At 70.1% G+C, this 57,671-nt stretch carries 44 protein-coding genes, 1 tRNA gene, 1 other RNA gene and 1 pseudogene (2 of these 47 cut by a window edge); 15 read left to right on the top strand and 32 right to left on the bottom strand.

The features are described 5' to 3' along the window. Both ssrA and DX914_RS05985 read right to left on the bottom strand, forming a co-directional pair. Window positions 1-271, bottom strand: a transfer-messenger RNA (tmRNA) gene (gene ssrA / locus DX914_RS05980) (it extends 83 nt beyond the left edge of the window). Window positions 272-354: 83 nt separating this feature from the next. Next, window positions 355-894, bottom strand: a complete 540-nt coding sequence (locus DX914_RS05985; protein ID WP_115858113.1) for a hypothetical protein — start codon at window positions 892-894, stop codon at window positions 355-357. Window positions 895-962: 68 nt separating this feature from the next. Here DX914_RS05985 and DX914_RS05990 point away from each other — a divergent pair, with 68 nt between their 5' ends. Continuing rightward, the gene (locus DX914_RS05990) at window positions 963-2,009 is read left to right on the top strand and encodes an NAD(P)H-dependent flavin oxidoreductase (RefSeq protein WP_196778833.1); all 1,047 of its coding nucleotides are present in this window, start codon (window positions 963-965) and stop codon (window positions 2,007-2,009) included. Window positions 2,010-2,219: 210 nt separating this feature from the next. On the opposite strand, the gene DX914_RS05995 is transcribed toward DX914_RS05990, so the two are convergent. Then, window positions 2,220-6,677: a DEAD/DEAH box helicase gene (locus tag DX914_RS05995; protein ID WP_115858115.1), complete on the bottom strand. Its 4,458-nt coding sequence runs from the start codon at window positions 6,675-6,677 to the stop codon at window positions 2,220-2,222. A 180-nt stretch (window positions 6,678-6,857) separates the two neighbouring features. Then, window positions 6,858-7,286, bottom strand: a complete 429-nt coding sequence (locus tag DX914_RS06000; RefSeq protein ID WP_115858116.1) for a CBS domain-containing protein — start codon at window positions 7,284-7,286, stop codon at window positions 6,858-6,860. A gap of 190 nt (window positions 7,287-7,476) precedes the next feature. Between DX914_RS06000 and DX914_RS06005 the strand changes: the two genes are divergently transcribed. Then, window positions 7,477-7,656, top strand: a complete 180-nt coding sequence (locus DX914_RS06005; RefSeq protein ID WP_115858117.1) for a hypothetical protein — start codon at window positions 7,477-7,479, stop codon at window positions 7,654-7,656. A gap of 122 nt (window positions 7,657-7,778) precedes the next feature. Here DX914_RS06005 and DX914_RS06010 read toward each other — a convergent pair whose 3' ends face one another. Then, window positions 7,779-8,126 (bottom strand): BON domain-containing protein, encoded by a 348-nt coding sequence (locus tag DX914_RS06010; protein ID WP_231118158.1) that lies wholly within the window; start codon window positions 8,124-8,126, stop codon window positions 7,779-7,781. Window positions 8,127-8,174: 48 nt separating this feature from the next. After that, a pseudogene (locus DX914_RS06015) lies at window positions 8,175-8,345 on the bottom strand (HupB); the annotation flags it as partial. Window positions 8,346-8,592: 247 nt separating this feature from the next. Here DX914_RS06015 and DX914_RS06020 point away from each other — a divergent pair. After that, a complete protein-coding gene (locus DX914_RS06020; RefSeq protein ID WP_115858120.1) occupies window positions 8,593-9,090 on the top strand; it encodes an MgtC/SapB family protein in 498 nt (165 codons plus the stop codon). Here the strand turns inward: DX914_RS06020 and ligD are convergent. Together ligD and ku are read right to left on the bottom strand one after the other, a co-directional pair. Next, window positions 9,087-11,531, bottom strand: coding sequence for a DNA ligase D (gene ligD / locus DX914_RS06025; protein WP_115858121.1), 2,445 nt, complete (start codon window positions 11,529-11,531; stop codon window positions 9,087-9,089). The two genes, DX914_RS06020 and ligD, sit on opposite strands and share 4 nt — an antisense overlap. Before the next feature lie 39 nt (window positions 11,532-11,570). Beyond that, window positions 11,571-12,476: a non-homologous end joining protein Ku gene (gene ku, locus DX914_RS06030; protein WP_115858122.1), complete on the bottom strand. Its 906-nt coding sequence runs from the start codon at window positions 12,474-12,476 to the stop codon at window positions 11,571-11,573. A gap of 156 nt (window positions 12,477-12,632) precedes the next feature. On the opposite strand from ku, the gene DX914_RS06035 reads away from it, so the two are divergent. Continuing rightward, window positions 12,633-13,844: an NAD(P)/FAD-dependent oxidoreductase gene (locus tag DX914_RS06035; RefSeq protein WP_115858123.1), complete on the top strand. Its 1,212-nt coding sequence runs from the start codon at window positions 12,633-12,635 to the stop codon at window positions 13,842-13,844. 175 nt (window positions 13,845-14,019) lie between these two features. On the opposite strand, the gene DX914_RS06040 is transcribed toward DX914_RS06035, so the two are convergent. From DX914_RS06040 to DX914_RS06115, 16 genes are all read right to left on the bottom strand, one after another. Next, window positions 14,020-14,739, bottom strand: coding sequence for a YiaD family glycine zipper/OmpA-like lipoprotein (locus tag DX914_RS06040; RefSeq protein WP_115858124.1), 720 nt, complete (start codon window positions 14,737-14,739; stop codon window positions 14,020-14,022). 431 nt (window positions 14,740-15,170) lie between these two features. After that, a complete protein-coding gene (locus DX914_RS06045) occupies window positions 15,171-16,628 on the bottom strand; it encodes a WS/DGAT/MGAT family O-acyltransferase (protein WP_115858125.1) in 1,458 nt (485 codons plus the stop codon). A 49-nt stretch (window positions 16,629-16,677) separates the two neighbouring features. Then, window positions 16,678-18,120 (bottom strand): cryptochrome/photolyase family protein, encoded by a 1,443-nt coding sequence (locus DX914_RS06050; protein WP_115858126.1) that lies wholly within the window; start codon window positions 18,118-18,120, stop codon window positions 16,678-16,680. A gap of 251 nt (window positions 18,121-18,371) precedes the next feature. Continuing rightward, complete coding sequence (locus DX914_RS06055; RefSeq protein ID WP_115858127.1) at window positions 18,372-20,009, bottom strand: S8 family serine peptidase; 1,638 nt, start codon at window positions 20,007-20,009, stop codon at window positions 18,372-18,374. 229 nt (window positions 20,010-20,238) lie between these two features. Continuing rightward, complete coding sequence (gene alr / locus DX914_RS06060) at window positions 20,239-21,315, bottom strand: alanine racemase (protein WP_115858128.1); 1,077 nt, start codon at window positions 21,313-21,315, stop codon at window positions 20,239-20,241. 89 nt (window positions 21,316-21,404) lie between these two features. Then, the gene (locus DX914_RS06065; RefSeq protein WP_115858129.1) at window positions 21,405-22,553 is read right to left on the bottom strand and encodes a M23 family metallopeptidase; all 1,149 of its coding nucleotides are present in this window, start codon (window positions 22,551-22,553) and stop codon (window positions 21,405-21,407) included. A 39-nt stretch (window positions 22,554-22,592) separates the two neighbouring features. After that, window positions 22,593-22,934: an NIPSNAP family protein gene (locus tag DX914_RS06070; RefSeq protein WP_115858130.1), complete on the bottom strand. Its 342-nt coding sequence runs from the start codon at window positions 22,932-22,934 to the stop codon at window positions 22,593-22,595. Between the two features lie 141 nt (window positions 22,935-23,075). Next, entirely contained in the window at window positions 23,076-23,417 is a 342-nt protein-coding gene (locus DX914_RS06075) for a glycine zipper 2TM domain-containing protein (protein WP_115858131.1), read from the bottom strand. Between the two features lie 425 nt (window positions 23,418-23,842). Continuing rightward, window positions 23,843-24,529 carry a DUF899 family protein gene (locus DX914_RS06080; protein WP_115858132.1) on the bottom strand — a complete coding sequence of 229 codons (687 nt, stop codon included), beginning with the start codon at window positions 24,527-24,529 and terminating at the stop codon, window positions 23,843-23,845. A gap of 243 nt (window positions 24,530-24,772) precedes the next feature. After that, complete coding sequence (locus DX914_RS06085; RefSeq protein ID WP_115858133.1) at window positions 24,773-26,185, bottom strand: replicative DNA helicase; 1,413 nt, start codon at window positions 26,183-26,185, stop codon at window positions 24,773-24,775. 265 nt (window positions 26,186-26,450) lie between these two features. Next, a complete protein-coding gene (gene rplI, locus DX914_RS06090) occupies window positions 26,451-26,903 on the bottom strand; it encodes a 50S ribosomal protein L9 (protein ID WP_115858134.1) in 453 nt (150 codons plus the stop codon). 169 nt (window positions 26,904-27,072) lie between these two features. Further along, complete coding sequence (gene rpsR, locus DX914_RS06095; protein ID WP_055899483.1) at window positions 27,073-27,303, bottom strand: 30S ribosomal protein S18; 231 nt, start codon at window positions 27,301-27,303, stop codon at window positions 27,073-27,075. A gap of 39 nt (window positions 27,304-27,342) precedes the next feature. Next, complete coding sequence (gene rpsF, locus DX914_RS06100) at window positions 27,343-27,771, bottom strand: 30S ribosomal protein S6 (RefSeq protein ID WP_115858135.1); 429 nt, start codon at window positions 27,769-27,771, stop codon at window positions 27,343-27,345. A 313-nt stretch (window positions 27,772-28,084) separates the two neighbouring features. Further along, window positions 28,085-31,192: an efflux RND transporter permease subunit gene (locus tag DX914_RS06105; RefSeq protein ID WP_115859148.1), complete on the bottom strand. Its 3,108-nt coding sequence runs from the start codon at window positions 31,190-31,192 to the stop codon at window positions 28,085-28,087. A 10-nt stretch (window positions 31,193-31,202) separates the two neighbouring features. After that, window positions 31,203-34,640 (bottom strand): efflux RND transporter permease subunit, encoded by a 3,438-nt coding sequence (locus tag DX914_RS06110; RefSeq protein ID WP_115859149.1) that lies wholly within the window; start codon window positions 34,638-34,640, stop codon window positions 31,203-31,205. Between the two features lie 87 nt (window positions 34,641-34,727). After that, window positions 34,728-35,870, bottom strand: coding sequence for an efflux RND transporter periplasmic adaptor subunit (locus tag DX914_RS06115; RefSeq protein ID WP_115858136.1), 1,143 nt, complete (start codon window positions 35,868-35,870; stop codon window positions 34,728-34,730). 342 nt (window positions 35,871-36,212) lie between these two features. On the opposite strand from DX914_RS06115, the gene DX914_RS06120 reads away from it, so the two are divergent. Beyond that, window positions 36,213-36,620: a c-type cytochrome gene (locus DX914_RS06120; protein ID WP_115859150.1), complete on the top strand. Its 408-nt coding sequence runs from the start codon at window positions 36,213-36,215 to the stop codon at window positions 36,618-36,620. Between the two features lie 11 nt (window positions 36,621-36,631). Beyond that, window positions 36,632-37,072 (top strand): c-type cytochrome, encoded by a 441-nt coding sequence (locus tag DX914_RS06125; RefSeq protein ID WP_115858137.1) that lies wholly within the window; start codon window positions 36,632-36,634, stop codon window positions 37,070-37,072. Window positions 37,073-37,906: 834 nt separating this feature from the next. Here DX914_RS06125 and DX914_RS06130 read toward each other — a convergent pair. Next, window positions 37,907-39,583, bottom strand: a complete 1,677-nt coding sequence (locus DX914_RS06130; protein ID WP_115858138.1) for a transmembrane repetitive protein — start codon at window positions 39,581-39,583, stop codon at window positions 37,907-37,909. Window positions 39,584-39,602: 19 nt separating this feature from the next. Beyond that, window positions 39,603-40,199 (bottom strand): NfuA family Fe-S biogenesis protein, encoded by a 597-nt coding sequence (locus DX914_RS06135; RefSeq protein WP_115858139.1) that lies wholly within the window; start codon window positions 40,197-40,199, stop codon window positions 39,603-39,605. 119 nt (window positions 40,200-40,318) lie between these two features. Here DX914_RS06135 and DX914_RS06140 point away from each other — a divergent pair, with 119 nt between their 5' ends. From DX914_RS06140 to DX914_RS06150, 3 genes are all read left to right on the top strand, one after another. Beyond that, window positions 40,319-40,660 (top strand): 4a-hydroxytetrahydrobiopterin dehydratase, encoded by a 342-nt coding sequence (locus DX914_RS06140; protein ID WP_115858140.1) that lies wholly within the window; start codon window positions 40,319-40,321, stop codon window positions 40,658-40,660. 10 nt (window positions 40,661-40,670) lie between these two features. After that, complete coding sequence (locus DX914_RS06145) at window positions 40,671-41,090, top strand: energy transducer TonB (RefSeq protein ID WP_115858141.1); 420 nt, start codon at window positions 40,671-40,673, stop codon at window positions 41,088-41,090. Window positions 41,091-41,246: 156 nt separating this feature from the next. Continuing rightward, window positions 41,247-42,029 carry a TonB family protein gene (locus DX914_RS06150; RefSeq protein ID WP_115858142.1) on the top strand — a complete coding sequence of 261 codons (783 nt, stop codon included), beginning with the start codon at window positions 41,247-41,249 and terminating at the stop codon, window positions 42,027-42,029. Window positions 42,030-42,060: 31 nt separating this feature from the next. On the opposite strand, the gene DX914_RS06155 is transcribed toward DX914_RS06150, so the two are convergent. After that, the gene (locus DX914_RS06155; protein ID WP_115858143.1) at window positions 42,061-43,023 is read right to left on the bottom strand and encodes an RluA family pseudouridine synthase; all 963 of its coding nucleotides are present in this window, start codon (window positions 43,021-43,023) and stop codon (window positions 42,061-42,063) included. Window positions 43,024-43,544: 521 nt separating this feature from the next. Here DX914_RS06155 and rne point away from each other — a divergent pair. Continuing rightward, on the top strand, window positions 43,545-46,901 hold the full coding sequence (gene rne, locus DX914_RS06160) for a ribonuclease E (protein ID WP_115858144.1): 3,357 nt from the start codon (window positions 43,545-43,547) through the stop codon (window positions 46,899-46,901). A 485-nt stretch (window positions 46,902-47,386) separates the two neighbouring features. Here rne and DX914_RS06165 read toward each other — a convergent pair whose 3' ends face one another. After that, window positions 47,387-48,034, bottom strand: a complete 648-nt coding sequence (locus DX914_RS06165; protein WP_115858145.1) for a response regulator — start codon at window positions 48,032-48,034, stop codon at window positions 47,387-47,389. 146 nt (window positions 48,035-48,180) lie between these two features. Here DX914_RS06165 and DX914_RS06170 point away from each other — a divergent pair, with 146 nt between their 5' ends. The 4 genes from DX914_RS06170 to DX914_RS06185 all read left to right on the top strand — a co-directional run bounded on the left by DX914_RS06170 (window position 48,181) and on the right by DX914_RS06185 (window position 51,935). Beyond that, entirely contained in the window at window positions 48,181-49,086 is a 906-nt protein-coding gene (locus tag DX914_RS06170) for a M28 family metallopeptidase (protein WP_158549196.1), read from the top strand. Between the two features lie 247 nt (window positions 49,087-49,333). Continuing rightward, on the top strand, window positions 49,334-50,131 hold the full coding sequence (locus DX914_RS06175) for an isocitrate lyase/PEP mutase family protein (RefSeq protein WP_115858147.1): 798 nt from the start codon (window positions 49,334-49,336) through the stop codon (window positions 50,129-50,131). A 60-nt stretch (window positions 50,132-50,191) separates the two neighbouring features. Next, the gene (locus DX914_RS06180) at window positions 50,192-51,556 is read left to right on the top strand and encodes a phospholipase D-like domain-containing protein (RefSeq protein WP_115858148.1); all 1,365 of its coding nucleotides are present in this window, start codon (window positions 50,192-50,194) and stop codon (window positions 51,554-51,556) included. A gap of 124 nt (window positions 51,557-51,680) precedes the next feature. Continuing rightward, complete coding sequence (locus DX914_RS06185; RefSeq protein ID WP_115858149.1) at window positions 51,681-51,935, top strand: hypothetical protein; 255 nt, start codon at window positions 51,681-51,683, stop codon at window positions 51,933-51,935. Window positions 51,936-52,058: 123 nt separating this feature from the next. Here DX914_RS06185 and DX914_RS06190 read toward each other — a convergent pair whose 3' ends face one another. The 3 genes from DX914_RS06190 to DX914_RS06200 form a co-directional block, all read right to left on the bottom strand. After that, on the bottom strand, window positions 52,059-53,246 hold the full coding sequence (locus tag DX914_RS06190) for a hypothetical protein (RefSeq protein ID WP_115858150.1): 1,188 nt from the start codon (window positions 53,244-53,246) through the stop codon (window positions 52,059-52,061). A gap of 110 nt (window positions 53,247-53,356) precedes the next feature. Continuing rightward, a tRNA-Ser gene (locus DX914_RS06195) sits at window positions 53,357-53,446 on the bottom strand. A 48-nt stretch (window positions 53,447-53,494) separates the two neighbouring features. Beyond that, window positions 53,495-54,502, bottom strand: coding sequence for a LysR family transcriptional regulator (locus tag DX914_RS06200; protein WP_115858151.1), 1,008 nt, complete (start codon window positions 54,500-54,502; stop codon window positions 53,495-53,497). 121 nt (window positions 54,503-54,623) lie between these two features. On the opposite strand from DX914_RS06200, the gene DX914_RS06205 reads away from it, so the two are divergent. After that, window positions 54,624-55,202 (top strand): FMN-dependent NADH-azoreductase, encoded by a 579-nt coding sequence (locus DX914_RS06205; protein WP_115858152.1) that lies wholly within the window; start codon window positions 54,624-54,626, stop codon window positions 55,200-55,202. Window positions 55,203-55,714: 512 nt separating this feature from the next. On the opposite strand, the gene DX914_RS06210 is transcribed toward DX914_RS06205, so the two are convergent. Next, a protein-coding gene (locus DX914_RS06210; protein WP_115858153.1) for a discoidin domain-containing protein crosses the window boundary here: on the bottom strand, window positions 55,715-57,671 show its 3' portion. Its footprint extends 1,235 nt past the window's final position; only the last 1,957 of its 3,192 coding nucleotides appear in the window; its start codon lies off the right edge, out of view; its stop codon occupies window positions 55,715-55,717.

Consider the following 57,671-nt stretch of genomic DNA (forward strand, 5'->3'; position numbering starts at 1 on the left):
CCCCGGACAGCACGGCGCGCAAAGCGCATCCAGGAACCAGCCTGCTTTGAGTTAACCGGCGGCTGACAGGCGGCCACCTCCGGCGATTCCGTGATAGTGACCCTACGCTGCGAGCACGGACACAAGCAGTTTCGGGGCTTACGCCTTAAGCGGCGAGAGCGTAGTTGTCGTCGTTGGCAACTAAAGTTTTGCCGCTGGATTTACGAGGAAAGCTGCCCCCTCGGCATGCGCCAGGCGATTTCGCGACCCCCGTCGAAGCCAGTGCACCCCCGGGGACAGCTCACGCTGACCCGATCAGTATAGGGCCGACGGCGGCGTTCACAAGGTGCGGACCGGCCGGGGTGTGCCCGGGGTTCATGCGGGCTGCGGGCGCTGCGGCGGCGGATCGTCCGGCGCAGGCGCTTGCTCGTCCTCTTCCGCGTCCATCCACGGCGCATTGAGCAGCTGCCAGCGCGGCCAGAACCCCAGGCTCAGGGCCTCGCCCTGCTCGGCCAGCGCCTGCACTTCCTGCAGGCCGATCCGGCGCCGTGGCTGCCTGCGGTCGACGATGGCGCCGTAGCGGTCCTCCGGCCGGGTGTGCGCGTCCACGGCGTAGTGGCGGGTGTTGTGGGCGATGTGGTTGCGCTGCCGGTTGTAGTCGCGCAGCGCGTCGAGCAGGGTCCGCCCCTGCCTGCGCATCTGTTCGCTGCGTTCGCTCAGCGTACCCTCCAGCAAATCCAGCAAGTTGGCGTGATTGGGGCTCTTGCGCGCTAGCCTGAGCAGCGCTTCGTCCTGCGTATCGAGGACGGCATTCCAGACCTGCCCTTCCAACTGCGCGGCCGCGACCATGACCCGGCCGATGGCCATGGCCCAGGCGTCGCGTTTGGCGGGGGAGAAGATGTCGTACAGGCTCATGGGACCTCCGCGCGCAACGGCTACGTCGCTGCATACTAAGGGCGTAACCGAGTGCGATGAGGTACCGCGTGTCTCTATCGAGCTTGCTGGGCACCGACCTGCCCTTGATCCAGGCCCCCATGGCCGGCGTGCAAGACAGCGCCTTGGCGATCGCGGTGAGCCGCGCCGGCGCGCTGGGTTCCTTGCCGGCGGCGATGCTGACGCCGCAGGTGCTGGCCAAGGAATTGGCCGCGATCGCGGCTGCCAGCGAGCGGCCCTACAACGTCAACTTCTTCTGTCACACCGCACCGCAAGCCGGCGACAGCGCGGAAGCAGCGTGGCGCGAGGCGCTGGCGCCGTATTACCGGGAGTTCGATATCGATCCGGCCGGCATCGCCGCGGGTCCGGGGCGTCGACCGTTCGACGCCGATGCAGTGCAATTGCTGGAGCGGTTCCGGCCGCGCGTGGTGAGCTTCCACTTCGGCCTGCCCGAGCCGGCGCTGATGCAGCGGCTGCGCAGCTGGGGGGCGATCTTGCTGTCGTCGGCGACCACGGTGGCCGAGGCGCGCTGGCTGCAAGCGCAAGGCGTGGACGCGGTGATCGCGCAGGGGCTGGAAGCCGGCGGGCATCGCGGGCATTTCCTGGATCAGGATCTAAGCCTGCAGATGGGCACCTACGCGCTGCTGCCGCAGATCGCGCGCGCGGTGCGGGTGCCGGTGATCGCGGCCGGCGGCATCGCCGACGCCGCGGGCGTGGCGGCCGCGATGCGCCTGGGCGCGGCCGGGGTGCAAGTGGGCACGGCCTACCTGCTCTGCCCGGAGTCGCGCACCAGTGCCGTACACCGCGCTGCGCTGGCCAGCGAGGCGGCGGCGCATACGGCGCTGACCAACCTGTATACCGGCCGGCCGGCGCGCGGCATCGTGACGCGGCTGATGCGCGAGCTGGGGCCGATCAATACGGTCGCGCCGCCGTTCCCCTTGGCCACCTCGGCCGTGGCGCCGTTGCGGGCGGCGGCGGAGGCGCAAGGTTTGGGGGATTTTTCGCCGTTGTGGGCTGGGCAGAATGTGAGTGGATGTCGTGAGGTGGGGGCCGAAGCGTTGACGCGGGAGTTGGCGTTGGGGTTTTCGCGCGAATAGGCCGCTGGGTGCCACGACGGATTGGGGCGAAGAGCACTCCCCCTCAATCCCCTTTTTTCAAAGGGGGAAGTAGAAGGCGGGGTTGCGTCGTAGTTGGAAGTTCGTGGTCGCAGCTTGCGCAGCTCCTACTCGTAGGCATGCGAAGCGCTCGTCGTAGTTGGAGTTCGCGGTCGCGGCTTACGCCGCTCCTACCCCAAAGCGGGCTTGGGGTCAGCGCAGGGCTTCGGCCAGGCCGGGTGGGTAGAGCGAGGTGTCGGTGGCGGGGCTGCGGCGGCGGACCAGGGCCTGGCGGACCTGTTCGGCTTCGGCCGGGGTGGCGGCCGGTTCGATCATCTCGACCTTGCCTGCGCTCAGGCTGGCCACCGGTACGCCGTCGCGGAACAGCACGCGCGCGCCGGGCAGGCGCGCCACGCGTTCGCCGGCGAGCACGGTGCCGGCGAGGTTCAAGGGGTCCATGGCCGAAACGCAGACCAGTTCGCCGCTGTCGGGGCGCTGGCGCACGCGGCGCAGGGCGCCGATGGCGTCGGGCAGCGCGTACTGCTCGCCGGCCATGCCGCTGACGAAGCGGCCGCCGCGGATCTCGCCGCGCGCTTCCCAGCGCCGGTACACGCGCAGCAGGTCGCGCCAGGGCGGCAGCCAGGCCGCTTCGCGCTCGATCAGGCGCCAGAACACCACGCCGTAGCGCTGCAGCAGGCTGCGGGCGACGTGTTCGATGTCCTCGCCGTCCACGGCCGGCACAGGTGCGCCTTCCAGCGGACGCGGGGTCAGCGACCAGCGGCCGGCGTCCTGGATGCCGTACAGCGGCGCGCGCCGGGTGCGGCCGCCACGGCTGCTGCCGGTGCGCTTGGACGGCGGCACCAGCAAGGCGCGCAGGCCGGCATAGCTGTCGCAGGTGACGCGGCCGCGCGCGACCAGTTCGCCCAGCGCTTCTTCCAGTTCGGTCTGCAACAGATGCGCGCCGCGTTCGAGCTCGTCGAAGAACGAGGCGCCGCGCGCGCGCAGGCAGTCGACCACCTTGGTGGCGCGCGAGGACAGCGGCGCCTCGTCGCCGGCGGCGCCGGCCGCGAGCGCGGCCCAGGGCGCCAGCTCGCGACGCGGCAGCAGCACGATCGGCGTCTGCCGTACCGACGGCGCGGCGGACACGCCGGCCTCGGCGCGCGCCGGGCGCAGCCGCGCCCAGGTCGCGCGGCCGGAGCTGCACAGGTCGTCGAGCCAGGCGCTGGCGTAGTCGCCGATGCGCGCGCTCAGCAGTTCGCTTTCCCAGGCCGCGGCCGGCGCTTCAAAGCCCTGCAATTGGTCCAGCACCGCTTCGACCGCATCGCGCCCGCTCATGCGCGCGGACGCGGACACGTGCTGCCAGTCGAACAGGAAGCGGACGAAGTCGCGCGGCGCCACCGGCTCGATCTCGCGGCGCAGGCGGCCCACGGTGTAGCGGTGGATGCGCGCGAGCAGGTGCCGTTCGCACCACTCCTCGGCGGCGGCGTCGCCGCCGAAACTGTGCGGGCTGAAGCGCCCGCGCATCACATAGCCCTCGCCTTCCAGGCGCAGCAGCGCGGCGTCCACCGCCAGCGCGGGCTGACGCAGCGGCTGCGCCAGCGCGGCGGCGGCGATCGGGCCCAGGCCGGTCAGGCGCGCGCGCAGCCATTCGGCCAGCACGCTGTCGGCGTCCCAGGCCGCGGCGGCGAACTCGGCCGGCACTGCGACCTGCGGCGACCACGCCGCCGACGGGAACAGCGCCTGCGCCTGCGGCAAAGTCTCGGTGGCCAGCCACAGCGCATCGCCCTGAGCGCCCTCGCCCGCCGGCTGCAGGCAGGTAGCGCGGCCGGCTTCGGCCAGGGCGCGCAGCCACTCGGTCCAGCCGTACTCGCGCGCCTCGGGCTCGGTGACGAAACTTAGCCCGATCAGCGCCTCGTGCATTTCGTCGGCATTGCGCGCTTCGGGCCAGGCTTCCATGCGCACCGCGTCGATCGCCTCCGGGTCCAGGCGGCCGAGGTCGTCGGCGCTACCGGGCTCGGCGTAGCGGCGGCTCATCACGGCCTGGGTGCGGCGCTCTTCCAGCGGCGCGTCGTCCAGGAAAGCGTAGGGCCGCGCGTTGATCGCCTCGGCCGCGATCGGCGACGGGCCGGTCACGTCGCGCGCCAGCACCGCGACCTCGCCGCTTTCCAGCCGTTGCAGCAGTTGCAGCCAGCGCGAGGCGTCCATGGCTTCGTACAGACAGTCGTGCAGGGTCTGCGCGACCAGCGGATGGTCCGGTACTTCGCGCTCGCCGACCAGGTTCTCGGCGCAGGCGACCTGATCGGGGAAGACCGTGGCCAGCAGGTCCTCGCTCTTCATGCGCTGCAGCTGCGGCGCGACCTTGCGCCCGCCCAGGAAGCGCGGCAGCGCCAGCGCCGTGGTCGCGTTCCAACGCCAGCGCACGCCGAACAGCGGCGCGTCCAGCAGCGCCTGGATCAGCACGTCCAGGGCGCTGGCGCTGTGCAGGTAGCGGGCCACGTCCAGCAGCGGGAAGCTGTGGCTGGTGGACAGCGACAGCACGATCGCGTCCTCGGTGGCCGCGGCTTGCAGTTCGAAATTGAACTTGCGGCAGAAGCGCTTGCGCAGCGCCAGGCCCCAGGCGCGGTTGATGCGGCTGCCGTAGGGGCTGTGGATGACCAGCTGGGTGCCGCCGGATTCGTCGAAGAAGCGTTCCAGCACCACGGTGTCCTGGGTGGGCACCGCGCCCAGGGCATAGCGCGTGCGCGCCAGGTAGTCGACCAGTTGCAGCGCGGCTTCGAACGACAGTGCCAGTTCCGGCGCCAGCGCCGCGGCGGTGTCGGCATGTGCCTGGGCCAAGGCCTGCGCCGCCTCGCCCGCATCGCGGCCGGTCGCGGCGTCGGCGGTATTGCGCCGCGCGAGCTCGGCGTCCACGCGCGCGCGCAGACGCGACACGCCCAGCGACAGCTCGTCGGTGCGCCCGGGCGCCTCGCCCAGCCAGAACGGGATGTTCGGCGGCTGGCCCTGCGCGTCCTCCACCCGCACCCGCCCGGGTTCGACGCGCAGGATGCGGTAGCTGGCATTGCCCAGCTGGAACACGTCGCCGGCCAGGCTTTCGATGGCGAAGTCTTCGTTGACGTTGCCGATGGTCTGCGCCTGCGGCTCCAGCAGCACGGTGTAATCGCCGGTGTCGGGGATGGTGCCGCCGGAGGTGACGGCGGTGAGCGCGCTGCCGCGGCGGCCGCGCAGGCGCCGGTGCACGGCGTCGCGGTGCAGGTAGCCGGCACGCGCGCCGCGGCGGGTGCTGAAGCCTTCGGCCAGCATGCGCACCACCGCGTCGTAATCGGCGCGCGTCAGGCGCGCATAGGGCCAGGCGTTGGCGAAGCAGGCGTAGAGCGCGTCCTCGTCCCAATCGCGGGCGGCGGTTTCGGCTACGATCTGCTGGGCCAGCACGTCCAGTGGCGCGGGCGGGACGATCAGCGCGTCCAGCTCGCCGCGCTGCACGCAGTCCAACAGCGCCGCGCATTCGACCAGGTCGTCGCGCGATTGCGGGAACAGCCGGCCCTTGGGCACGCCGCCCACGTGGTGGCCGGCTCGGCCCACGCGCTGCAGGAAGGCGGCAATGGCGCGCGGCGAGCCGAGCTGACAGACCAGGTCGACGTCGCCGATGTCGATGCCCAGCTCCAGCGAGGCCGTGGCCACCAGCACGCGCAGCTCGCCGCGCTTGAGCCGCTGTTCGGCGTCCAGGCGCAACTCGCGCGACAAGCTGCCGTGGTGCGCGGCCACCGCGTCCTTGCCCAGGCGTTCGCCCAGGTGGCGCGCGGCGCGCTCGGCCATGCGCCGGGTATTGACGAAGACCAGGGTGGTGCGGTGTTCGCCGACCAGTTCGGCCAGGCGCGCGTAGACCTGATCCCATTGCTCGTGCGACATCACCGCCGACAGCGGCGACGGCGGCAGTTCCAGGGCCAGGTCGCGGCGCTGCTGGTAGCCGATATCGACGATCTCGCACTGCGGCTGGCCGTCGGCGGCGACCGCGCTGGCGCCGACCAGGAAGCGCGCGACTTCGTCGATGGGCTTCTGCGTGGCCGACAGGCCGATCCGCACCGGCCGCCGCGCGCACAGCGCCTGCAGGCGCTCCAGGCTCAGCGCCAGATGGCTGCCGCGCTTGCTCGCGGCTACGGCGTGGATTTCGTCGACGATCACCGTGCGCACCGTGGCCAGCATGGCGCGACCGGACTCGGAGCCCAGCAGCACGTACAGCGATTCGGGCGTGGTCACCAGCAGATGCGGCGGCCGCTTGCGCATGCGCAGGCGCTCGGCCTGGGTGGTGTCGCCGGTGCGCACCGCGCTGCGGATGCCCGGGTCCGGCAGGCCCAGGCGTTCGAGTTGTTCGCGGATGCCAGCCAGCGGCGCGTCCAGATTCAGATGGATGTCGTTGGACAACGCCTTCAGCGGCGAAACGTAGACCACCACGGTCTCGTCGGGCAGGCCGCCTTCGGCCTCGGCCTGGCGCACCAGGGCGTCGATCGCGGCCAGGAACGCGGTCAGGGTCTTGCCCGAACCGGTAGGTGCGGCGACCAAGGTATCGCGGCCGGCACGGATCGCCGGCCAGGCGCGTGCCTGGGCCTGGGTGGGGGCCGGAAACGTCGCCTGGAACCAGGCGGCGACGGCGGGATGGAAGGCGGTCAGTGGCATGGCGCGGTCGCGGGTGCGGCGGCGATAGCCACCTGCGTGCCCTACTGGATGGGGGCGGCCGCGGCGATAGCGAAGAGCATAACGCCGCGCCCGCCGCGCCGGGCACTGAACCGTTCAGCGCCCGCGCGGCCCCAGGACCGCGAGCCTAGCCGGCGCCCGTCTCAGCGCCTGCGACGCGCGTCAGTGCGACGACGGCGGCGTGGAGATTTCGCGCACCACCTCGGCGGTGGCGCGGCTCTTGCCGGCGCGGGCCAGGTCGGCCAGGGCGACGATACCGGCCAAGCGACCGTCCGCATCGACCACCGGCACCCGGCGGATCTGTTCGCGCTCCATCAGTTCCACGCAGTCGCGCAGGTCGGCGTCCAGCCTGACGGTGTGCGCGGGCGAGGTCATCGCGTCGCCGGCGGTGGCGTTGCCGTCGCGACCCACCGCGACCACGCGCACGGCGATGTCGCGGTCGGTGACCACGCCCAAGGGTTGCCCCTGCGCATCGGTGACCGGGATCTCGCCGCAGTCGTGCGCGGCCATCAGCTGCGCTACTTCCCGCAGCGGCGTGGTCACGTAGCACGACGCCGGATTCGGGGTCATGAATGCGTTGACGGTGGCCATGGGTTCCTCCTAGTAGGTGACGATCAGGTGAAAAAAGCACGCTATCGGTGCCGATCTACCGGCTTCGTGCGTGACCTTGGCTGGCCCCTTACGCCGTTGCCGGCAGCGCCATGGCCGGCGTTGTATGCTCGGGACGTATGCGTCTTGGACGCGATACGCCCCCGCGATCGACCCAACGGAGACCTACGCTATGACGACCAAGCTGGACAAGCCGCTGCGGCGCGAACTGGAAATCGGCGACAAGCTCTATACGCTCACCATCGACGCCCACGGCCTGAAGCTCACCGAGAAGGGCCACCGCAAGGGCGTGGAACTGAGTTGGAACCAAGTGGCCGGCGGCGACGAGGCCGCGCATACGCCCGGCGACTGATCCGCTCAGGCGACTCGGCGATTCCGAGATAGCGCATAGCCGCGGCGGCTGGCCTAGTGCGCCGCCGCGGCCCCATTACGCCGCGGCCGTTGCCGCGGCGCTTGCAGACGGGCCTACTGCCCTTACGGCGCCTTGGTCGAGGCCATCAGGCCCTTGGTGTCCACGCTGCGCACGCCCTGCACGCTCTTGGCCACGGCCTTGGCCTTGTCGATCTGGGCCTGGCTGTCGACGCGGCCCGACAATTGCACGGTGCCGTTGACGGTATCGACGTCGATCTTCAGGCCCGACACGTCCTTGGCGGCGAGCAGTTCGGTCTTGACCTTGGTGGTGATCCAGGCGTCGCTGACCGGCTGCGCGGATTCGCCGGTGGCCGGCGGCGGATCGTGATCCTGCGCGGCGACCCAGGCGGGTGCGCCGGCGAACAGGGCCAGGGCCAAGGCGGGGGCGATGATTCGAGTGGCGTTCTTCATCAGCTGTCCTCCTAAAGAGCGGGCGCGGCGCGCCCGCGATCAATGGTCTTTGCGGCCGGAACCGGACTTCTTGCCGCCGCCGTCCTGTTTGTTCACCGTCGCCCAGGCGCGCTTTTCGGCGGTCTTCTCCGACACGCCCTCTTTCTTGTAGCCCTCTTCGATGTGCTGGGCCTGGCGCTTTTGCTTGTCGGTGTACGAGGATTTGTCTCCGCGGCTCATGTTTGCGCTCCTACTGGAAATCGTGTCTGCCGGAATCGTTCCGGCGTAAGTGGCAAGCTAGGACGCACGGGGTAAACGCCACGGCCAATTTCCGTTAGCGCCACGTGTCCGCGCGGTCACGATCCGATCACGAGCGCGCGTCTATCTATCGGCACTGATGCGATGAACGCGATCCGATCGAGGCCATGCATGCCGACGCGTCCACACCAAGACCACGAGCGTGAACGTAACTGCACCGAGGCGCGCCATGACGGCGGCTGATCCGAATTGGCTGCCGCAAGCCTGGGTGCTGATCGATACCGCCTATGCGATGGCGCTGGGCGGCGCGATCGGGCTGGAGCGGGAAATGAAGAACCGGCCAGCCGGCTTCCGCACCCACATGCTGGTGGCCGGCGCGGCGGCGCTGCTGGTCGGCATCGGTCAGCTGGCCCTGCACGATCCGCGCTTCGAAAGCCCGCAAAGGCTGCAGATCGACCCGCTGCGCCTGGTCGAGGCGGTGGTCGCGGGCGTGGCCTTCATCGGCGCCGGCACGATCTTCTCGCGCCGCGGCAGCCAGACCATCGCCGGCATCACCACCGCAGCCTCGCTGCTGATGGTGGCGGTGATCGGCATCGCCGCCGGCTTCGACTACAAGCTGCTGGCGCTGGCGGCGACGCTGCTGACCTTGCTGGTGCTGACCTTGCTCAAGGCGTTCGAAAGGCGCTTGCAGCCGCCCGACTCCGCCGCGTCGCCGGATACGCGCTAGAGGCTGGGCAGGCGCTGCTTGCTTTGGGCGAAGCCCGCCCAGGGATCGCAGCGCAGACGCGCGGCGCGCCGCTGCGCCGAGGCAATGTCGAACGCCGCCGGCGCGGCGACCCGCGCCAGATCCTCCCAACGCAGCGGCACCGCCACCGGCGCGCCGGCGCGCGCGCGCAGCGACCAGCTGGCCACGCTGGTGGCGCCGCGCGCGTTGCGCAGCCAGTCGATGAAGATGCGGCCGGCGCGCTTGGCCTTGGACGCGGTGGCCAGGTAGCGCAGCGGCGACTGGGTCGCCATAGCCTGGGCGAAGGCCTCGCAAAAGGCCTTGGCCTCGGTCCAGTCCGGCCCGCGCCGGATCGGCACCACCACGTGCAGGCCCTTGCCGCCGGACAGCCGCGGCCAGCTGTCCAGGCCCACGTCCTGCAGGCGGTCGCGCACCTCGCGCGCGGCGCGCTTGAGCTCCGTCCAGGGCACGTCCTCGGCCGGGTCCAGGTCGAACACCAGCCGGTCCGGACGGTCGACGTCGTCGATCTTGGCGCCCCAGGGATGGAACTCCAGGGTGTTCATCTGCACCAGGGCCAGCACGCCGCGCAGATCCTTGACGTAGACGTAGTCCGCCGGGCCCTTGGATTCCTCCAGCGCCACCGCGTGCACGCCCTCGCCCAGGCTGTCGGCGTGGTGCTTCTGGAAGAAGCAGCTGTCGCCCACGCCGTCGGGGCAACGCAGCAGCGAGATCGGGCGCTCGATCAGTTCGGGCAACAGCCAGCGCGCCACCGCCTCGTAATAGTCGGCCACATCGCGCTTGCGGATGCCGTCGCGGGGATAGACCACCCGGTCGGGGCTGCTGAGTTTGGTCTCGGACATGGTCTTCTCCGGTGGCGGCGCGAGGTCCTCGCGCAGGCGCACGAAACTGGCCTGGCGCACCAGGCCCTCCTTGCCGCGGCCGCGCGTGCGCACGTCCACCATCAGGCGCGGCTGCACCCAATGCACGCTGCGCGGCGAAATCGGCAGGTGCGCGGGCAATTCCAGCACCGCCTGCTCGCGGCCCAGCGCTTTCAGGCGCTGGCTCAGCGTGCGCAACACCTCATCGCCGAAACCGCTGCCCACGCGGCCGGCGTAGCGCAGGCCACCGTGCTCCTGCGCGGCCAGCAGCAGCGAGCCGAAACCCTGGCGGCTGTTGCGCGGCGCGGTATAACCCACCACCACGAAGCTTTCGTCGGCGGCGTGCTTGACCTTGATCCAATCGGCGCTGCGCGCACCCGAGTACGGCGAGTCGGCGCGCTTGCTGACGATGCCCTCCAGGCCGGCGTCGATGGCCGCTTGCAGCACTTGCGCGCCCGGCCCTTCTACCTGCTCGCTGTAGGCCAGCCACGGCGAGGGCCGCGCGTCCAGCAGCTCGCGCAACAGCGCACGGCGTGCGCGCAAGGGACTTTGGCGCAGGTCGTAGCCGTCCAGGTAGGTCAGGTCGAACAGCACCAGGCGCAGGCGCTCGCTGTCGCCGCGCTCCAGCGCCGCCTGCAGCAGGCCGAAATCGCTGCGGCCCTGCGCGTCCAGCGCCACCAGTTCGCCGTCGAAGATGCCGCGCCCGGCCAGCGCGGCCAGGGCCGCCACCGCCTGCGGCACGCGCTCGCGCCATTCCAGGCCGTTGCGCGACAGCAGCCGCACCGCACCGGCGCGCACGTGGCCGAGCATGCGGTAGCCGTCCCATTTGACCTCGTGCAGCCAGCCGTCGCCGCTGGGCGGGTGCGCACGCAGGGTCGCCAGCTGCGGCGATTGCTCGGCGGGCATGGCCGCGCGCTTGGCGCCTTCCGCGGCGCGGGCCTTCGCTTGCCAATTGCGCTTGCGGTCCCTGGGCTTGGACTGGGTGGCGGACTGTTTTGCCGCTGCTGCCTTCTTCGCCGGCCTCTTGCGCGCTTGCGCTCCGATCGGCCGCTCGCGCAACAGCCCGTCCGCGTCGGTGTCGCGCGCATGGGCATCGTTGCGCTTGATCAACAGCCATTGCGTCTGCTTGCCGGAGGGCCGCGTGCGCACCAGGGTGTAGCCGCCTTGCAGGCGTTCGCCGTCGAGTTCGAAATCCAGCTTGCCCTGCCCCAGCTGCAGCAGCGGATCGCCTTGGCAGCGCCAGGTGCCGTGGTCGAACACGTCGACATGGCCGGCGCCGTAATGGCCTTCGGGTATGTCCCCTTCGAATTGGGCATAAGCCAGCGGATGGTCCTCCACCTCCACGGCCAGGCGGCGTTCGCCGGCGCGCAGCGAGGGGCCCTTGGGCACGGCCCAGCTCTTGAGCGCGCCGTCGGCTTCCAGGCGGAAGTCGTAGTGGCGCGCGCGAGCATGGTGCAGCTGCACCACGAAGATCGGCTGGCGCGAGCGGCCGCGCTTGCCCGGCGTGTCCTCGGGCTCGGGGGTCTGCCCGAAGCGGCGCTTGCGCGCGTAATCACGCAGGCTCATGCGCGCGCACCGCCGCGGCCGCCGACCGCCTCAGCCATCTCAGGCGCTGCGCTTGCGCGGCCGCCGGGTCGCGCGCTTCTTGGCCGCGGCCTTCTTGGCCGGCGCTTTGGCCGCGCTCTTGGCCGCCTTGGCCGGGGCCTTGCCGCCTTTCTTGTCCAGGCTGCGCTTGAGCAGCTCGGCGAAGTCGATGACGTTGGTGGCGGCGTTTTCGGGCAGCGATTCCTCCGGCGCGTCCTTGCGGCGCACCACCTTCTTGGCCTTGACCCGCTGCTCGATGACCTTGTGCAGGCGCTGGCGGAAGTCGTCCTTGTAGCTCTCCGGCTTCCACTCGCCGCTCATGGACTCGATCAGCTGCTCGGCCATCTGCACCTCGCGCGAGGAGATCTTCCACTTCTCCAGCTTGCCCTCGGGCAGCTTGTAGTCTTCCGGGTCCACCAGCTCCTGGGCGAAACGCAGGATCACCAGGATCAGGGCGTCGCCCTTGGGCATGACCGCGGCCAGGTACTCGCGGGTGCGGATCACCACCCGGCCCACGCCGACCTTGCCGGTGCGGCGCAGCACCTCGCGCAGCAGCACGTAGCCCTTCTCGGCCTTCTTACCGGGCTCGAGCACATAGGGCTTCTCGAAGTATTCCGGGCCGATGCTTTCGGCGTCGACGAAGGCGTCGATGTCCACGCTTTCCTTGTGATCGGGCGCGGCGGCGGCGATGTCGGCCTCCTCGATCACCACGTAGCTGCCCTTGTCGTATTCGAAGGCCTTGACGATCTCCTTCCACGGCACTTCCTCGCCGGTCTCGGCGTTGACGCGTTCGTAGCGGATCGGGGCCTTGTTGCGGCTGTCGAGCATGCGGAAATGCAGGTCGACGCGGCGCTCGCCGGTCATCAGCTTGACCGGGATGTTCAGCAGACCGAACGACAAGGTGCCGGTCCAGATCGGGCGGGCCATGCGGATTCCTCCTGCCGGCGCCGCTGCGCACAGGCGCGCCGGCGGCGATGGCCGCATCCTGCGGGCGCCGGCGTCGAACCGGGGTGAAGTGGGCAGGCGCGGCCGCCGTCGCGCGCGCTCACCTGGCGATGACATGCGCTGAGCTGTGCTGGGGCGATGGACCTCAAGAGCGGTTACCCCTACTGGGCGGTGCGCAACGGCCTGATGCATGCCTTCCCGCCGCTGCAGGCCGACAGCGCCTGCGAGGTGGCGGTGATCGGCGGCGGCATCAGCGGCGCGCTGATCGCCGACGAACTCAGTGCGCACGGGCACGAAGTGGTGGTGCTGGAACAGCGCGATATCGGCTGGGGCAGCACCGCCGCGAGCACCGCGTTGCTGCAGTACGAGATCGACACCCCGCTGACCGACCTGACCGAGCGTTACGGCGCGCAGGCAGCCGGCCTGGCCTACCGGGCCTGCGGCGAGGCGGTGACGGCGCTGGCCGAACGCGCGCGCGGCCTGGGCGGCGTGGATTTCGCGCGCATGGACAGCCTCTACTTCGCCAGCAAGCCGCGGCACCTGCCCGCGCTGCGGCGCGAGATGCAGCTGCGCCAGGCGCTGGGCTTCGACGTACGCTGGCTCGGCGCGGACGCGCTGCGCGAGCGCCACGGGCTGCGCGCGCCGGGCGCGCTGCTGAGCCGGCTGGGCGCCGGCGTCGACCCCTACCGCATGACCTACCGCCTGCTGATGCGGCTGCAGCGCCGCGGCGTGCGCGTGCACGACCGCAGCAGCGTGGTCGCGCTGGAACCCGGCGCACGCTCATTGCGCCTGCGTACCGAACAGGGCGCCACCCTGCGCGCGGGGCATGCGGTGGTGGCCGCGGGTTACGCCGGGCAGCAATGGCTGAAGCAGCGGCTGGCGCGCAACCGCAGCAGCTACGCCTTCGTCACCGATCCGCTGCCCGACGAGGAACTGCGCGGCCTGCACCGCAGCATGGCCTGGGAAACCGCGCGCCCCTACCTGTACCTGCGCGGCACCGGCGACCGCCGCCTGATCGTCGGCGGCGCCGACGACGCGATCGACGTGCCCGCGCGCCGCGACGCGCGCCTGCGCAAGAAAACCAAGCAGCTGCTGCGCCAGCTGGAGCGCCGCTTCCCCGGCCTGGCGCCGACGCCGGCCTTCGCCTGGGCCGGCACTTTCGCCGAGACCGCCGACGGCCTGCCCTACTTCGGCCCGCATCCGCAGTACGGGCCGCGCGTGCATTTCGCCATGGCCTACGGCGGCAACGGCATCACCTATGCGGAGCTGGGCGCGGGGATGATCCGCGCGCTGATCGAGCGGCGGCGGCATCCGCTGGCGCAGCTGTTCGGGTTCGAGCGGTTGGGTTAGGAGCGGCGGGCGTCGGAAGCCAGACATCCAACAGATACATCCGCGCTCGCAAGCCTCCATCCATTCCCCCAGCCAGTTCCCCCTTTGAAAAAGGGGGGAACAGATTCGTTTGGCCGTGCAGTAACAAGAACGGGCCGCTCTCGCGGCCCGTCCGGTTACAAGCAGGCGCAGCGGATCAGGAGCGCAGCGGGACCAGGGTGATCTCCACGCGGCGGTTCTGGGCGCGGCCTTCCTCGGTGTCGTTGCTGGCGATCGGGCGGGTCTTGCCGGCGCCGGTGAGGATGAAGCGGTCGCGGACCAGGCCGCGCGACATCAGGTAGTTGCCCACCGAGGCCGCGCGCTGTTCGGACAGGCGCTGGTTGACCGCGTCGGTGCCGATGCTGTCGGTGTGGCCGGCGACCTCGACGATGGTCTGGTTGTACTCCTGCAGGGTCGAGGCGACGTTGTCGAGCACCGGGTAGAACTGCGACTCCAGTTGCGAGCTGTTGAAGGCGAAGGTGATGTTGCTGGGCATGTTGAGGGTGATGTTGTCACCCTGGCGGACCACGTCCACGCCGGTGCCGGCCATGCGCTCGCGCAGCGCGCGCTCCTGACGGTCCTGGTAGTTGCCGATGGCGCCGCCGGCCAGGCCGCCGACGCCGGCGCCGATCAGCGCGCGCTGGCGGCGTTCGGTGGCGTCGTCGCCGCTGAGCAGGCCCGCGGCCACGCCGGCCAGCGCGCCGATCAGCGCGCCCTTCTGGGTGCGGCTCATGCCCTGGCGCTCGGGCGGGTACTGGCCGTTCTGCGGATACGGTTGTTGCGGGCCGCCGCCGTAATAGCCGCTGTTGCTGGCGCAACCGGCGAGCAGCGCGGTCATCGCGGCGGCCGCGAGGGCGATCTTGATCTGGGTCTTCATGGGGGAACTCCTCGCCTGGGTTACTGAACGCGCTCAAGCTAATCACGCCGGCGTCACGGAAGGGTGACGGCGGTCGCGCTCGTTCAGCGGGCGGGAGGGGTGCGGTTGGGATGCGGGCGACCGGCCGTCGTCTACCCGGGCGTGAGCCGAAATCTACTGGCTGTCGCCGTCATCCCCGCGAAGGCGGGGATCCAGGGCTCTTCGGGCGAGAACGCTGGCACTCTGGATTCCCGCCTTCGCGGGAATGACGGCAAGAGCAAACAGCTAGTGGGCTCTGGCGTTCACGGGAATGACGGCAAGAGCAAAAAAGTCAAAGGGCTGTGGCGTTCGGGGTGACGGCGCAGGCCGCAGGATGCGGTGAGCCACGGGCGAACCGCATCGTCGCGGCGCGTGCGGCCGGCGATGGTGCGGTTGTCGCCGCACCCTACGCGTTACGAATCGGCCGGCATCAGCGCCGCGGCGCCCGCGCCGTCCAAGGTGCGGTCCCAATCGCCCATCAGCGCCAGGTACAGCAGCTTGTCGAACTCGGCGCCGAAGCGGCGGATCACCGCGTCGGGGTCGGGGATGAGCTTGGCGTCGGCGATCAGGCCGAAGTGGACGCGGCCGTTGTAGCTGAGGATGGAGATGCCCACGCCGATCGAACCGGTCTGCGGCACCCAGAACATCATTTCGCGCAGGGTGCAGCCGGCCAGGTACAGCGGCTGCTGCGGGCCGGGCACGTTGGTGGCCACGGCCGTGGCCTTGCGGCTGAACAATTCCAGCGCCAGCCCCTGGACCTGCGCCGGGGCCATGCCGAGTGCGGCCAAAAGCCCAAATGCAACAATGGCTTGGCGAGAATTCTTAAGATCGTTCATGCACTTGGCGACACGCTCCACCCGGCGGATCGGGTTGCCCTCGCCCACCGGCAATTCCAGGAACACCAGGCCGAAGTGGTTGCCCAGCTTGCGCGCGTGCTCCAGCGGTCGCAGGTTCACCGGCACGGTCGCGCGCAGGGTCACGCCGTCGACGTCGTCGCCGCGCTCGATCATGTAGTCGCGCAGCGCGCCGGCGGCGGTGGCCATGAGCACGTCGTTGACGGTGCAGTCGCAGGCGCGGCCCACCGCCTTGACCTCTTCCAGGTCCAGCGGCTCGGCCCAGGCCACGCGCTTGCTCACGCCGAGCTTGCCGCGCAGCAGCGAGGGCGGATCGTCGGACAGGGCCAGCGCGTTGAGCAGCTCGCGCGCGATTTCGCCGCCCTCCTTGGCCAGCATCGCCGCCAGGGTCGGGTCGCGGTACATCTCCATGCCCTTTTCGAGCGCGCGCGAGCCCAGCTTCATGTAGCGGTCGACCGCGCCGACGCGGCGGGCCACGTCGGCGCCGTCCTGCTTGAGCCAGGCGTGCGGCAGGTCGCTGCCCTTGGCCGGCTCGCGGGTGGTGTCGGTCAGCGACAGCAGCACCTGGACCAGGGCGATGCCGTCGGCATAGCTGTGGTGGATGCGCGCGACCAGGGCCGAGCCGCCGTCGTAGCGTTCGACCAGATGGAACTGCCACAGCGGCCGGCTGTGATCCAGCGGGCTGGACGCGAGCTGGCTGACGTAGCGTTCCAGCGCGCGCTTGCCGCCGCGGCCGGGCAAGGCGGTGAGCTGCACGTGCCAGTCGAGGTCGAAGTCCTCGTCGGTCTGCCAGGACGCGCCGGCCGGCGTGTCCACCGCCTTCTGGCGGAAGCGCGAATAGGCCAGGAAGCGCTGCTTGACCACGCGCCGCAGGGTCTCGATCGACATCGGCTCGGCGAACATCAGCACGCCGGTGATCATCATCGGATTGGTGGCGCGCTCCATGCGCAACCAGGCCGTATCCACTCGCGACATCGGTTCGCGGCGCGCGCGCTTGCGCGTCTCTGCTTTGGCCATGCGCCCTCCCAGCGTCTTGGGCGAGTGAATCACGCGGCCGCGAGCGGCGTCAACGCGATTCGCCGCCGCCGCGCTCGCGGTAGGCGTTCAAGGCCGCGTCGCGGCCGGCGGCCAGGTCCACCAGCGGCTTGCGCGGGTAGTCCGGCGCGGCGCGGCGCAAGGCGTCGGGGTCGCGCCAGGGCGCGAAGCGCAGCGGCGTGGGCAGCGCCGCCAGCTCCGGTACCCAACGCGCGATGTAACGGCCGTCGGGATCGAACTTTTCGGCCTGGGTGACCGGATTGAACACGCGGAAATACGGCGCGGCGTCGGCGCCGGTGCCGGCCACCCATTGCCAGCCCAGGGTGTTGTTGGCCAGGTCGGCGTCGACCAGGGTGTCCCAGAACCAGCGCGCGCCGTGGCGCCAGTGGTAGCGCAGGTGCTTGGTCAGGTAGCTGGCCACGATCATGCGCACGCGGTTGTGCATCCAGCCGGTATGCCAGAGCTCGCGCATGCCCGCATCGACGATGGGCACGCCGCTGCGGCCCTGCTGCCAGGCCTGCAGGCGCGGCGCCACCGTGCGCGCCCAATCGAAGTCGTCGAAGCGCGGATTGAAGTTGCGCTCAGGCGTGTGCGGGAAGTGGTGCAGCAGATGGTGGGCGAACTCGCGCCAGCCCAGCTCGCGGATCGCGGCGTCGATGTCGCCCGCGCGCGCGGCGGTGCGCTGCGCCTGCAATGCGGCGACCGCCCGCCATGGCGCGATCTCGCCGAAATGCAGATGCGGCGACAGGCGCGAGGTGCCGACGCGGTCGGGGCGGTCGCGCTGCTCGGCGTAGCCGTTCATGGCGCCGTCGATGAAGGTCTCCAGCGCCGCGCGCGCGCCGGCCTCGCCCGGCGTCCAGTGCTCCCAGAAGCCGCGGTCCCAATCCAGCGCGGGCGCCAGCTTCAATGCGGCCAGCGGCACGCCGTCGGGGCCGCGGTCGGTGCTGGGCAGTTGCTTGGGCGCGTCCCAGTTCGGCGCCTGTTGCCAGGACGCGAGCGCGGCGCGCCAGTACGGGGTGAACACGCGGTAGGGCTCGCCCTGGCGCGTAGCCAGCTGCCAGGGTTCGAACAGCAGCGCGCCGTTGTAGCTGTCCGCGCGCACGCCCTGGCGCCGCAGCGCCTGCTTGATGCGGGTGTCGCGCTTTTCGATCGCCGGCTCGTAGCGGCGGTTCCAGAACACCGCCTCCGCGTCGGTGGCCAGCAGCAGCGATTGCAGGGTGGGCAGGCTGGGCCCAACGAAGCGGCGCAGGCGCGAGCCGCGCGCGCTCAGGTCGAGGTCCAGCGCGTCCAGCGAACGGTGCCGCCAGGCGTCGGAGGCCGCCCCCGGGCGCCAGTCGCCGTGCTCGTCCGGCGCGTGGATGTAGATCGGAATCGGCACGTAGCCGGCGTCCAACGCCGCGCGCAGCGCGGGGTTGTCGTCCAGACGCAGGTCGTTGCGGAACCAGACCAGCGCGGTGGCGGCAGCGTCGGTCATGGCCGGGTCGCGAGTCGAAGGACGGCCAGTATGCCGTGCCGGCGTGAACGCAGGGCGCAGCCGCGGGCCGCCTTGCCGGCTGGCACGCTGAGGTATTCGATAACGCACACCTTTGCTGTCATCGCTCTCCGCTCCGGTGGGTCCGGACGGGTGAGCGGGCAGACGGACACGGCGTGTCCGCTGCGTCGTCGCGGCCGTCCGTGGCCGCCACGACAGGCAGGCCGCAGTAGCGGCCCGCCCGCAGGGCTTGCTTACTGCGACTGCAGTTCGGTGATGGCGTCCTTGGCCTGGACCAGGCCCCAGCCGGTGTTGTTGTCGAAGCCGGCCGCATCGATGTCCTGAGCGGTGGTCAGCAGGGCGTCGCGCACCTGCGCCGCGGTCGCGGTCGGCTTGGCGCTCCACACCACCGCCGCCGCGCCGGACACGTGCGGGGTCGCCATCGAGGTGCCGCTCATGAGCTGGTAGGCGTTGTTGGACACCGACGGGGTGGCGTCGACGGTCGCGGTCTGCCCGGCCAGGTTGGCCACGATGGTCTGGCCGTCGGCCTGGCTGATGCCCACCGCCGGCAGCGTGGTGGTGACCGGGTTGCCGTTGGCGTCGTACATGCCGATGCGCAGGTCGCCGGCGACGTTGTTGTAGATCACCACGCCCAGGGCGCGGCCGCTCTTGGCCTTGGTGATCTTGTCGACGAAAGTGTTGGTGCCGCGCTGGCAGACCACGATCTTGTTGCGCCAGGTGTTGGACGAGGTCTGGCACAGGCCGCCGTTGACCCAGCCGGCGCTGGCGGTGGTTTGCCTGGAGCCGGCCACCGGAATGGCGGCGAAGCTGGAGCTGCCGATCACCAGCGGGTCGTTCTTCAGCGGGTAGGTGCTGAGCGTGTCCACGCCCGGCGCGGCGATGTCGACGGCGCTGTTGAACTGCGAGAAATCGGCCTTGACGTTGGCCGAGTCCACCGCCGCCACCGACACCACGCTGGCGTAGGACGCCGGGTAGCTGAGGCTGGAATCGCCGTCGTTGCCGGCCGCGGCGATGCTGAGCACGCCGTTGTTGGCCAGGGTCTGGAACGCGTTCTGCTCGGTGGTCGAGCTGGTCGGGCCGCCCAGGCTCATGCTGATGATCTTGGCGCCGGCGGTGTTGCAGCGGTTGGCGGCGTCGACCAGGGTCGAGGAGTAGGTCCAGTTGCACTGGCCATGGCCGCTGCCGTTGGTGCCGTTGGTGCCGAAGATCTTGATGATGTGCAGCGAGACCTTGCCCGGGCTCACGCCGACCACGCCGGTGCTGTTGTTGGCCGCGGCGATGGTGCCGGCCACGTGGGTGCCGTGACCGCAGGTGTCGGTGTCCCAACCGGTGGGATAACCGGTGATGGTCATGCCGGCGAAGTCTTCGTGGGTCTTGTTGATGCCCGAGTCGATCACGCAGACCTTGATGCCCGCGCCGGTGGCGGCGCCGGTGTCGAGCACGCCGTCCTGGTTGGCATCCCACACCGCGCGCGCCTGGACCTGGTCGATGCCGTAGGGGGTGCTCTGCGCCTGCAGGTAGCGCGGCTGGTCGATTTCGACCGATTCCACGTCGGGGTTGGCGCGCAGGGCCTTGATCGCTTCCGGCGAGGACAGGGTCATCACCGCGCTGTTGAGGCGGTCGAACTGGTAGTTCAGCACCGCGTCGCCGCGGCGATCGGCGGCGAGCTTGCCGCGCAGCGCCTGGATGCGCTGGCCCAGGCCCTGGGTGGAGGCGCCCGCGCTCTTGCCGGCGGCGGCGCTGGCGGTGCCGGACTTGAACTTGACCCAGACGCGGTTCGGATTCGGACCGTCCTGCGCCATCGCGCCGGCCGAGGCGATCATCGTCGCCAGACCCAGACCCAGCGCGCACATCAGCTTGCTCTGCTTCATCAAACCAAACCCCCAAAGTGGATAGGCCGGCTCCGGACGGAGCGACCGTCGGCCGCGAGGCTCTCTCTCCTACACGGCCGACCTTATCCAAACGGGAAAATGCGCCGACCTCCCTACTAGGTGAAAACACCTACTAAGTGCGATGAGTTGCTCAGATCGGAAACGCGCGGGGCACCCGACGGCGTCGGCCGGGCGGCGCAAAGGCCGGCTTGGACCCGGGCCGAAGCCCTCAGCTCTCGACGAAACGCACCCGGCGGGTGATCGAGCAGGTCAGCTCGTAGCCGATGGTGCCGGAGACCTCGGCGATGCGTTCCACCGGCAGCTCCGGGCCCCACAGCACGACGGGGTCGCCGACCTTGGCCTCGGGCAGGCCGCGCAGGTCGATGGTCATCAGGTCCATGGACACGCGGCCGATCACCTGCGCCGCCTGCCCCGCCACCAGTACCGGCGTGCCCGAGGGCGCGGCGCGCGGGTAGCCGTCGCCGTAACCGATCGCGGCCACGCCCACGTTCATGTCCTCGGGGCATTCCCAGGTCGCGGCGTAGCCGATGCGCTCGCCCTTGCGCACGCGGTTGACCGCGATCAGGCGCGTGGACAGGGTCATGGCCGGGCGCAGGTCGAAGTCGGCGCCGGTGGTGCCCTCCACCACCGAGATGCCGTACAGCGCGCCGCCGGGGCGGATCCAGTCGGCGTGCGCGTCGGGCCAGCCCAGCACCGCGGCCGAGTTGGCCAAAGAGCGCGCGCCGCCCAGGCCGGCGGTGGCTTGCGCGAACACGCGCTGCTGATCGCGCGTCTGCGGGCGTTCGAATTCGTCGGATGCGGCGAAGTGGTTCATCAGCACGATGCCGTCGGCCACCGCGGGCAGCGCGGCCAGGCGCGCGTAGGCCTCGCGCACGTCCTCCGGGGCGAAGCCCAGGCGGTGCATGCCGGTGTCGACCTTGAGCCAGCAACGGATCGGCTCGCCCTCGCCCGCCTGCTCCAGCATCGCCAGCTGGCTGTGGTGGTGGACCACCGTCTCCACGCCCAGGCGGCGCAGCTGCGGCAGGTCGTCGGCCTCGTCGAAGCCCGACAGCAGCACGATCGGCTGCGACAGGCCGGCCGCGCGCAGGCGGTCGGCGTCGGACAACGCGGCCACGCCGAAGGCGTCCGCGCCTTCCAGCGCGCGCGCCACGCGTTCCAGGCCGTGGCCGTAGCCGTCGGCCTTGACCACCGCCATCACGCGGCTGTGCGGCGCGCGCGCGCGCGCCTGGGCGAGGTTATGACGCAGCGCGTCGGTGTGGATGGTTGCGGAGGTGGGGCGTGCCATCGCCCTAGTTTATCGGCTGGCGGGCGTGCGCAGGCTGTCGGCATGCGCACGCCCGCGACGGGTACGGGCCCGTCGCGGCCGCTTCGCGCTCAGTCCCGGCCCAACTCCAGCACCGTGTTCGGGCCCGGGCGTTCGTTCTCGCGGCTCAACTGTTCGGCGGCCAGCGGCGGCGTCCACGGCGCCTTGCCCATCTGCGACAGGTCCGGATAGCGGCCGATCACGCGGAAGCGGTCGAACACGTAAGGCACGCCGTCCGAGGCCAGCGGGATGCGGCCGTCCGCGAGGTGGAAATGCAGATGCGGGCCGGTGGAATCGCCGGTGAAGCCCAGCGCGCCCAGGGGCTGTCCGCGGCGCACGCGCTGGCCCACGGCCACGCGCACGCTGCCGGGCTGGAGGTGTTCGTAGAAGGCGTAGCGGCCGTCGCCCAGGTCCAGAGCGACGTAGTTGCCGGGCGCATCGTCCAGGGACTGCTTGCGGTGCTGCGACACCAGCGGCACTTCCTTCACGTCGTCGCGCACCGCGGCCACGGTGGCGTCGGCCACCGCCAGCACCGGTTCGCCGTAACCGTAGATGCCGGCGACCCGGTCGCGATCGCCGGCACTGGTACGGCCCTGGGCGTCGAGCTTGACCCAGTCGATGGCGTAGCGGCCCGGCAGCACCGCGCGGCCGCCGACGGCGTAATAGACGCGGCGGTGGCCGCGTGCCCATTCGGGGTGATGGATCGCGACCCAGGGGCCACCGCTGACCGGCGGGCTCAGGATCAGGCTGGGTGCGGGCCGCACGTCGACCGTCGCGCCTTCGAGCTCGGCGCTGCCGCCCTCGCTGCCGTAGCCGTAGCGCAGGCGGTGGATCAGCCGTTTCGGCGGCGCGCCGTCGGCCAGGCGCAGTTCCAGGTATAGCACCTCGCGCTCGCCCGGCGCCAGCGCGCGCGCCGGTTCCGACGCGGCCGCGCCGATGCGCTGCAGGCGCGGCGCCAGCGCCGCGGCGTCCAGCTCGGCCAGCACCCGGCCGGTGTCGCCGTCGCGCACCTGCACACTTTGCAGGCGCAGCGGGCCGGCGCTGAAGTTGCTCAGCTGCAATTCGTACAGCAGCCACGACACGCCTTCCATGCGCACCGGCGACGGCGCCACCGGTACTTGCAGGTCGTAGGACTGGCGCAGCGGCGCGGCCGGTTCGGCGGCGTCGGCGGTCGACAAGGAGGCGCAACAGAGCAGGACGGCGAACGCGAAGGCGCGCATGGACGGGCTCGGAGGAATGGGAAGGAAGGCCGCGACCGGTCAGGCCGGCGGCGGCAGGCGCAGTTCGTCGATGGCCGCGTCCGACAGCCACAACAGGGTGTTGAGGTAGTCGGCGATGCAATCGATCACTTCGGCGCGCGGTCCTTCGCGCCACGACGGCGATCCGTAGAAGGCGTCCTGCTGCGCGACCAGGTCGGCATGGTCGCGGTAGGCGCGGATCAGGTACCAGCTTTCGTGTTCGTGCTGCGAGCGGCCGAACGCGACCACGTCCATGCCGCGCTCGCGCAGCATCGGCAGCGCGCGCTCGAGCATGGCGCGCTGGAACCGCACGGACGTCTCCGGCTTGAGCCGGTAGGTCCGCACTTCGATCAATCGTGGCATGCGCGCGCTCGCAACGTGGGCCGGTAGCGGATGCTGCGCGAGCCGGCGCGCGGCGCACAAGTTACGTTTGTCATGCCCTGCGCCGAAACGAAAACGGGCCGGCAAAGGCCGGCCCGTTCTTCGCTCCCGATCGCCGCGTGTTCAGTCGCAGCGGCGCTCGATCACGGTCTCGGTCTTGTTCTGCTGGTTTTCCTGGATCTTGCGGCCGACCACCGCGCCGCCGACCGCGCCGGCCGCCGTGGCGATCTTCTTGCCGCTGCCGCCGCCGACCTGATTGCCGAGCAGGCCGCCCGCGACCGCGCCCAGGGCGGTGCCGGTGATCTTGTGCTTATCCTTCACTTCCTTGGGCCGCTGCACTTCCACGTCGTAGCAGTGCGGCTGCTTGGCCTTGGTCTTGGACTTGGTCTGGGCGGTGGCGGCGCCGGTCGCCATCACGCAGGACATCAGCGCTACGGCGATCGTGGATTTGAGCTTGGCGTTCATGGGGTCACCCGGAAAGGAGAGAAGAGCGTGGCGACGATGCGCCTGCGCGCGTGGGGAGCGCGTCAAGTCGCAAGGCCATAAGCGTCACACTAGCGCGGCTAGCCTGAATGGGCACCGGCGCGGACGCTGCGCGTTCGCGGGATTGGGCGCACGATCAACAATTCGGCCGGGATGCGACCGCCTCGACGCAGGTTCGGGTTCGCAGCCGGCCCGCCGAAATCAAAATGGGTTCCGGCTTTCGCCGGAATGAGGGTTTAAGCAGGCTTGAAACTTTCACTGCCACGCTGATCCCTTCACCTCGATCGAAGGATCGTTGATCGTTGATCGGGGTTCGGGTTCGGGTTCGGGGCGAGCCTCATCACGCCGTCATTCCGGCGAACGCCGGAACCCGTTTTGATCGGCTCGCGATGGGTTCCCTGCTGCCGCTACACGCGCGTCCACTGCGCGACCGGGCGTCCGTCGCGCCCCCACCACGAACCGGGCTCGTCCTCGTTCGGCCAGCCCTCGGGCGAGTCTTCCCAGTTCTCCTGGCGCCCGTAGACGGTCAGGTCGAGCATCTGCAGCGTGGGCAGCATGGCCTCGATCCCGCGCCACTTGGTTTCGTAGGTCTGGAACACCTCGTCGCCTTCGCGCAGGTAGCAGCGCAAGTCGCCTCCGTTGCGCGTCGTCAACTCGTCCGCCGAACCCGCGGTGGAATACCATGGCGCCGGCCAGCCCATGAAGTCGCGGTAGGCGGCGAGTTCGGACCAGGGCCCGCTGCTGAACACCGCGTAGCCCACGTCGCGCTCGGCCAGGTAGGCGAGCACGGCCGCGTCCATCGCCGCCTGGCTGTGAGTGCAGCCGTCGCACTGTTTCTCGTGCGGCGCGCCGGCATGCCACATGAAGTGATAGACGATCAGCATGCGCCGGCCGGCGAACACCTCGCGCAGCGGAATCGGTCCGCCCTCGCCCACGACCGTGATCGGATCCATGCGTACCATCGGCAGGCGCCTGCGCGCGGCGGCGAGCACATCGCCGGCGCGCGTATGCGCCTTCTCGCGCAGCAGCAGTTGCGCGCGTTCGCGTTCCCATTGGCTGCGGTCGACGATCCGGGGAGTGGCGAGCTCGTTCATGCGGTGCCTCCTGGAAACCGTGTCGGCGGTGGGTCGACGGCACATCCTGCGCGATACGAACGCATCCGCAGCGGACGCCCCCAGGCGCCCGGCGCGCAGCGATGCCGTTGCGGTCCTGGATAGCACACAGGAGCTTCGCCCAGCGTCAACGAGCGCGCTACGGCGCTGTGCAGGCGGATGCGGCCGCGGCAAGCGGGCCGCGCTGCCGCTGTTCAAAGGCGACGGCCGTGGGCCGCGTCAGGCTTACTCGAACGCGCCGACCGAGTCGCGGCTGAGGTTGTCGAAGCGCGTGTACTCGCCGAAGAACTTGAGCTTGATCGAGCCGGTCGGACCGGAACGCTGCTTGCCGATGATGACCTCGGCCAGACCTTTGTCCGGCGAGGTTTCCTTGTTGTAGTAGTCGTCGCGGTAAATGAACACGATCACGTCGGCGTCCTGCTCGATGGCGCCGGATTCGCGCAGGTCGGCCATGACCGGGCGCTTGTCGGCGCGCTGTTCCAGCGAGCGGTTGAGCTGCGACAGCGCGATCACCGGCAGGTTCAGTTCCTTGGCCAGGTGCTTGAGCGAGCGCGAGATCTCGGAAATCTCGGTGGCGCGGTTCTCGCTGTTGCCGGGCACCGACATCAGCTGCAGGTAGTCGATCACGATCAGGCCCAGGTCGTGTTCGCGCTTGAGCCGGCGCGACTTGGCGCGCAGCACGTCCGGCGACAGGCCCGGGGTGTCGTCGATGAAGATCTTGGCCTCGCGCAGCTGGCGGATCGCGCTGGTCACACGGCTCCAGTCCTCGTCCTCGAGCTGGCCCGAGCGCAGGCGCTGGGCGTTGACCCGGCCGACCGAGGAGATCAGGCGCAGGGCCAGCTGGCTGGCCGACATTTCCATCGAGAACACCGCCACCGCCTTCTTGCTGCGGAACGCGGCATACTCGGCCATGTTCAGGGCCAGGGTGGTTTTGCCCATGGCGGGACGCGCGGCGATGATCAGCAGGTCGGTGTTCTGCAGGCCCGCGGTCATTTCGTCGAATTCGGTGTAGCCGGTGGGCAGGCCGGTCACGCTGCCGCCGTTGGCGTAGCGCGTCTGCAGCACGTCGAAGGCTTCCGACAGGGCCTTGTTGACCGGGGTGAAGTCGGTGCGGCCGCGCGCGCCGGCCTCGGCGATCGCGAACACCTCCTGCTCGGCCTTGGCCAGGATCTCGCCGCTGTCGCGGCCGTCGGGCTGGAAGCCGTCGTTGACGATGCCGGTGCCGACCTCGATCAGCTGCCGCAGCACCGCCTTGTCGCGCACGATCTCGGCATAGGCGGCGATGTTGGCCGCCGAAGGCGTGGTGCTGGCCAGTTCGATCAGGTAGGCGCCGCCGGCGACCTGCTCGGACAGGCCCATGGAGTCGAACCACTCGCCCAGGGTCACCGCGTCGAAGGGGCGGTTCTTCTCGGCCAGCTCGCGGATGGCGCGGTAGATCAGCTGGTGGTCGCGGCGGTAGAAGTCTTCCTCGACCAACTGGTCGGCGACGCGGTCGTAGGCGTCCGGGGCCAGCATCAGGCCGCCGAGCACGGCCTGCTCGGCCTCGATCGACTGCGGCGGCACGCGCAGCTGGTCGATGCGCTGCTCGGCGCGGGTTTCGTAACGTTTTTCGCCGCGGAAACCCGGACGTGCGCTCATCGTTCTAGCGTTCCTGGCTGGGACGGGGACGCAGACGCGGTCCGTCGTGTCGGGGTGACCAACTCCGGGCAAGGCCGGGGCGGCCGGTCATCGTAGAGGCGAAAGGCGCATCGGCGTTGCATACAACTCTGTGGCGAAGCTGTGGATAACAGGTGGGGAAACCACACCGCTATCGCACGGTTCGGTCTCAGAGCCTGAGACTGGCCGACGCAAAAAACGAAAGGCGCCTCGCGGCGCCTTCCGTAGTATCGCCCAGGCTTGCGGCTTAGGCGACTTCGCCTTCCACGATCACCTTGACGGTGGTTTCGACGTCGGCGTGCAGGTGCACCAGGATGTCGTACTCACCGGTGCGGCGCAGCGGGCCTTCGCCCATGATCACTTCCGACTTCTCGACCGGATAGCCGGCCTTGGTCAGGGCCTCGGCGATGTCGCGCGGGCTGACCGAGCCGTACAGCTTGCCTTCGGTGGCGGCGTTGGCGCGGATGGTGACCGACGCGCCTTCCAGCTTGGCCTTGCGGCCTTCGGCGCCGTCCAGCAGGGACTTGGCCTTGGCTTCGTAATCGGCGCGCTTGGCTTCGAACTCGGCCAGGTTGGCGGCGGTGGCCGGCACGGCCTTGCCCTGCGGGACCAGGTAGTTGCGGCCGTAACCCGGCTTCACGTTGACCTTGTCGCCCAGGTTGCCCAGGTTGGTGACTTTCTGCAGGAGGATCAGTTGCATGGTGGTGCTCCGTATTCGTTAGCGGGCCTGTAGGTCCGCAGCAGGGGACGCTGTCCGAAAGGGCTTTGTGCGGGTTCGGGCGCTATCGCAGCGGCCCTCACCCCTGCCCTCTCCCGCCAGCGGGAGAGGGGGACAAAGAGTCGGTCCGCTACGCGGACCGACCGCTTTTTCAGGCGTTGTGGTTGTCGGTGTACGGGATCAGGGCCAGGAAACGGGCGCGCTTGACGGCCGTGGACAGCTGGCGCTGGTACTTCGACTTGGTGCCGGTGACGCGGCTCGGCACGATCTTGCCGGTCTCGGTCAGGTACTGGCGCAGGGTGTTGAGATCCTTGTAATCGATCTCCTTGACGCCCTCGGCGGTGAACTTGCAGAACTTGCGGCGGCGAAAGAACTTGGACATGGGTATGTGTTCCTAGAAGGTGCGGCCCAGAAGGCGCGATCAGGCGGCTTCGGCGTTGTCGTCGGAGCTGTCGGCGCTGCCGACGGCGCTATCGCTGTCGTCGTCGCGACGGCGGCGTTCGCCACGCTCGGGCTTGTCGCCCTTCTCGTCCTTGAACTTCATGATCAGCGACTGCTCGGTGTCGGCCGCGTCGCGCTTCATGACCAGGTGGCGCAGCACCGCGTCGTTGAAGCGGAAACCGTCGACGAGCTCGTTGAGCACGTTCTGGGTGACTTCGATGTTGAGCAGGACGTAATGGGCCTTGACCAGGTTCTCGATCGGGTAGGCCAGCTGACGGCGGCCCCAGTCTTCGAGACGGTGGATCTTGCCTTCGCCGCCCTCGATCAGCGACTTGTAGCGCTCGATCATGGCCGGGACCTGCTCGCTCTGGTCCGGGTGGACCAGGAACACGACTTCGTAATGACGCATCGTTGTTTCCTTGTGGATGACGGCCCGATCGCCGGGCCGGTTCAGCCCCCCGCCACCGGGCGACGGGTCGCCGGGCGCGGTAGGGCAAGGGGCCCGCAGCGGCGTCAGGCCGTGCGGGAGCCGGAAAGTATGGCAGGGTCAAGGGCTTAGGTGCAAATCGAGGGCTATAGGCTCGCCGCTGGCGCCCTCGGGAGCCGGTAAACCTGCCTGGGAGTGGGGAAATCGCGGCTCACGCCGCTCCCACAAGGGTGGACAGGGGCTCTGGAGCGGCCTGCCCTGCCCCGGGTCCGTGGTCCGGACCCGGGGCTCGGGGTCACTCGGCGTGCAGGGCGGCCACGCTGGCGCCCGGCCGCATGGGCTCGGCCTTGCCGCGGGCGCGGCGCACGATCCGCGCGCTGCCGTTACGCAGGTCGTCGAGGATGGCGTAGATGGTCGGCAGGAACAGCAGGCTGACCAGGGTCGAGAACGCCAGGCCGCCGGCGATCGCGCGCGCCATCGGGTAGTAGGCCGGCATGTCGTCGCTGCTGGCCGTGGACAGCGCGATCGGCACCATCGCCAGGATCGCCGTGCCCATGGTCATCAGGATCGGGCGCAGGCGTTCGCGGCTGCCTTCCACCAGCGCCTCGGTGCGGCTCAGGCCGCGCCGGCGCAGGTTGTTGATGTGCTCGATCATGACGATGCCGTTGTTCACCACCACGCCCATCAGCACCAGGATGCCGATGAAGGACATGATCCCGAACGTGGTGCCGGTGAGCCAGAACAGCCAGAACACGCCGAACACCGAGAACAGCACGCCGCTCATGATCGCCGCCGGGAACAGCAGCGACTCGAACACCGCCGCCATCACCACGTAGATCATGATCAGGGCGATCAGCAGGTTGAACATCATCTGCTGGTTCGCCTCGTCCTCGTCCTCGAACGCGCCGCCCTCGAAGGAATAGCTGTAGCCGGCCGGGAACGACACCGCCTTGAGCGTTTCCTCCATCGCCTTGCGCGCCTCGGGCACGGTGGCCTTGTCGGCCAGGTTGGCCTGGATGGTCAGCGTGGTCTGGCGGTTGGCGCGGCGGATCTCGGTGGCCGCCGGGCGCACGTCCACGTCGACCATGCTCAGCAGCGGCACAGTGCGGCCGTCGGGCGCGCGCACGGTGAACGAGGCGATGTCCTCCACGCCGTACTGCTCGGCGCCGGCGAAACGCACCCACACCGGCACCTCGGTCTCGCCGCGGCGGTACTCGCGCAGCGGCGCGCCGCGCAGGGCCAGGCCGACGAAGCGCGAGACCTCCTGGGCGCTGAAGCCGAACGAGGCCGCGCGCTCGCGGTCCACGCGCACCGCCAGTTCGCTGTTCTGGTCGCCGGCGTCCACGCGCACGTCGCGCAGTTCCTTGCGCTTGGCCAGGATCGGCACGATGTCCTTGGCCACCTCGGCCAGGGTCTGGGTGGAGTCGCCGACCAGCTGCACCTGCACGTTCTTGCCGGGCTGGCCGCCACCGCCGCCGGGCCCGCCCTGATCGCCGATGCCGATGTCGGCGCGCGCGGACTTGGGCAGTTCCTTGCTGATCATGTCGATCAGCGGCTTGGTCGCGCCGGACTCCTTGGTGTCGAAGGTGACGCGGGTGCCCGCGCCGCCGACTTCGCTGTAGTAGGAGTAGACCTGGGTGATGTGGAACTTCTTGCGATTGGCGTCCAGGAACTTCTCCACCCGCAGCACTTCCTCGGACATCTGCTCCTTGGTGTAGCTGCCCTTCCACTGGTAGAAGATGTTGACCTCGCCGCCGTCGTCGCCGCCGAACATGTCGAACTTGGTCTTGGTCATCGGCACCACGCTGATCGCGATGATCAGCACGATGCCCAAGACGCTCCAGCCGCGGTGGGCCAGGGTCCAGCGCAGGAAGGTGGCGTAGCGGCGCTGCAGGCGCGGGATCAGGCCGGTGGTGTTGTTGACCATGGGCGGGGTCTTGAGCCGCGCCGAGATCATCGGGATCAGGCTGACCGCGACCAGCCACGAGGCCAGCAGCGAGACCGAGATCGTGATCGCGATCTGGGCCATGTAGATGCTGAGGAAGTTGCGCTCGCCGAACAGGTTGGGCAGGAACACGATGCAGTGGCACAGGGTGCCGGCCGACAGCGCGATGGCGACATGGCGCGTGCCCAGGATCGAGGCCAGGCGCGGCTGGTCGGGCATCTTCTCGCGTTCCTGGTAGATGCTTTCCACCACCACCACGGCGTTGTCCACCAGCATGCCCACCGCCAGCAGCAGGCCCATCATCGACAGGATGTTCAGGGTCACGCCGGCGAAGTACATGAAGCCCAGGGTCATCACGAAGCAGATCGGGATGGCCAGGGTCACCATCAGCGTCGACGGCCAGTGGCGCAGGAAGAAGAACAGCACCGCGATCGACAGCAGCAGGCCGATGCCGCCGGCCTCGGCCAGCTCCAGCAGCGAGCTGGTCACGTTCTCGCCCTGGTTCTCGATGATCTTGACCTGGATGCCGCGCAGCGAGGGCTCCTTGCGGATGTCCTCGACCTCCTGCAGGGCCAGGCGCGAGACCTCCACCAGGTTGGCGTTGCGCTCCTTGAACACGTCCAGGCCGACCGCGGGGCGCCCGTCCAGGCGCCGGCCGTAGTCCATGCGCGCCGGCTTCATCCGGATCTCGGCGATGTCGCCCAGGCGGGTGCCGTTGTTGCCGATCACCAGCTCGCGCAGCTGCTGCAGGTCGGTGATCTCGCCCACCGGCTGCACCCGCAGGCGGCGGCCGCCGTCGTCGATCTGGCCGGCGGACACGGAGAAGTTCACCGCCTGCAGGCGCGTGGTCAGCTCGTTGAGGCTGAGGTTGTGCGCGGTCAGCCGGTCGGGCTGGATCGCGATCTCGACCTCGTTGGGCGGCGCGCCGGAGACCTCGACCCGGGCCACGCCCGGCAGCCGCTCGATCCGGCGTTTGAATTCGCGGTCGATCAGGTCGTAGGCGCCGGTCAGGTCCATGTCGCCGGCCAGACGCACGCGCAGCACCGGCTGGTCGGTGGTGGAGAACTTGAGCACGAAGTAGCGCTGCAGGTCCTCGGGCAGGTCGGCGCGGATCGCGTCGATGCGCTCGCGCGCCTCGGACGCGGCGATGGCCACGTCGCGGTCCCAGTTGGAGAACTGCATGAAGATGTTGGCGCCGTCGGCCCGCGCGCTGGAATCCATGCGCTTGATGCCGGTCATCGTCGACAAGGTCTCTTCGACCGGACGCAGCACGGTGCGCTCGACCTCTTCCGGGGTCGAGCCGGTGTACGGCATCTGCACGAAGATGAAGGGCGGCGAGACCTCGGGGAAGGCCTCCAGCGGCAGGCGGATCGCCGCGATCAGGCCGACCACGAACAGGGACACGAACAGCATCACCGTGGTGACGGGACGCTTGATGCTGAGTTCTGCGACGCTCATGGTGCGGTCCTCAGGCCTGTTCCGGGCCCAGCGGGCCGTGCGGCGGACCATCCAGCGGCGCCTGATCGTCCTCGATCAGCTCGGCGGCGGCGCGCTGCTCGCGGCGTGCGCGGCGCGCGCGCTCGCGGTAGTGCTCGTCGGAGCGGCGGTCGAGCAGGTCGTACACCACCGGGATCACCACCAGGGTCAGCAGGGTCGACACCAGCAGGCCGCCGATCACGGTGATCGCCATCGGCGAGCGCACTTCCGCGCCCGGACTGCCGAACAGCGGCGCGATCGCCAGCGGCAGGAAGCCGAACAGGGTGCACAGCGTGGTCATGATGATCGGGCGCAGGCGCGAGCGCGCGCCCTCGATCAGGGCCTCGCGCTTGGCCACGCCCTGCTCGCGCAGCTGGTTGACCTTGTCGATCAGGATGATGGCGTTCTTCACCACCAGGCCGACCAGCAGGATCAGGCCGATGAACACCACCACCGACACCGCCGACTTGGTCAGCAGCATCGCCAGCACCGCGCCGACCAGGGCCAGCGGGATGGTGAACAGGATCACGAACGGGTGCAGCAGCGACTCGAACTGCGAGGCCATGACCAGATAGACCAGGAACACCGCCAGGCCGAAGGCGAACAGCAGCGAGTTGATCGACTGCTGCAGTTCCTCGCCCTGGCCGCCGATGTGCATGCGCACGTCGGGCAGCGGGTTCTCGGCGACCATCTGCTGCACTTCCGCCACCGCGCCGCCCAGGTCGATGCCGCGCAGGTTGGCCGAGACGATGGCCACGCGCACCTGGTCGGCGCGGTGGATCTCGCTGGGGCCGGTGGTGGCGACCACGTCGGCGACCGCATCCAGGGTCACCGGACGGCTGCTGCCGGGGTTCACGATCAGGCGGCGGATGCTCTCCACCGACGCGCGGTCGGCTTCGCGGGCGCGTACCAGCACGTCGATCTTGCGGTCGCGGAAGCTGTAGCGCGTGGCCACGTCGCCACGCACCTTCTTCACCACCACGTCGGCGATCTGGCGCGTGGTCAGGCCCAGCGCGCCGGCGCGTTCCTGGTCGAAGCGGATCTGGATCTCGGGGAAGCCCTGCTCCACCGTCGACTTGACGTCGGCGTAGTGCGGGTTGGCGCGCAGCATCGCGGCCATGCGTTGGCCGGCGCGCTGGATGGTCTCCACGTCCTGGCCGCGCAGCTCGATTTCCAGCGGCGTGGAGAACGAGAACAGCTCGGGGCGGCTGAAATCGACCTGGGCGCTGGGGTGGCCGCGCATGCTCTCGCGCAGGCGCTCGGTCTCGGCGGCTTCGACTTCCTTGCTGCCGCCGTCGGCCATGACCACGCTGAGCTTGCCGATGTTCTCGCCGCTCTCGGTGGGGTTGGCGTCCAGGCGCGTGCCGCTGCCGCTCACGCCGAACAGGGCATGGATGCCCGGGTCCTTGGCGTGCTTGGTCTGCAGCTCGCGCACCAGAGCGTCGGTCTCGCGCAGCGGCGTGCCCGGCGGCAGCTTGACCGTCATTTCGAAACGGTCCTGGGCCAGCTGCGGGATCAGGTCGGCGCCCAGCAGCGGCACCGCCGCCAGGGTCAGGGCGAAGGCCACCGCGGCCGAACCCAGCACCAGCCAGGGCCGGCGCATCGCGCTGGGCAACAGGCGCAGGTAGCCGCGCTCGGCGCGGCCGTAGGGCGCCATGGCGATGTCGCTGGCCTTGCGCATGATCGGGCCGATCACCGCGGTCAGACCGCGCCAGATCCGCACCACCGCCCAGGCCAGGCCGAAGAACGACCAGCGGCCCACCACGCCGGCGCCGCGGCCGGCCGCGGCCAGCGGCTTCTGCAGCTTGGACTGCGGACGCCATTCCGGATGCCCTTCCTCTTCCGGGAAGGCCATCGGCGTGCGGTCCTTGAGCGCGCTCAGCATCGGGATCAGGGTCATCGACACGATCAGCGAGATGCCGATGGCCAGGGCCACGGTCAGCGCCTGATCGCGGAACAGCTGCCCGGCGATGCCTTCCACGAACACCAGCGGCAGGAACACCGCGATGGTGGTCAGGGTGGACGCGACCACGGCCATGCTGACCTCGCGCGTGCCGACGATGGCCGCCTCGAACATTCCCAACCCGCGTTCTCGCGCCTTGGCGATGCTTTCCAGCACCACGATCGAGTCGTCCACCACCAGGCCGGTGGCCAGGGCCAGGCCGCCCAGCGACATCACGTTCAAGCTCAGGCCGAACTGGCCCATGAAGAAAAAGGTGGTGACGATGGACACCGGCAGCGACAGGCTCACCACGAAGGTGCTCCAGCCGTCGCGCAGGAACAGGAAGATGATCAGGATCGCCAGCACGGCGCCGATCACGCCGTCCTTCTTGACCTCGCTGATCGAGTGACGGATGAACTGCGACTGGTCGTCGATGACGGTCAGTTCGACATCGCCGGGAATCTGCGACTTGATCTGCTCCAGCCGCGCCTGGATGGCGTCGGCCGTGGCCACGGTGTTGGCGTCGCCTTCCTTATAGATGGCCAGCTCCACCGCCTCCTTGCCGGCCAGGCGGATGATCGCCTCGCGCTCCTTGTAGCCCTGGCGCACCTCGGCGATGTCCTTCAGCCGCACCGGCTTGCCGCCGGCGACCGCAGCGCTGGAACCGGAATTGGCGCTCTGCACCGAGGCCGCCGCGGCCATCGCCGCCGCGTCGCCGCTGGAGGCCGCGATCGCCGCCATCTGCGCGGCCGCGTCGGCCGCGGCATTGCCGCCGCCGCTTTGCGTGGTGACCAGCATCTCGCGGATTTCCGGCACGCTGGCGAACTGGTTGACGGTGCGCACCAGGTAGCGCTGCGAGCCCTCTTCCAGGCGGCCGCCGGAGATGTTGATGTTCTCCTGCTGCAGGCGCTGGATGACGGTGTCGATGGGCAGGTTGAGCTGGGCCAGCTTCTGCTGGTCCAGGTCGACCTGGATCTCGTCCTCCAGACCGCCGCCGACCTTGACCGCGGCCACGCCTTCGACCGGCTCCAGCTTCTTCTTCAGATCGTCGTCGGCGTAGCGGCGCAGCGTGGTGAGCTGGCGCACCGAGTCGCCCTCGCCCTTGGCCGACAGGGCCAGGCGCAGGATCGGCTCGGTCGAGGGATTGAAGCGCAGCAGCACCGGGGCCTTGGCCTCCAGCGGCAGCTGCAGCACTTCCATTTTGTCGCGCACCTCCAGGCTGGCCTGGTCCATGTCGGTGCCCCAGGCGAACTCGAGCACTACGTCGCTCTGGCCGGTGCGCGAGACCGACTTGAGCTTGCGCAGGCCCTTGACCACGCCCACCGCTTCTTCCACCGGCTCGGAGATCAGGGTCTCGATCTCCGACGGCGCCGCGCCGGTGTACTCGGTGCGCACGGTCAGGGTGGGATAGCTGAGGTCGGGCAGCAGGTTGACCTTGAGGTCGCTGAGCGCGATGAAGCCGAACAGCACGAAGCTCAGCGTGACCATGAACACGGTCACGCGGCGCCGCACGGAAAATTCGACCAAGTTGAAGGAGCCGCCTTCGGAAGCTGGGGTCACGTCGGGTCTCCGCGCTTACTGCTTCGGCTGTTCGGTCTTGGGCTTGTCGGCCGCGGCCACCTGCTTGGGCGCGTTCTTGCCGATCAGCTGGACCAGGGTGCCGTCGCGCAGCGCGGTCTTGCCCGCGATGACCACGCGGTCGCCCGGGTTCACGCCGCCGCGCACCTCGGCCCATTCGCCGTCCAGGTAGCCCAGCTTGACCGGCACGCGCGCGGCCTTGTTGTCGCTGCGGATCACGAACACGGCCGGATCGCCCTCGTCCTCGAGCAGGGCGATGCGCGGCACCACCAGCGCGTCGGCGCGGTTGTCGTAGTCGATGCGGATGCGGCCGAACATGCCCGGCTGCAGCAGCTCGCCGCCTTCGAAACTGCAGACCACGCGGAAGGTGCCGCTGCCCGAATCCACCACCGGCGCGACGCGGTCGACCACGCCCTGGAAGCTCTTGCCCGGCAGCGCGTCCACCTGCATCTGCACCGGCTGGCCGGCCTTGAGGATGGCCAGCTCGCGCTCGGGCACGTTCAAGATCGCTTCCAGGCGCGAGGTGTCGACGATGCGGAAGATCGGCGTGTTGATCTGGACGAAGTTGCCGGTCTTGATCGAGCGCGAGGCGATCACGCCCGAAATCGGCGCCTGCACGTTGGCGTAGGACAGCTCCAGATTCGCCAGGCGGTTGGCCGCGCGCGCGTTCTCCAGGTCGTAACGCAGCTGGTCGTTGTCGTTGGCGCTGAGCAGGCGCTGCTCGGCCAGCTGCTTGGAGCGGGCGTAGTTGGCCTCGAGCTTGCGCATCTGCGCGCCGGTCTGGGCGGCCTGCAGTTCGGCGCGGGCCGAGTCCAGGCGCACCAGGGTCTGGCCGGCGCTGACCCGCTGGCCTTCCTCGAACATCACGTTCAAGGCCACGCCGGAGGTCTTGGCGACCACCTGCGACTCGGCGCGGGCTTCCAGGGGAGCGGTGCCGGTGTAGCTGGCGGCGATGGCCCGGCGGCTGGCCTGGGCGACCTCGACCGGCACGGCGTCCGGCGCCTTCTGCTCGCCGGCCTTGGCCTGGGCCTCGCCGGGCCCGCCGCCGCCCTTGCAGGCGGTCAGGGCCAGGGCGCAGGACAGCGCCAGAAGAGCGACGCGGGCGACCCCGGCCTTGCGATTGCTGGTGTTTTGAAGCATTTCAGACGACCCCGTGGCTGAATTTATGCGCTAATTTTGCGTAGCGACCGGCCTTTGTGCCGGTGTTGTATATAGGTATATCACCCACCCCGAAAATCGCATCCGCCGAAGGTCATGGTGACTGCCGCCATGCCCGCGCACGCGCGTCCGGTATCCGGGACAACGCATCGCGTTTGCGGGACCTGCCAGCGGGTAGCGGCATGCCCGAGACTACGATGCGTGCAAGGACGACTTCGTTGCATCCGCATGGCGGGCTATACTTGCGGACTTATGCGCGGTCGCGACCGCGCCCAGCCAGCTTCAACCTATTGCTAGCCACTCGAGATTGCGGACTACGACATGATGCGACCGCTGACGATCGCTGCCTGCTTCGCCCTCACCATCGCCGCCGCGCTGGCCGCGAACGCCGAGGACAAGGCTCCGGCCACCGCCACCCCCGCCGCTCCGGCCGCGGCCACCGCCGCTCCGGCGCCCGCCGCCAAGCCTGCCGCGATCACCGGCGACGCCGCCAAGGGCCGCCAGCTGACCTACACCTGCCAGGGCTGCCACGGCATCACCGGCTATAAGAACGCCTACCCGAACTACCACGTTCCCAAGATCGTCGGCCAGTCGTCCGAGTACCTGAGCAGCGCCTTGCACGAATACAAGAAGGGCACGCGCAAGCACCCGACGATGCAGGCCCAGTCGCAGAGCTTCTCCGACCAGGACATCGCCGATATCGCCGCCTTCCTGTCGACCGCGAAGAAGTGAGCAGACGCCCCATGACGACCAAGCACCTCGCCATCGCCCTGTTCGCCGCCCTCGCCGTCGCCGCCTGCTCGCAGGGCGACACCCCGGCCGAGCACTCCGCCGCCGACCGCGCCGAAGGCCACACCTCCTCGTCCTCCGGCCTGCCGGCCGGCCGCATCGCCATCGGCGAGCAGCTGGCCAGCGACAAGAAGCTCTCGGCCAGCGGCCAGGCCTGCGTGGACTGCCACGGCGCCGAAGGCAACAAGCCCATCGACGGCCTGACCCCGAAGCTGGCCGGCCAGTACCACGACTACCTCGCCCACTCGCTGCAGATGTACCGCGACGGCGACCGCGAGCATTCGCTGATGTCGACCCAGGCCAAGGGCCTGAACGACCAGCAGATCGCCGACCTGGCCGCCTACTTCGGCACCCGTCCGAACAGCCAGCTGCAGGACCTGCACAACGTGCATTGATCCGCTGCGGATCGGCATGAGGAAAAGGCCCGCACGAGCGGGCCTTTTTCGTTGGCGCCCCCCGCTCCGCTTTGGGGTAGGAGCGGCGTGAGCCGCGACCGCGCCAATGGCAAACCGGCGCGGCATCGATGCACGAAGACGTGGGGCTAAACCGGATGCGTCACCCACGCCGCACGCCGCACATGGCGGTCGCAGCTTACGCAGCTCCTACCCCTGGAAGCGAGACAGCGGCCTCGGACGATCGTGGCGTAGGCGGCGATGGCTCCCTGTAGGAGCGGCGCAAGCCGCGACCGCGTCAGCGGGAAACCTGCGCAGGGCCCGATGTGCGAGCGCGCGGCGGAGACGACGAACGCTTAAGCTCTCGCCGCACGCCGGATATGACAGTCGCAGCTTGCGCAGCTCCTACCCCTAGAAGCGAGACAGCGGCCTCGGCCGATCGCGGCGTAGGCGGCGATGGCTCCCTGTAGGAGCGGCGCAAGCCGCGACCGCGTCAGCGGGAAACCTGCGCAGGGCCCGATGTGCGAGCGCGCGGCGGAGACGACGAACGCTTAAGCTCTCGCCGCACGCCGGATATGACAGTCGCAGCTTGCGCAGCTCCTACCCCTAGAAGCGAGACAGCGGCCTCGGCCGATCGCGGCGTAGGCGGCGATGGCTCCCTGTAGGAGCGGCGCAAGCCGCGACCGCGTCAGCGGGAAACCTGCGCAGGGCCCGATGTGCGAGCGCGCGGCGGAGGACGACGAACGCTTACGCTCTCGCCGCACGCCGGCTATGACAGTCTCAGCTTGCGCAGCTCCTACCCTCGCCAGACGAAACGGCCGCCCCGACCGGCGCGCCCTACCCGCCCGGCGGCGGCTTCACGCTGCCGTTGTCTTCCTGCAGCTCGGGCTTGAACGGCACGTCCGGCGGCGGGCGCGCGATCGCGGGCTGCTCGTTGAGGTTGGGGTCGTTGATGCTGCAGGCGCCGCCCAGGGCCAGAACCGACACGCTGCAGACGATTTTCTTGGTGGTGCCCGGAATCGGGATATTCACTTCCTTGATGCTGCGCCGCACCCATTCCTGCAGCAGGTTCTCGTTGGGCAGCCAGTACTTGTCGAACGACGTCGGCTCGTAGTCGTTGGGCTTGCGCCGCAGCCAGGTGCCGGCGCGGTCGATGTTCTTGATTTCCTGGGTGATCGTGCCCGGCGGCATGCCCGGCGAGGCCGAGCCGGGCTGTTCTGCCAGACGCACGCTGCCGTCGCTGTTGTAGATGCCCGGGGTCACGCCGCGCTGCCCGCCGGGCGTATTGCGGGTGGAATCGCCCCAGTCGTCGCCGCGGCGCGGCGTGGGGAAGCTGCCCGGCGCCGGCGTGGCCTTGGGCCCGGCGCCAGCCGTGCCCGCCGCCGGACGCGCACCGCTGGATTGCGGCGTGCCGGACGTGCTGGGCGCGGCGGCCGAAGGCGCCGCACTGGACGGCGCGGCCGCCGGCGCGCTGGCGCTGGCCGCGGCCTGGCTGGCGCCGCGCGGCGTGGGCACGTCGCGTGTGCGCACCGTCGGCGTGCTGGAACGCAAGGTCGGCGCGGCCGTGGTCGGCGTGGGCAGCTCGCGCACCGGCGCGCGCGGCAGCGGCGCCGGCACTTCGCGCGCGGCCACCTCGGGCACGCGCGAGCGCAGTGCGGGCGCGGCCAGTTCGCGCTGCGGCAGTTCGCGCGCGATCGGCTGCACCGGCTCGGCGATGTCGGCCTGGCGTACCTGCTGGCTGGGCGCGGACAGCTCCGGCGCGGCGATCGCGGTCTCGGTGCGGCGGCGCGTGGGCGGCAACACGAAGGCGGTGGTTTCCTGGCTGGGCACCGGCTCGCTCACGGCCACCGGCTGCTCCACCGTCGGCGGCGGCAGCTGCGGTTCGGGCACCTCGCGCTGCGGCACGTCCGGCACCGCGGCTTCCAGCGCGGGCGTGGGCAGCGGCGGCGAGGCCGCGCTGGCGGTGGGCGCGCTGGCGGCGTCCTGCGGTGCGGGCGCCGGCGTCGCCGGCGCAGCCGCTTCTGAGGGCTGTTCGCTGGGTCGGTCGGGGCCGCCGCCGGGTTCTTCCGGCGTGCCCACGCCCACGTATTCGACCTGGACCACGGTCTCGCCCTGCGGCGGCGGCGCCGGGTTGCCGAGGAACTGTAGGTACATCAGCCACAGCAGCAGGCCGCCGAACAGCAGATGCCACAGCAGCGTGGTCGCCACCGCGAACCAGTGCACGCCGCGGGTCTCGCGGCCGGCCGGCTGCCATTGCTGGCGCCACAGGGTGGCGAAGGCCTGCCAGCGGTTGAGTTCGCCCGTGCGCCTGGGCGCCTGCGCCAGCGGCCGCTCCGCAAGCAGGTCGACCAAAGATTGCGCGGGCGCGCCGACCACCTGACCCGGGCGCTGGGCCATCGCCGCCAGCCACTCGGCCCAGCCGGGCGGGAACTCGCCGGGCTTGGCCGAATCGCGGCGCAGGGTCAGCCGCAGCCTGCGCTGCACGGCTTCGATCAGTGCGGCGGCGGAAACCATCTACGACGCCGCGCCGGGCTCAGGCCGCCGTGTCGCGGCGGATGTAGGGCGCGTCGCCGCTGTCGTGATCGGTGGCGTCGCGCACCGCGGTCACCCCCGGCACCTGGCTCATCAGGGTCTTTTCGATGCCCTGCTTCAGGGTCACGTCGGCCATGCCGCAGCCGTGGCAGCCGCCGCCGAAGCGCAGCACCACCACGCCCTCGGCGGTGACTTCCTGCACCGAGACGTGGCCGCGGTGCTGGGCCAGCTGCGGGTTGATCTCGTGTTCGACGGTCCAGGCCACGCGCTCCACCAGCGAGGCCGAATCGGCCGGCGCCTCGCCCTTGATCTTGGGCGCGCGGATCTGCAACTGGCCGCCGGTGGCCTTGGTTTCGTAATCGATCTCGGCGCCATCGAGGTAGCGCACGCTGGCCGCTTCCAGCCACAGGGTGAAGCCGTCGCAGTCGACCGCCCATTCGTCGCCGCTGAGGTCGCCGGGTTCGGCGAACTCCAAACGCACGTCCGCGCGCGGGGTGCCGGCATGCACGGCCGACAGGCGCACGCCCAGCCCGGGCAGCGCCTCGCGCTCGATCAGCTTGCGGAAGTGGCTCTGCGCGGATTCGGAAATGTTGATCATGGGGCTATTCTAACGGGGTCCGTGTCGCGTGCAGCCGGCCGCAGCCCCGCCGCCGCCGCCGATGCGCGTTCCATTCATACAACGCCGGCCGCGCCGCGCCGTGCACCAGGAGCAGGCCCATGAACGACCTCATCCCCCTCGCCCAGGCTCATTGCCTGGCCCGCCGCGGCAGCGAGCACAAGCTCAGCGAGGCGCGCGTGCGCGAACTGCTGCCGCAGGTGCCGGGCTGGGAACTGGCCGAGGACGGCCACGCCCTGCTGCGCACCTACCGCTTCGACGACTACTACCGCACCATGGCCTTCGTGAACGCCCTGGCCTTCATGGCCCATCGCGAAGACCACCACCCCGACCTGAGCGTGCACTACGACCGCTGCGTGGTGCGCTATTCCACCCACGATGTCGGCGGCCTGAGCGAGAACGACTTCATCTGTGCCGCCAAGGCCGACGCCCTGATCGCCTGAGGTCCGCCCCATGACCGCCACCTTTCGCCGTGCCCTGCCCCTGGCGCTCGCGCTGACCGTCGCCCTGTCCGCCTGCCAGAAGACGCCGGCGCCCGCGCCGGTGCGTTCGACCGAACCGATGGCGGTGCACACGCCGCCGCCGGTATACCCGATGGAACTGGGCTGCGAGGACATCGGCGGCCAGGTGGTGCTCAAGGTCACCATCGGCACCGACGGCAAGCCCAGCGCGATCAACCTGCTGCGCAGCAGCCAGAACAAGACGCTGGACGATTCGGCCGTGGCCGCGGTGCGCGGCTGGACCTTCCGCGCGGCCACGCGCAACGGCCAGCCGGTGCCGATCAGCATCCAGGTGCCGGTGACCTTCACTCCGCCGCAGGTGCGGCCGGAGTCCTGTTTCGTGTACGACGAAGAGAAGAAGAACAAGCTCTGAGCCCCTCGTGCCGGCGGCCTGGCAGGCACGGCCTGCCGCAAAGTGCGCGCCGGCGCTGCGGCGCGCGGCCGAAACGCGGCACAAATCGGCGATGATCGTGCCCGCGCCGCGACCGCGGCGCCCGGCACACACCGAGACCTGGGGAGGCCTCGTTACATGCAACTCCGTTCGACCCGCCGCGTGCGTCCGGCGCTCGCGCTTGCCCTCACTCTGCTGTCGCTGGGTGCCTATGCGCAGGATCCGCCGGCTCCGCCCCCGCCGCCACCCCCGCCCGACTGGGACGGATCGCCGCCACCGGCGCCGCGCGTGGTCGATCCGAACCTGCTCCAGCGCGACCCCAGCATCAAAAGGCCGATGCGCGTGCGCTATCCCCAGGCCGAGGCCTGCATGGGCATCAGCGGCACCGTCGTGCTGGTGCTGACGGTCGGCGAACAAGGCCAGGTGCAGCAGGTGCAGATCGAACGCAGCTCGCGCAATCGCACCCTGGACCGCGCGGCGATGAATTCGGCGCGCGAGATGGAATTCTCACCGGAAATCTTCAACGGCAAGCCGGTGGTTTCGCGCTCCCGCCTCCCGGTGGAGTTCGCATTGCCCGACGCGCCGCTGCAAAGCTGCAAGTACGTGAGACTGGCCTTGGTCGACGCCCAGGGCGCCGACCAGCCGACGCCGGCGGCCGGCCAACCCCTACGCGCGAAGATCGGCCTGTACGTGCCCGCACGCCTGGAGCTCAGAGCGGGTCTGCGTCGCGACGTTGCGCAGAGCAACGGCGGCGTGCTGCCCATCGTGCATGAGGAGATCCTCAACTTGGAACGGCCCGAGCGCGCTGAGCTCAGCAGCATCGACTTCGTCACGCCACAACCGTTGACGGCCGGCAGCTATGTGCTGGAGATCCGCGTCGACGGCGAACTGCGCAACACCCAGCGAATCAAGGTGCGCTGAGCGCAGTGGCACAGGCGGCGCTTGCCGCGGCTCAGCCGCCCAGCCGATCCAGCACGTCCACCAGCTCCGGCGCCAGCGGCGCATTCAATAGATACGGTTCGCGCCCGCCATCGAGCGCGAACTCCAGGGTCGAGGCGTGCAGGAACAGCCGCTTCAACCCGGCCTGCTCGCGCAGGCGCTTGTTCGCCTCCGGCTCGCCGTACTTGTCGTCTCCGGCTACCGGGTGGCCGATGTGCTGGGCGTGCACGCGGATCTGGTGGGTGCGCCCGGTTTCAATGCGCACCTCGCAGTAGGATTGCCCGCCGCGCCGCTCCAGCACCTTGAAGTGGCTCAGCGAGGGCTTGCCGTCGCGGTGGACCTGCACATGGCGCTCGCCGCCCTGGCGCAGGCCGATGTGCAGGGCCGCGTCCACGCTCATCACCCCGTCGGGCAGGCGTCCGGTCAGCATGGCCAGGTAGCGCTTGGCGATACCGCCGTCCTCGCGCATCAGCGCCTGCAGTTCGGTCAGGGCCGAGCGCTTCTTGGCCACGATCAGCAGGCCCGAGGTGTCGCGGTCCAGCCGGTGCACCAGTTCCAGGGTCTGGCCCGGGCGCAGCGCGCGCAGGGTCTCGATCGCGCCGAAACTGATGCCGCTGCCGCCATGGCTGGCCACGCCGGAGGGCTTGTTCAGGGCCAGCAGGCGCGCGTCCTCGAAGACGATGGCCGCGTCCAGGGCATCCATGAAGCCCTTGGGCGGCGCCGCTTTTTCTCCCTGCTCGCTGAGACGGACCGGCGGAATGCGGACCTCGTCGCCGGCCTCGAGCTTGCGTTCAGCCTTGGCCCGGCCCCCGTTCACGCGCACCTGGCCGGAACGGACCAGCTTGTAGATCAAGGACCTGGGCGCGCCCTTGAGTTGCCCGAGCAGAAAATTGTCCAGGCGCTGGCCTTCGCGGTCGTCGGGTACGCGAACGGTGCGGGCGCCGGCGCCCGGGTTGGAAGCGGTTGCGGAGGTCATCGTGGAAAGCGTTATCTGTTACACTCGCGACGCGAGATAAGGTTTTGATTTCGCTGGGAGTTGTTCGGCAGGTCGCGCCAGTGGGGCACGACCGCCGAAGACGGGCCGAAAGCCCAACCCGGCGATTCCGGTCCGCGTCTAACCACTGCCCACGGGGCAGCCATGTTAGCAGCGACGGTCCGGCGGAACCCGCCCTCGCCCGGTGGTCCGTCCTCAGGTCGGCGCCATCGCGATGAACACGACCCGTGCGACGCCAAGGCCGGCAAAGCCCTGGCGGGCGCCGGGACCCCGCCCCGCGCGACGTTCGCGTCGCCGGTTTCGAAAGTCAGGCTTAGATAAGAAAGAGAGCGCTCCCGCGGCATGCCGTGGTGTCGTAGCGCTGGTAGTGGAAGCCTCCCCGGCGCGTGCCGGGCGCGCAGCGGTCCGCCGCTTGCCGCCGCACGAACCGCGACGGAGGGGCTTCGGTTCCCAGACGAAACGCCATGGCGTTCCGCGCGGTAGAGCGCGCGAGGAACGCAACAATGAAGCGCATGCTGATCAACGCGACGCAGGCGGAAGAACTGCGCGTCGCTATCGTCGACGGACAGAACCTGTACGACATCGACATCGAGCAACCGGCCAAGGAACAGAAGAAGTCCAACATCTACAAGGGCCGCATCACCCGGCTCGAGCCCTCCCTGGAAGCGGCCTTCGTCGAATACGGCGCCGAGCGCCACGGCTTCCTGCCGCTGAAGGAAATCTCCCGCGACTATTTCCAGTCCGGGGTCGACCACAACAAGGCCGGCCTGCGCGAGCTGCTGCGCGAAGGCCAGGAAGTGGTGGTCCAGGTCGATAAGGAAGAGCGCGGCAACAAGGGCGCGGCCCTGACCACGTTCATCTCCCTGGCCGGCCGCTACATGGTGCTGATGCCCAACTCGCCCACCGCCGGCGGCGTCTCGCGCCGGATCGAGGGCGACGACCGCGCCGCCCTCAAGGAGGCGATGGACAAGCTGGCCATCCCCGACGACATGGGCGTGATCATCCGCACCGCCGGCGTCGGCCGCGACGCCGAAGAGCTGCAGTGGGACCTGGACTACCTGCTCCAGGTCTGGAAGTCGATCGCCGAGGGCGCCCTGAGCAAGCCCTCGCCGTTCCTGATCTACCAGGAATCGCGCCTGATCATCCGCGCCCTGCGCGACTACATGCGTCCGGACATCGGCGAGATCCTGGTCGACACCGACGAGATGTACACCGAGGCGCGCGAGTTCGTCGAGCAGGTCATGCCGCACAACCTGCGCAAGCTGAAGAAGTACGGCGACGACACCCCGCTGTTCAACCGCTTCCAGATCGAATCGCAGATCGAAAACGCCTACGAGCGCACCGTGCGCCTGCCCTCCGGCGGCGCCCTGGTCATCGACCAGACCGAGGCCCTGACCGCGGTGGACGTGAACTCGGCCCGCGCCACCAAGGGCGGCGACATCGAGGAAACCGCGTTCAACACCAACCTGGAAGCGGCCGAGGAAGTGGCCCGGCAGATGCGCCTGCGCGACCTCGGCGGCCTGGTGGTGATCGACTTCATCGACATGTCCTCGAACAAGCACCAGCGCGAGGTCGAAAACCGCCTGCAGCACGCCCTGCGCCAGGACCGCGCGCGCGTGCAGATCGGCCGCATCTCGCGCTTCGGCCTGCTCGAGCTCAGCCGCCAGCGCCTGCGCCCGTCGCTGGGCGAGTCCAGCCAGATCGTCTGCCCGCGCTGCGACGGCCACGGCCGCATGCGCAGCGTCGAGTCGCTGTCGCTGTCGATCCTGCGACTGGCCGAAGAGCACGCGATGAAGGAGAACACCGGCCAGGTGCTGGTGCAGGCCCCGACCGAGATCGCCAACTACCTGCTCAACGAGAAGCGCCGCGCCCTGAGCGAGATCGAAAAGCGCCACGACGCGCCGATCGTGATCGTCGCCGACGAGCAGCTGCACACCCCGCATTACGAAGTCACGCGCATCCGCGAGAACGAGCTCGGCGAGGAATCGGCCAAGCCCAGCTACCAGCGCGGCACCCCGCGCAAGCTGCCCACGCACGCGCTGACCAAGGCCCATCTCAACATCCCCGATGCGCCGATGGTGACCAACGTCAAGCCCGCCCAGCCCGCGCCGATGCGCGAGCCGCGCGAGGAGCCCGCGGTCGCCGTGGCCGCCGCCCCCGTCGCGGTGGCGGTGGCGCCGGCACCGCAGGTGGGCGTGTTCGGCCGCATCCTCAACTTCTTCCGCGGCGAACCCGCGGTCCCGGCCGCGCCGGCTCCGGCCGCGCGCACGCAGGATCCGCGCGGCGGCCGTAACGACCGCGGCGACCGCAACGGCCAACGCCGCGACGGCCGCAACGATCGCAACGACAACCGTGGCAACGGCAAGGGCGGTCGCGATGGAGGCCGCCGCGACGAACAGCGCCGCGAGGGCAAGCCGCAGCAACAGCAGCAAGCCCAGGGCGGCCAGCAGGCGGGCCGCAACAAGCAGCAGGATCAGCAGCAGGGCCAGGGCAAGCAGCAGAACAACGGCCAGCAGCAGAACCAACAGCAGCAGAAGCAGGCCCAGGGCAAGCAGCAGAACAACGCGCAGCAGAACGCTCAACAGGGCGCGCAGCAGCAGCAAAACCCGAAGCAGGCCGGCGACGAAGCCCGCACCCAGCAGCAGGCGCAGGGCGGCAACGCACCGCGTCCGCCGCGCGAGCCCAAGCCCGCCGCGCCCAAGCCTGAAGCGGCCAAGCCCGAGACCGCGAACGCCGCAGCCGCTGTAGCGGCCGCACCGGCCGCCATCGCCGCCGCCGCGCTGCCCGCTGCCCCGTTGGAAGCCGCCGACGCCAGCGCCAAGCTCGAAACCGATGCCGCGCTCAACGCCAGCAACGAAAACGGTGCGCCTGAAGGCGCCGCGGCCGATGCCGCCGGCGAAGGCGGCGGTCGCCGCCGTCGCGGCCGTCGCGGTGGCCGCCGCCGCCGTCGCGGTGCGGGCGAAGCCGGCGCCGCCGGCGAGGCCGCGCTGCACGACGACGTGCTCGGCGACGACGAGGACGATCTGGGCGACGAGCCCGGCGCCGCGCCGACGCCGGCCGCCACGCGTTCGCAGCCGGAGTTCGACTTCGACGACGATGCCGCCGCTCCGGTGGCGCCGCAGCCGACGTCCGCGCCCGCCGCGGCGCAGCCGGTCGCAGCCGCCGTTGCCAGCGTGGCCGCCGCGGCGGCCGCGCCGGTGAGCGCGCCGGGCGCCGCAGAGGCGGTGCGTGTGCCGGTCGCCGAGCCGGCGGCCGCTACCCAGGCCGAAGCGGTCGAGCCCGTCGCAGCCGCGCCGGTCGTCGAACCCGCCCCGGCCGTGATCGCCGCGCAAGCCGCGGTCGCGGCGTCGGAACCGGTCACGCCCAAGCCCACGCCCACGCTCGAAGCGCAGCCGTTCCAGGCCAAGCCCCTGGAGACCAGTGCGCCTTACGAAGCCAAGGCCTTCGAAGCGCCCAAGCCGTTCGAGCCCGCCAAGCCGTACGAGGCGCCCAAGCCCTTCGTGCAGACCGCTGTGGTCGCTCCGCAGTACGCGCAGCCGGCCGCGCCCAAGCCCGAAGCGCCCAGTGCGCCGGTGCAGCCTGCTGTGGTCGAGCCTGCTGTGGTCGAGCCCGAAGTCGTGCCCGCGCCGGCCGCGGTGGAAGAGACCGTCGTCGAGCCGGCGGCCGTCGTTCCGGCCGCACCCGCGCCGGTCGAAGCCGCCCCGGTCGACAAGACCGAGCCGCGCGGCGAAGCCGACACCCTGCCCCGCACCGGCGGCCTGTTCGACCACGTCCCGCAGCCGGCCGCAGCGGACGCGGCGGTGGAAGGCGAGGCCCAGACCGACGAAGGCGAGCGCAAGGACGACGCGCGCAACGGCTGATCCCGCTACGCCGACGTAACGAAACGGGCCGCGAAAGCGGCCCGTTTTTTTGTTGCTGTCCCTTCTCCCGCTTGCGGGAGAAGAGCTTGCCCTCGAGTGCTTGTATCGGGGGCGCGCGGAGGGCGGATGAGGGCGCGCCATGGCGCGGCTAGCGGCGCAAAAGGCCACCCCGCGCGCCCTCACCCCAACCCCTCTCCCGCGAGCGGGAGAGGGGCAAAACCAAACGCGGTCCCTTCCCTTCTCCCGCTTGCGGGAGAAGGTGCCCGGAGGGCGGATGAGGGCGCGCGACGGCACGGCTAGCGGCGCAAGTTGGTTAGCCCGCGCGCCACAACCCACACCCCGGCCCGACCGCATAGCGGTCGGGCGTTCGGTGCAGCGCGAGCCAATGGCTCGAAAACGCTGCCCCTCACCCCGCAAGCGGGTGAGGGGCTCAAGGCATGCTGTCTATTCCTACTGCTTGCGGGAGGAGGACGGGTTCAAGCGCCCTAAATCGCGCTAGCCGGATCCGCCAACCCATACTGCCCCGCCAACCTGGCCAGCGCGATGGTGTCGACGATGCCCAGCTTCTCGAACAAACGCGTCTTGTGCGTGTTGACCGTCTTCGCGCTGAGGCTGAGCTTGCGCGCGATCTCTTCCTGGCGCAGGCCCTGCACCAGCAGCAGGGCGATCTCGACCTCGCGCGGCGACAACTGGTCGAACGGCGAATCGCCGCCGTCCACCTTGGCCAGGGCCAGGTTCTGCGCGATCGCGCTGGCCAGGTAGCGCTTGCCGCGCGCCACGTCGCGGATCGCGCGCAGCAGTTCGCTGGCGTCGCCGCCCTTGCCGACGTAGCCCGACGCGCCGGCCTCGAGCAGGCGCTTGGGCATCGGCCCGTCCTCCAGCACCGAGACGATGATGACGCGGGTGCCGTGATCGCCCTTGACCACGCGTTCGGTCACTTCCAGGCCGCTGTAGCCGGGCAGGTGCAGATCGCACAGCACCACGTCGGGCTGCAGACGGCGGATTTCGGGCAGAGCGAGCTCGCCGCTTTCCGCGTCGCCGACCACTTCGATGTCGGTTTCCGCCGTCAGGATCATGCGCATGCCGGTGCGGACCAGCGCGTGATCGTCGACGAGATAAACGCGTATGGTCATGCGATCCTCAAGGCCATCCTGAAGCCTGTTGCGGGCGAGGCTACGCGGCACGCCTGCACCGCGCAAGCCGCCGCGAACCAATGGCACATCCGGTCATTGCCGGGGCTATGCAAACTGCATTCACTACGCTTGGCAAAGGAATCCAAATGCTGTTCAAAAGCCGCCTGACCGCCGTCGCCATCGCGGTCGCCCTCGCCGCCTGCGCGCAAACTCCCAAGCTCGATCCGAACCCGCCCGCGCCCCGCGTGGACGCGGCCGCGCAGCCGGCCGCGGCGGCCTGGCTGGCCGACGTGGTGGCCATGTCCGACGCCGCCGACGCGCAGGCGCGGCGCGATGCGCTGCAGCAGCGCATGCGGGGCCTGGGCTTGCAGTGGCAGGGCGTGCCTTTCGCTTCGGGCGAGCACCAGGGCGTGAACCTGCTGGCCGACGTGTCCGGCGATGCCGCCGCGCCGTTGCTGCTGCTGGGCGCGCATTCCGACAAGGTCGAACATGGCCGAGGCGCCACCGACAACGCGTCCGGCTGCGCCACCGTGCTGGCTCTGGCCGAACGCTTCCGCCGCGAACCGCTGCGCCATCACCGCGTCGCGATCGCGTTCTGGGATCTGGAAGAACTCGGCCTACTCGGCGCCAAGGCCTACGTGGCCGACGGCAAGACCAAGCCCGCCCTGTACGTGAACTTCGACGTGTTCGGCTGGGGCGATACCTTGTGGATGATGGCGCCCGACGCGGCCCAGCCTTTGGTCGCGGCCACGCAAAGCGCCGCCGACGCCGCTCAACTGGGCCTATCGGCCGGCGACAAGTACCCGCCCTCGGACCACCTGCCTTTCATCAAGGCCGGCTGGCCGGCGGTGTCGTATTCGCTGATCGGCGCGCCCGAGATTCCGCTGATCCTGGACGCCTACGCCGGCAAGAAGCCCAAGGCGCCGGCCAAGGTCATGCAGGTGATCCACAGCGACGCCGACACCGTCGGCCAGATCGAACCCGTGGCCGCCGCGCGCGGCGTGGATGCGATCGAACAGGCGCTGCGCGCCTGGGACGCGCAGTCGAAGTAAGCCCTGGCGCCGCCGCTCCCGCCAAGGGAGCGGCGGATCGCGCCGTGACTCCGCTTCCTGTGCGAGCGGCGTAAGCCGCGATCAGGCACCGAACTCGCACGGTGCTCTCACTGGCGCAATCGCGGCTCACGCCGCTCCCACACAACGCCATCCGCCATCGCCGGCCCACGTCGCCGTCCGAAAACGGCCAGCGGCTTAACGCATCGGCTGCGATCATGGCGCCCTCCCCTACGCACAGGATCGCCGCATGACCGCCCACGCCTTCCGCCAACTGCACCAGCACGGCCTGTTGCGCCTGACCAATGCCTGGGACGCGGGCAGCGCGCGCCTGATGGAAAGCCTGGGTGCGCCGGCCGTGGCCACCACCAGCGCCGGCCTGGCCTGGTCGCAGGGCTATGCCGACGGCGACCGGCTGCCGATCGCGCGCGTGCTCGACGCCGTGGCATCGATCGCCCGCGTCATCCGCGTGCCCTTGAGCGTGGACATGGAAGGCGGCTACTCCGACGATCCCGCCCAAGTCGCGCAGCACGTGCTGCGCGTGGCCGAACTCGGCGCCGTCGGCATCAACCTGGAAGACGGCGGCGGCCAACCCGAGGCGCTGTGCGCCAAGATCGAGGCGGTCAAGCGCGCCTGCGCCAGCGCGGGCTTGGACGTGTTCGTCAACGCCCGCACCGACGTCTACCTGCGCGGCCTGGCGCCGGAGGACGAGCGCGTGGCCATGACCCTGCAACGCGCGCAGCGCTACCGCGAGGCCGGCGCCGACGGCCTGTTCGCGCCGGGCCTAAAAGCGCGCGAGCAAATCGCCGCCGTGGTCGCCGGCACACCGCTGCCGCTGAACCTGCTGGCCCGCGTCGGCCTTCCGCTGGCGGAGGAACTGCAAGCCCTGGGCGTGCGCCGCCTCAGCGCCGGCGCCGATCTGGCCGAAACCATGTTCGGCCGCACCGCGGCGCTGGCTTCGGGCTTTCTCGCCAATGGCGACAGCGCGCCGCTGGCCGCCGAGGCCATGCCCTACGACCGCATCAACGCGCTGTTCGACGAACGCTAAACCGCGTTCGTCGCGGTACAGTGAGGCCAGGCGCGCCCCGCGCAGCGCCGAGGCGCAGGCATGCACCATTGGCTCACCGGCACCTTCGCGCATGTCGCCGCCAGCGCGCTGGCGGTGCTGATCTATGTGCTGACCACGCGCGCCGCGCAGGAGCGGCGCGCGCCGGCCTCGGCCATCGCCTGGGTCGCCGCGTTGGCGCTGCTGCCCTACTTCGCGCTGCCGCTCTACCTGGCCTTCGGCCGCCGCCGCCTCACCCGCGAACGTGCGCGCGCCCGCACCCTGCCCGCGCACCGCCCGCACTGGGCCGCCGAACTGCTGGCCTCGCTGGGCATGCCCGCGGCCGCGCCCGCGCGCACCCGCTTCGACGCCGACGGCGCCGCCGCGCTGGAAGCGGTACTGGCCCTGATCGGCGGCGCGCAGCGCAGCTTGGACGTGTGCACCTTCATCCTGGGCAACGACGCCACCGGCCAACGCGTGCTGCAGGCGCTGGCCGCCGCGCAAGCGCGCGGCGTGCAGGTGCGGCTGATGCTCGACGGCGTGGGCTCGCTGCTCAGCGCCCGCGCGCCGCTGCGCGCGCTGCGCCGCAGCGGCGCCCAGGTCGCGTTCTTCCGCGCCCTGCTCGAACGCCCCGACGGCGCGCCGCGCAACCTGCGCAACCACCGCAAGCTGGCCATCGCCGACGGCGCGCGCCTGTGGAGCGGCGGCCGCAATTTCGCCGACGAATACTTCGTGGACCGCCAGAGCGTGCCGGCCTGGCTGGACCTGTCCTTCACCGTCGAAGGCGCCGCCGCGGCCGACGCCGCCGACCGTTTCGAGCGCGACTGGCGCCGCGCCCGCCATCTGCCGCGCCTGCCGCCGCCGCACCAGCGCCGCACCGATTCGGAAGCCGCCGATGCGGCGCAATTCCTGCCCAGCGGCCCGGAACTGCCCGAGGACACCGCGCAGGCGCTGCTCACCGCCGCCGGCTACCGCGTGCGCCGGCGCCTGCTGGCAGTCACCCCCTATTTCGTGCCCGACGAGGGCCTGCAGATGGCGCTGAAGCTGGCCGCGCTGCGCGGCGTGCAGGTCGACATCGTGTTGCCCGCACGCTCCAACCATCGCCTGGCCGACCTGGCCCGCCGCCGCGCCCTGCGCGACCTGGCCGCGGCCGGCGTGCGCTTCTGGCTGCACCCGCGCATGCTGCACGCCAAGGTCGTGGTGTTCGACGACGACCTGGCCATGTGCGGCTCGATCAACCTGGACCTGCGCAGCCTGTTCCTCAATCACGAGGCCTCGCTGCTGTTCTACGGCCGCGGCGAGATCGGCTGGCTCGACCGCTGGATCCAGGCCCGCATCGGCGAGGCCCAGCCCTACCGCCCGGCGCCGGCGGGCCTGGGCATGGACCTGGTGGAAGGCGCGGTGCGCGCCGTCGCATTCCAACTCTGAGCCGTTCGCCGGGCCCTGGCACAGCCGTTGCCGATCTGCGTCACAAGTTTCATGCTTTTCCCCAGCGCCGCGCGCCGATCCGTGTTTCCATGGGCGCGCACCACGCCACGGGGCCCGCTACGCCATGCCGGACAAGGAACGCCGCCGCAATAACGCCCAGGCCGACGACGCGCAACTGCGCGCCGGCCTGACCCCCGAACAGCTCGCCACTCTGGCCACGTTGGAACACTTCCGCTGGACCCTGCGCTTCGTGCGCCGCCCGCTGTTCCAGATCCCCGTGCCCGTGGTCTTCCACGCCGACGGCCGCTACGCCGTGCTGGAACCGGACGGCTCGGTCAACGACAACCCTGGCTTCGAAATCCGCCGCCCCGAAGAGTGAGCGGCCTTCCCGCTCGCCGCGCCGCTGTCTACCCCTGCGCTCCAGTTTCCCCCTTTGGAAAAGGGGGATTAAGGGGGATTTGCTCTTCGCCCGCCCACGCAAATCCGCCGCAAGCATCACGGCCTATTTCGTAGCCACCGCCGTATCCCGCTCCCAATACGCCAACAACTGCGCGCGCTGCCGCGCCGTCAACTCACCCGCGCACTCGTCGCGCAACTTCAGCGCCTGCGCCTTGTCGCCCAGCGCATGCGACTCGCGCGCGGCCTCCAATAGCGCCCGCTGGCGCACGTTCAAATTGCCGTAGGGATCGAAATACGAATCCACACGCGCCTTGTCCTTCACCCCATTCCAGCTGAATTCCGCCTTGCCCGCGCCAGCGGCAATGGCCTTGTACTGCGCGATCGCCTCCTTGCGCCCAATCCGCTGCTGCAGCAGATCCAAGCGCACCCGCAGCAAGCGCGTTTCCGCCGCATCGCCCTGCGCCTCCAGCGCTTCCACCGCCGCGCGCACGTAATCGAAATCCACCACGCCCGTCGCCGCCTGCGCACCGAGCAGGTTGAAGCGCGCGATCGCCACCTGGTACTCGCGCCGGTCGTGCGCCTTGGCCTCGGCCTCGCTGGGCCGGCCCAGCGACGAAGGCTGCACCAGCGTGATCGCCGGGTCGTCCTTCAGGATCGCCTCGATGTCGTGCTTGTGGAACTCGCCCACCACCACCGCCACCGTGCCGCCCGGATGCGCGCGCGCGGCCGCGGCCACGCGCTTGGCCTGCATGTAGGTGCGATACAGATACAGGCGCCGCGCCAGATCGTCCTTGGTCTTGGCCGCCGGCGTCGCCGCCCAGCGGATCACCCGGTCCAGGTTCTTGGCGTCGTCGGCATGGAACAGATCGCGTCCCAGCGAGGGGCGCTCGAAACTCAGGAACTGCGCATAACCCTTGGCCGGCCGCAGCTCCGGCGGCGCTTCCAGGTCCAGGCCGAAGCCCAGCTTCATGTCCTCGGCCGGCGGCATCCAGTCCATCGCGCACAGCTCGATACCCTCGCGCCGCGCCATCGGCACCACCAGGTCCTGCACCTCGTAGGTGAAATCGTAGTAGTCGCCGCGCGCGAACGCCTCCGGCGAACGTTCGATGCAGATCGCGTCGGGGTCGAGTTTGTCCAGGAACGCGTCCAGCAGCGCCGGACTGTCGTTGCGCGCGACCAGCTGCGCCGCATGATCCACGCCCAGCACCACCACCGTGGTCGGCTTGGCCTCCTGGGCCTGCACCCCGGCGGCCTGCAGCAACGCGAACAGCAACAGCCCCAACTTCCTCATGCCACGCTCCGGACGAATCGACGGGAGGCACGATGCCAGCAGCGCCCGCGACGGGCCCGTGCCGATAGTCTTAGCGACGCAAACGGGCCTTGCGGCATCCGGCGTGGAAGTGGCGGAGAGAGTGGGATTCGAACCCACGGAAGGTTTGACCCTTCGGCGGTTTTCAAGACCGCTGCCTTAAACCACTCGGCCATCTCTCCGGTGCGCTGCGCGCGGCGCCGGGCGGGCCCCGGCGCGGCGCGATTGTCTCACGCGGCGGTCTTGCTGCGCGGCTTGGCGGCGGCGGCCGGCTCGTGCTTGGACAGGCCGTCGGGGCACGGGGCGCCCTTGATTTCGCTGCACTGCAGGCGCGCGGATTCGACCAGCGACGGGGCCTTTTCGGCCAGGAAGTCGATGAACACGCGCACCGCCGGCAGCAGGCCGCGGCGCGAGGCGAACACGGCGTGGAAGATGCCCTGCGGCAGGCGCCAGTTCGGCAGCACCACTTCCAGTTCGCCGCGGCGCACGGCCTCGGCGCAGACGGTTTCCGGCAGCAGGGTGATGCCCACGCCCTGCTCGGCCAGCGCCATCAGCATGGGGAAATCGAAGCCCATCACCCGCGGCTTGAGCTCCACCCGGCGCACTTCGCCGTCGGGGCCGTGCAGTTCCCAGCGCTGGCGCGCGTCGTCCTCGCTGATGCTCAGGGTGACGTGGTCGGACAGCTCGTCGGGGTTCTTGGGCCGGCCCATGCGGGTCAGGTACTTGGGGCTGGCGACCAGCAGTTCCTGGATCTGGCCGAAGCTGCGCATGACCAGGCTGCCGTCGTCGTCGAGCTTGGAACGCACGCGCAATGCCACGTCCACGCCTTCGTTGATGATGTCGACGCGGCGGTTGCTCACGTGCAGCTGCACGCGCACCTGCGGGTATTTGGCCAGGAATTCGGGCAGCAGCTTGGGCAGCTGCTGCTGGGCCAGGCCCACCGGCACGCTGACGCGGATCACGCCGCGCGGTTCGGCGCTGAGGCGATCCACCACTTCGCGCGCGGCCTGGGCTTCAGCGAGCATGGATTGGGCGTGGCGGTAGACGCTGTTGCCCACGTCGGTCACCGCGAAGCGGCGGGTGGAACGCTGCAGCAGGCGCACGCCCAGGTCGGTTTCCAACTGGCTGATGCGGCGGCTCAATCGCGACTTCGGGATGCCCAGCGCGCGCTCGGCGGCGGCGAACCCGGCGTGGTCTACGACCATCGCGAAGTAGTAGAGGTCGTTGAGGTCGTGCATGGCGGATAGTTCCGAATTCAGAACAGTAAGTGATAGTAAACCAGCTTTATCCTATTTTTGCAACAACTACTCTTTCCCTCGACCGCGGCGCCGCCGCAAACGAACACCGAGAGGGACAGCCATGAAACTCCTGCACATCGATTCCAGCGCCCTGGGCGCCAATTCCGTGACCCGTGAGCTTAGCGCGGCCGTGGTGGCGCGCTGGCTGGACGCGGTGCCGGGGCTGCAGGTCGAGTACCGCGACCTGGACGCCGAGCCCATCGCCCATCTTACCGGCCGCTCGCTGGCCAAGGCGGACCCGGCCGAGGCGGCCGACGCCGAGCGCAGCCTGCAACAGTTCCTGGACGCGGACGTGATCGTGATCGGCTCGCCCATGTACAACTTCGGCATCAGCTCCACGCTCAAGGCCTGGATCGACCGGGTGGCGGTGGCCGGCAAGACGTTCCGCTACACCGAGAACGGCCCCGAGGGCCTGGCTGGCGGCAAGCAGGTGATCGTGGCCAGCGGCCGCGGCGGGTTCCATACCGATGCGCCCACCGATTTCCAGGAGCCTTACCTGCGTCAGGTGCTGGGTTTCCTGGGCATCACCCAGGTCGAGTTCGTGCGCGCCGAAGGCGTGGCCTATTCGCCGCAGCACCGCACCGACGCGCTGGCTGCGGCGCATGCCTCGATCAAGGCGCCGCTGCGTCTGGCGGCCTGAGTCCCCCTGGCCGGCGCTCTCTCCCCCATCCCTCGCCGGCTTTTGCGCCGGGCCCTGTTGGGTCCGGCGCTTTTGTTTTGAGGCTGCGCCATCGCGGCTTACGCCGCTCCCACAGAAAGCGGCAGCTCGGCTTTGGGGTAGGAGCGGCGTGAGCCGCGACCGGCGCAGGTGGCCGGAGTTGCGCGGTCGCGACTTACGTCGCTCCTACCCCAAAGCCGGGTGCGACGATGGCGAGTGCCTGCGGGCAACCAAGGCCTCAGGCCGAACATGGCGGTCGCAGCTGGCGCAGCTCCTACGCTCGCAAAACGAAACGAAGGCCTCGGCCGATCGCGGCTTACGCCGCTCCCACAGAAAGCGGCAGCGCGGCTTTGGGGTAGGAGCGGTGTGAGCCGCGACCGGCGCAGGTGGCCGGAGTTGCGTGGTCGCGACTTACGTCGCTCCTACCCCAGAGCCTAGAGCGACGGCATTCTGTGGGAGCGGCGTGAGCCGCGATGGGTTCCGCAGGACGAGGATCAGCGCGGCAGTTCGACGACCACCTGGGCCGGCACGCGGTCGATGCGCAGTTCGCCGTTGCGCCACTGCGCGGGCTGGCCGTCGATGCGCGTCGCGCCGGGCGCCTGCGGATACGGCCAGCTCAGCACCACGCCGCCTTCGGGCACGCGCAGACCGGCCTCCAGCGTCAAGTTCACGCGGCCGCCATCGCGGCGCAGCGCGTAACCCAACGGCCCATACGGCGTGCGCAGGCCCTGCACCGATACGCCCTCCCCGTCCAACCAGTCGCCCGGCAGGCCGGCGCCGATCACCAACGCCTCGTCCAGATCGCGGGTATAGGCGAACAGGTCCAGCGCCGAGCGCACGTAGTCCGACTCCACCCAGGCGTGCGGCAGGTCGCCGACGAAGAACGGCTTGCGCGGCGTGCGCGAGACCACTTCGGCCCATTGGTTCCAGGCGCGCGGCTGCTGGTCCTTGAAGAAAAAATCCAGTGCCTCATGCGCGCGCTCGCGCCAGCCCAGGCGCACGAAGCTGCCGATGGTGCGCAGTTCGTAGGGCGTGTAGTCCTTCCATTCGCGGCGGCCGTCGCGGCGGTCGACGAACTCGCGCCAGTAGCGCTCGAAGGTGTTGCGCAGCAGCGTTTCCGGCAGGCGCCCCTGTTCGCCGCCCGGTGCCAGGGCGATGGTGGTCGAGGTGGCGTCGAAGTCGCCCAGCTCGGCCGCGCCGGGGATGAAGTCGATGCCGCGGTCGCGCGTGGCCGCGGCGATCGAAGCATAGAGATCGTCGCGGAACTGGTCGCGCGAGGCCGCAAAGCGCCGCGCGTCCTCGTCCTTGCCCAGCCATTGCGCGATCTCCACCGCGTCCTTATAGCCGCGCAGCGCCCAGAAGTTGTCCCAGTACGAGTGCATCGGCTTGGCCGAATAGCCTTCGTGGCTGATCGAGGCCGGCATCATCCCGTAGAAGGCCGCGTTGCGGGCGCGGTTCTCGGCGGTGCGCTCGCTCAGGCGCAGCTCGTCCATGTACTTCACCGCGCCGGCCACGTGCGGCCACATCGCCTCCAGCAGCGCGCGGTCGCGGCGGTAGCGGTAGACCTCGGCCACGGTGAAGATCAGCTCGCCGTGGCTGTCGTTCTCCGGCACCGGGTCGCTGCCGCGGTCGTCCACGCAGCACGGCACCTTGCCGTTGTCGAACTGATAAGGCGCGTACCAGCGCAGGAATTCCTCGGCCACGTCCTCGCGACCCATGCGCAGCAGGCCCTCGCCGATCATGGCGCCGTCGCGGATCCAGGCGCGCGAATACGAGCGCGTGCCCGGCTGCAGGCGCGGGCCCACGCGGCTGATCAACATGTGCGCCAGGCCGGTGCGCAGGGTATCGACCACGTGCTGGCCCTGGCGCGGCACGCGGATGCGCACGCGGTCGAGCTTGTCGCGCCATTGCTGGGCGACCAGTTGCTGGGTGGCCTGCAGTTCCTCCACGCCGGCGAAGGCGCCGCTGTCGGCGCCGGACAGCGCGCCGCTCCAGCCGAACTCACGGCTTTCGCCCGGTGCCAGGTCCAGTACATAGAACAAGGCGCCGGAGGCCAGACCGGTGCGGTCGTTCTGGAACTCGGTCGCGGTGCTGCCGCCCAGGCGCCTGAGGATTTCACCCTGCGGCGTGCAATCGCGGCAAGGCTCGCTCCAGGGCATGCGCGCCAAGCGCTCGGCGATCTCGCCGCCGTCGAAGCTGCCTACGGCTGCGGCATCGGCGGCGGTCGCCTGGATGCGGCGCGCAGCCTGCGCGCCTGCGGCGCCTTCGGCGCTGAAGCCGTGCGCGTCCGCGCGCAGGCTGCGGATCGCCGCGACCCCGCCCACGGTGTTGAGGAACTGGGTGGGCGGATTGACCTGGAACGGCCGCGCCGCCAACACGAACACATAGCGCCGTGCGGTCTTGCTGGTATTGCTGAGCCGATAGCGCCCATACAGGCGCGAGCGCTCGCGC

This window comes from Lysobacter silvisoli (assembly GCF_003382365.1).
Lineage (GTDB): Bacteria > Pseudomonadota > Gammaproteobacteria > Xanthomonadales > Xanthomonadaceae > Lysobacter > Lysobacter silvisoli.

Coding starts and splice junctions, on each gene's coding strand:
- DX914_RS05985 (WP_115858113.1), bottom strand. CDS start 894: ATGAGCCTGTACGACATCTTCTCCCCCGCCAAACGCGACGCCTGGGCC.
- DX914_RS05995 (WP_115858115.1), bottom strand. CDS start 6,677: ATGCCACTGACCGCCTTCCATCCCGCCGTCGCCGCCTGGTTCCAGGCG.
- DX914_RS06000 (WP_115858116.1), bottom strand. CDS start 7,286: ATGGCCACCGTCAACGCATTCATGACCCCGAATCCGGCGTCGTGCTAC.
- DX914_RS06005 (WP_115858117.1), top strand. CDS start 7,477: ATGACGACCAAGCTGGACAAGCCGCTGCGGCGCGAACTGGAAATCGGC.
- DX914_RS06010 (WP_231118158.1), bottom strand. CDS start 8,126: ATGAAGAACGCCACTCGAATCATCGCCCCCGCCTTGGCCCTGGCCCTG.
- DX914_RS06020 (WP_115858120.1), top strand. CDS start 8,593: ATGACGGCGGCTGATCCGAATTGGCTGCCGCAAGCCTGGGTGCTGATC.
- ligD (WP_115858121.1), bottom strand. CDS start 11,531: ATGAGCCTGCGTGATTACGCGCGCAAGCGCCGCTTCGGGCAGACCCCC.
- ku (WP_115858122.1), bottom strand. CDS start 12,476: ATGGCCCGCCCGATCTGGACCGGCACCTTGTCGTTCGGTCTGCTGAAC.
- DX914_RS06035 (WP_115858123.1), top strand. CDS start 12,633: ATGGACCTCAAGAGCGGTTACCCCTACTGGGCGGTGCGCAACGGCCTG.
- DX914_RS06040 (WP_115858124.1), bottom strand. CDS start 14,739: ATGAAGACCCAGATCAAGATCGCCCTCGCGGCCGCCGCGATGACCGCG.
- DX914_RS06045 (WP_115858125.1), bottom strand. CDS start 16,628: ATGGCCAAAGCAGAGACGCGCAAGCGCGCGCGCCGCGAACCGATGTCG.
- DX914_RS06050 (WP_115858126.1), bottom strand. CDS start 18,120: ATGACCGACGCTGCCGCCACCGCGCTGGTCTGGTTCCGCAACGACCTG.
- DX914_RS06055 (WP_115858127.1), bottom strand. CDS start 20,009: ATGAAGCAGAGCAAGCTGATGTGCGCGCTGGGTCTGGGTCTGGCGACG.
- alr (WP_115858128.1), bottom strand. CDS start 21,315: ATGGCACGCCCCACCTCCGCAACCATCCACACCGACGCGCTGCGTCAT.
- DX914_RS06065 (WP_115858129.1), bottom strand. CDS start 22,553: ATGCGCGCCTTCGCGTTCGCCGTCCTGCTCTGTTGCGCCTCCTTGTCG.
- DX914_RS06070 (WP_115858130.1), bottom strand. CDS start 22,934: ATGCCACGATTGATCGAAGTGCGGACCTACCGGCTCAAGCCGGAGACG.
- DX914_RS06075 (WP_115858131.1), bottom strand. CDS start 23,417: ATGAACGCCAAGCTCAAATCCACGATCGCCGTAGCGCTGATGTCCTGC.
- DX914_RS06080 (WP_115858132.1), bottom strand. CDS start 24,529: ATGAACGAGCTCGCCACTCCCCGGATCGTCGACCGCAGCCAATGGGAA.
- DX914_RS06085 (WP_115858133.1), bottom strand. CDS start 26,185: ATGAGCGCACGTCCGGGTTTCCGCGGCGAAAAACGTTACGAAACCCGC.
- rplI (WP_115858134.1), bottom strand. CDS start 26,903: ATGCAACTGATCCTCCTGCAGAAAGTCACCAACCTGGGCAACCTGGGC.
- rpsR (WP_055899483.1), bottom strand. CDS start 27,303: ATGTCCAAGTTCTTTCGCCGCCGCAAGTTCTGCAAGTTCACCGCCGAG.
- rpsF (WP_115858135.1), bottom strand. CDS start 27,771: ATGCGTCATTACGAAGTCGTGTTCCTGGTCCACCCGGACCAGAGCGAG.
- DX914_RS06105 (WP_115859148.1), bottom strand. CDS start 31,192: ATGAGCGTCGCAGAACTCAGCATCAAGCGTCCCGTCACCACGGTGATG.
- DX914_RS06110 (WP_115859149.1), bottom strand. CDS start 34,640: ATGGTCACGCTGAGCTTCGTGCTGTTCGGCTTCATCGCGCTCAGCGAC.
- DX914_RS06115 (WP_115858136.1), bottom strand. CDS start 35,870: ATGCTTCAAAACACCAGCAATCGCAAGGCCGGGGTCGCCCGCGTCGCT.
- DX914_RS06120 (WP_115859150.1), top strand. CDS start 36,213: ATGCGACCGCTGACGATCGCTGCCTGCTTCGCCCTCACCATCGCCGCC.
- DX914_RS06125 (WP_115858137.1), top strand. CDS start 36,632: ATGACGACCAAGCACCTCGCCATCGCCCTGTTCGCCGCCCTCGCCGTC.
- DX914_RS06130 (WP_115858138.1), bottom strand. CDS start 39,583: ATGGTTTCCGCCGCCGCACTGATCGAAGCCGTGCAGCGCAGGCTGCGG.
- DX914_RS06135 (WP_115858139.1), bottom strand. CDS start 40,199: ATGATCAACATTTCCGAATCCGCGCAGAGCCACTTCCGCAAGCTGATC.
- DX914_RS06140 (WP_115858140.1), top strand. CDS start 40,319: ATGAACGACCTCATCCCCCTCGCCCAGGCTCATTGCCTGGCCCGCCGC.
- DX914_RS06145 (WP_115858141.1), top strand. CDS start 40,671: ATGACCGCCACCTTTCGCCGTGCCCTGCCCCTGGCGCTCGCGCTGACC.
- DX914_RS06150 (WP_115858142.1), top strand. CDS start 41,247: ATGCAACTCCGTTCGACCCGCCGCGTGCGTCCGGCGCTCGCGCTTGCC.
- DX914_RS06155 (WP_115858143.1), bottom strand. CDS start 43,023: ATGACCTCCGCAACCGCTTCCAACCCGGGCGCCGGCGCCCGCACCGTT.
- rne (WP_115858144.1), top strand. CDS start 43,545: ATGAAGCGCATGCTGATCAACGCGACGCAGGCGGAAGAACTGCGCGTC.
- DX914_RS06165 (WP_115858145.1), bottom strand. CDS start 48,034: ATGACCATACGCGTTTATCTCGTCGACGATCACGCGCTGGTCCGCACC.
- DX914_RS06170 (WP_158549196.1), top strand. CDS start 48,181: ATGCTGTTCAAAAGCCGCCTGACCGCCGTCGCCATCGCGGTCGCCCTC.
- DX914_RS06175 (WP_115858147.1), top strand. CDS start 49,334: ATGACCGCCCACGCCTTCCGCCAACTGCACCAGCACGGCCTGTTGCGC.
- DX914_RS06180 (WP_115858148.1), top strand. CDS start 50,192: ATGCACCATTGGCTCACCGGCACCTTCGCGCATGTCGCCGCCAGCGCG.
- DX914_RS06185 (WP_115858149.1), top strand. CDS start 51,681: ATGCCGGACAAGGAACGCCGCCGCAATAACGCCCAGGCCGACGACGCG.
- DX914_RS06190 (WP_115858150.1), bottom strand. CDS start 53,246: ATGAGGAAGTTGGGGCTGTTGCTGTTCGCGTTGCTGCAGGCCGCCGGG.
- DX914_RS06200 (WP_115858151.1), bottom strand. CDS start 54,502: ATGCACGACCTCAACGACCTCTACTACTTCGCGATGGTCGTAGACCAC.
- DX914_RS06205 (WP_115858152.1), top strand. CDS start 54,624: ATGAAACTCCTGCACATCGATTCCAGCGCCCTGGGCGCCAATTCCGTG.